Below are 57,671 nucleotides of genomic sequence, written 5' to 3' on the forward strand. Positions count from 1 at the left end.
GTTCATCATTCTTTAGCCAGTCTATCAGGCTGAAATCTGGTGCCAGCTCGGCCTGATAGCGAGATTTCGCTCGACGAGTGACCTCAGCCCAGCGAGCCACGTTTTCAAGAAGTGCGACAGACTGCTGCTGTATGACATTCATTTTATTATCCTTTTTACAGATGATGCACGACAGACTAACGCAGTTCATCATTTGGGCAAGCGCAAACCATAAGACATCTGATCAATATCACATGGGAAACGTTTGGGGCTTATCATCAAGCTCGCTCAAGTGGGATCATAAATGGCTAAAAGTCGCGACGGACACGACGGCTCGGCGGTTATCCCAATCCGTTGATAAATGAATGGAGTCCAGTAGGAGGAGCCAATTCCCTCGTAGTTCAGTCGGTAGAACGGCGGACTGTTAATCCGTATGTCACAGGTTCAAGTCCTGTCGAGGGAGCCAAATTCTAAAGCCCAGCCTTTTGGCTGGGCTTTTTCGTATCTGCTGCTTGTTCCCTTCCCTGCCACACGCCCCCTTCAAATGCCCTATGTCATAACGTCTCTTGTCTGCATGTGATGACCAACCTGCATACAGCTTGAATTGTCTATTGAGCGCCATCCCATAAACAAAGAGCTGGATTGACCAGCCCCTTTGTATGCACCTCATCTCACCGCCGGATGCCGGGATCAGAAACGGTAGAGCAGGCCCGTGGTGATGCTGGTGGCGCGAATATCGTAAAAGTCGATCCCGGAGTTTGCCGTGGCGTAGCTGGCGCTCAGGAGTGCAGAGAGCGGCGCAATGCCAAACAGCTGGTGCCAGAAGAGGGTGGCATCGATGGCCATGTCGCGGCTGTCGGCACGCTGGCCAAACAGCGGGTTGGCCTCGTCATAGTCGCGCTTACCCAGATAGAGGTTGCTGACAAATGACCAGCGGGGCGAGGTTTTGGCGTAGGTGAGCTGCAACCCCTTGCTCACATAAGACTCTGCACTGCCCGCCAGACCAGCCTTCTCATAGCGCAATGCTGGCTCGAGGAACTGATCGTCTGTTAGCCGGAACTGGTAGGAGAGCTCGGCGGAGTTGACCCAGCCATTGCGATCCAGCATCCCCATCACCGCGCGGCCATATTGCTCGCCGCTGGACTCCCCATCCACCTTGACGTCGCGGCTGGTGACGCTGCCACTGAACGCGCTGCCCCAGATGTTGTCCCACGCCAAACGGGCGCCGTGGGATCGCACATCACGTTCCTGACGTGCCACACCCACAGCAAAGGGATCGCGCCACACCTTGACCGGGGTGGCATTGAACACCAGCGAACCGGCCACGATCCCCTTGTCCCCCAGTTGCTGGCGCAGCCCGAACTGCTGGGTACCGTCGCCACGAATGGCATCCTGAATGAGGTTGCCCAGGAACAGCTGGCTACCGGTGGAGGCAAAGGTGTAGCGAAGATCCCCGTTGATCACCGGATCAAGGTGGCGCTGCTGCGCCGCAGCCCCCAAAGCGTCAATACGCTCGCTACCTGCATTCCCCGTGGCAAAATTGGACTTGGTCTCGCCAACGCTGGCCCCCGCCAGCACACTGCCGGAAAAACCAGATTCCCCGGGAATGGCTCCCAGCTCTTGTGCCTGAACCCCGCTTGCAACCAGCATCCCCATACTCAACAGCAGACCAATACGCATCGCAACACTCCTGGCAAGCGGCCACTCTCGGTGGGCCGAGCCTGATAAATAGGAGGGAGACAGTCGCCCCCCCTGAATTGAGAAGCGGCATGTTACGGCAGGGAAAAATCACAAATAAGACAGCGGGCTACGGTTTTATTTTTTATGATGGCTTTTTATTTTTTATAGGCGCAAGCAGAGGGCGACCCGGCATAATGAGTCCCCACGGTCGTACAACACTGCGGGCTGCTCGCGCCATATTCACTCTTTTTCAACATCGGAGTACTCATGCGTCGATTCAATTTCATGCTCAATGGCAGCAGATTGATGATGTTCCCCTTCTACATTGGCATTCTCATCTGCGTGGTATTGCTGATGGTGAAATTTGCCATGCAGCTCTATCAGCTTTCTGTAAACATCCTCGAGATCCCCTATTTGGATCTTATTACCGGCGTGCTGACCCTGGTGGACTTTATACTGGTGGCCCAGATGCTGATCCTGGTGGCAATCTGCGGCTATGTGCAATTTATCCAGACGGAAGAACAGCGCGCCTCCCTTAGCAGCAACTGGCTCAGCAAGATCAACTTTGCCTCCCTCAAGCTCATCGTCATCAACTCGTTGGTGACCATCGCCGGGGTCGAGGTACTCAAAGCCTTCCTCGAAGATGGCATCATCAACGAAGTCGATATGAAGTGGTCCGTGGTGGTGTTTCTCGCCTTCTCGCTGGCCGCGCTCATCTATGCGGTGACCGAGCGGATGGCGGAGCATAAATAAATAGTCGAGCTTGATCACTGTGCTTGTTCAGCCTTGATTCACCAGCAATACAATTGATAACACTTTTCATTACTCTTACTGCGTTATAGACTTGCTCCCCCCGGGCTGCCCCGCCCGGGTGCTGGAGCCTTTATGACAACCCTTTCCATTTCACCCCGACAATTCTGGCAGTGGCTGGCTTACCACCATCAGGCCGCCGAGGGCAGCCTCTACCTGATGTTCTTCTCCGGCCTGCTGCTGTGGGAGCCGCTGACCCCGCTCTGGTCGCTGGCACGCTGGAATCTGTTTTTGCACGTGATGCTCTCGCTCACCCTGTTTCCGCTGCTGTTTGGCGCCTTCTGGCTCTCCCACCGCGCATTGCTGAACCGTAGCAACAAACCCTTTTTGCGTATCACAGGTCGCACCATCGAGGCCTTGCTGCTGGTCTGTCTGGCCAGCGGCCTGCTGTTGGTGCTGCACGGCACCCCGGGCGATGCCATGGGCAGCCTCGCCAGCTGGGCCCACTGGCTGAGCGCGTTGGCGTTAACTCCTCTGGTGCTGCGCCACGCCTGGCGCTGGACCATCTTGAAATGGCGCACCTGATCCCATGTTGAAGTCATTATTCTCTGCATATTTGTCACCCCTGCTGGCCCTCGTCCTGCTGCTGGCAACCTCCTTTGCGTTTGCCCAGCAGATGGGCGCCGGGATGCTCGCCTATGAAGCGGGGAGCGCCCCGCGCCTCGTCACCGCCAACCTAAACGCAGGCTCCGTCACCCTGCTTGAGCGCGATAGCGGCAAGCGGCTCAAAGAGGTGCAGTTGGGGGGCGATCTGCGCCAGCTTGCCCGCGCCGATGACGGCACCCTGCTGGTCACCGACTACAGCGGCGCTCGCCTGCTGCTGCTGGATGATGATCTCGCTCTGGAAAAGGCTATCCCCACTGGTAATCGCCCTTATGGGGTCATCTTCGATGCCAAACGGCAGTGGTTCTGGGTGACGCTGTTCGAATCGGCTCGTCTACAAGCCTACGACACCGCGGGCAACCTCCAGCTGGATGCAAAAACCGCCGAGACCCCGCGCGGAGTGGCCCTGACCGACAACGATCGCCTGCTGCTCACCCACGCCATGACAGGCCAGCTCGCCATCTATGATCTCGCCAAACTCGGCAATAGCGCCAAGGGCTCTTCGCTTCCCAAGCCCAAGCTCATCACCCTGGCCAAGACCCACAGCGACACGCCGAGCGACTCGCAGGGATTGCCACGCCTGCTGGATGGCATCGCCCTCTCCCCCGATGGCAGCGAAGCCTGGTTGCCCCATGTGCTGTGGAGCTTCGATCACCCCTTCCAGTTTCAGAGCACTGTCTTTCCTGCGGTCTCCATCATCGATCTCGATGAGGAGAAAGAGCGGGTCGATGAAAGAAAACAGCTCTTTTTGCAGATCAATCTGCCAAGCGTCGGCAACCGCAGCCAAATCGTCTCCAACCCCTTCGCCGCGCGCTTCGCCGCCGACGGCAAGCGGGTCTATCTGACCCTGGCAGGCTCGGAAGATCTGCTGGTGTTCGACCTCTCCCGCAGCGGCAAGTCCAACAACAACAACCGCCACCGCCGCAAGAAGTTTCAGGGGGGCGCCAAGGCGACCCAGCTCTTGCGTCACCTGCCGGGCCAGAATCCGCGGGACTTGTTTGTAGACGGCGACCACATTCTGGTGCACAACGCCATGGGGCAGGATCTTACCCGCCTCAATAGCGGCGGCAGCGGCCCCTTCGCCCGGGTCACCGTCGATGTGCCCCACTTCGCCAAGCTGGTAGAGACGGATCTGCGCCCCGAGCCGCTTCAGCGCGGCGAGCGGCTATTCAACCTTGGTAACACAGCGTCCAACTCACGCTTCCCCATGGCGGGAGACAACTGGATGAGCTGCAACTCCTGCCATCTGGACGGGTTCAACTTCACCAACCGCTATCTGATGGCGGCCCATCGCCAAAAGAGCGGCGACAACGCCATCAACGGCCACGCCAACCTCACCAACATGGTGGCGGGGGATTTTGTCGGCGAATACCTGCGCATGACCCAGCAGACCCAAGGCGGCATGGGGCACGACACCCGCGATGGGGCCGAGGCAGTTGACCCCGCGAAGCCCCAGCCGGAAGTGAAAGCGATGATGGAAGATCTGCACACCTTCGTCACCGCCGATGGCAACCTCCCCTATCTTGCCAACTGGCTGCGGCTCGATGCCCCGCGCACAGATCCCGCCAAGGCGCCGACCACTCACCCGAAAGAGTGGCTCAACTCCGCCTCCTGCCAGAACTGCCACCAACAGTCGTTCAAGGATTGGAGCGAGAGCAACCACCGACTGATGGGCAACTCCCACCCCTACTACAAGGTGGTGCAAGCTCTGGCCCGCGAAACCGAAGGGGAAGCGTTCGGTCAGTGGTGTCAAGGCTGCCACATGCCCCAGCAGGTGATGACAGGCCAGCTGGATCTGCCCAAGGGCTCACACATGTTCGAGCAGGGTGGCGCCTCGCTGATTGCCGCCCACAAAGCGGGCGAACCTGTGGTGGAGGAAGGGACCGGCTGCGTGCTCTGCCATCGCATCACCAAGGTAGAAGATGCGGGCGGCAACAGCGCCTTTACCGTGAATTTGAAAGACCGCGAGAGCTATGTGTTCGAGGATGCCGCGGGCGGCAGCCTCCAGCACTGGCTGGCCGAGCGGCAGATCAACGCCCGTCCGGCGGCCCACAAAGCCTCCTATCAGAAGGATTTCTACCGCGATGCGGCTCTGTGCAAGTCGTGCCACAACGAGTTTGCCCCGGGCACCGGCGCCAACATCGTCAACACCTGGGACGAGTGGGAAAAATCTAGCTTCGCCAAGGCCGAGGATCCTGCCAAACGGCGCACCTGCATCGACTGCCACATGAACCCGGAGCCGGGCAATGGCGGCGCGCCGGTGGCGGGCCAGTCCACCGAAAACGGCACCATGAAAGCCCGGCTCTATCGCCACAACTTTACCGGCGCCCAGCACCAGCTGGTGGGGCTGCGCAACCCCGACCTTGAACAGGAGAGCCTGGCGCTCTTGCGCTCCAGCGCTACCCTCTCCGCCCGTATCGAACAGGCGGCCGATAGTCAGCAACTGGTGGTGCGGGTCGCCAATACTGGCGCGGGCCATGCTCTGCCCACTGGCGTAGCTGATTTTCGTGAACTCTGGCTGGAGCTGACCGTCACCGACGCCAGCGGCAAGGTGGTTCTTGCCAGCGGCCAGCCGGTGGATGGCGCTGTCCCTGAAGATGCGCGGCTGTTCAGAAAAGTGTTCGGCGATGCCGAGGGCAAGCCGGTGGGGCTCAAGTTCTGGCGCTACGCCAAGCTCTTGGAAGATACCCGCATTCCGGCCGATGGCTGGCGCGATGAAGCCTGGCCGCTGCCCGCAGATGCCCAAGGGCCCTTCAAGGCCGATATCAAACTCAATTTCCGCACCTACCCCAAGTGGGTCAATGATGCGGTGCGCGCCGCCGAGCCCAGCTTGCCGGAGCCACCCATAGTGCAACTCAATCGGTTGCAACTTACCCTGCAGCCTCTCCCCGTCACGCCCGCTACGGAGCCTCAATCCTGATGTTTGCAAGTTTTCTGATTACCCTGCGCGAGGGGCTGGAAGCCTTCCTGCTGGTCGGCATCTGCCTCTCCTACCTCGCCAAGCTGGGGGCGAGCCGCTACAACAAGTTCATCTATCTGGGGGTGGGGCTCGGCCTTGTCGCCTCCCTGATCGTCGCCTTCCTGTTCCAGGTGGTGGTGAGCCAGTTCGAGAGCGAGCGCTACAACCACCTCTTGATGGCGGGGATCCTCATCTTTGCCACCTTGGTGCTCACCTATATGGCGATCTGGATGCAAAAGCAGGCCAAATCCCAGGTGGGGGCCATGACGGCGCGTATCGATGCGGCCATCGATGGCGGCAACCTGTTTGGTCTGGTGCTGCTCGCCTTTCTGGCGGTGATGCGCGAAGGGTTTGAAACCGTGCTCTTCTTCTCCGCCCTGCTCTACTCCGGGCAAGGGGTCGATCTGCAATCCGGCCTGATGGGCGCGCTGGCTGGGCTGCTGGTCTCCATCGCGCTGGTGTGGGGGCTGCTGCGCTCCACCCGCAAGGTGGCGCTGGCCCCCTTCTTCCGCTGGACCGGCCTGCTTATCATCATCATCGCCGCAGGCTTGCTCTCGTCCGCCGTCAACATGTTGCAGGCGGCAGACATCATCACCTTCTGGACCACGCCGGTGTTCGACATCAGCCACATTCTCGACGATCAGGGGGTATTTGGTACCTTCCTGCGCGCCCTGTTTGGCTACAATGCCTCACCCGCTGGCTTGCAGCTGCTGACCTGGGCCCTCTATCTGGCGATCTTCGTTACCCTCTGGCAGCGCAGCTATCGCCCGCAGGTAAGTGCCGCGACTGGCAAGGGCTGAGCCAACACGCCCTGTGGTAGCAAGGCTACGGGGTAACAACACCATTCGGGAGCCGCGCCCTGGCGCGGTTCCCTTATCTATCAAGCAGTTTCGGAAAACGTCATGAGTGATAACAACAAGAAGCACATTGCAGTGCTGGGTGCCGGCCCAGCCGGTTTGATGGCTGCCTGGCGCCTGCGCCGCGCCGGTTTTGCAGTCACCCTGTTCGAGCAGGAGCCGGTAGTCGGCGGCATGTGTGCCACCCAGACCTTCAAGGGGCGCGATGGGGAGTATAGCTTTGACTACGGCGGGCACCGCTTTATCACCAAGAACCCCGAGCTGCTCGCCTTTATCGACGAGCTGATGGGGGATGACCTGCTCCACGCCGAGCGCAAGAGCGTGATCCGCTTTGGCGGGCGCACCTATGACTACCCCCTGAACCTGCCCAACCTGCTCAAGACGGCGCCGCTCGCCCTGATGGCCGGGGCGGTAAAAGACTTGCTGCTGTTGCCTTTTGCCAAGAAGCCCACCGATTTCGCCAAGGCGAGCTTTGCCGAGTGGATCCAGAGTCACTTTGGCCGCACCCTCTACCGCCAGTTCTTCGAGGGCTACACGGCTAAGCTGTGGGGCATCAATCCGGACAAGCTCTCCGCCGACTGGGCCGGCCAGCGCATCAGCCTCATCGATTTGAAAGACGTGGCGCGCCGCCTGCTGCCAAGACGCAACGGCAGTATCTCGGTGCGCACCTATGCCCGCAAATACCGCTACCCCAAATATGGCTTCGGCCAGATCTTCACCACTCTCGGGGAGCGACTGGTGGCAGAGGGCGTTGAGCTCAAAACCGGCGCCACCATCACCCGCCTTGAGCAGGCCGATGGCCGCATCGAACGGGTTTATTGGAAACAAGATGACGTTGAGCAGAGCGAGCACTTTGATCAGGTGATCTCTACCCTGCCGCTGCCACTCACCTGCCAGCATCTGGGCTTGCCGTGCGATCTCCAATACCGGTCGCTTCGCTTCGTCAATATGCCGCTCAAACAGGAGAACCTGTCGGACAACACCTGGCAGTACCTCTCCGACCCCCATATTCTGGCCACCCGTCTGCAGGAGCCGCGCCGCCGCAGCCCCTTTATGGCGCCTCAGGGCCAGACCTCGGTGATGCTGGAGATCCCCTGCAATCCGGGAGATGCCACCTGGCAGGCTCCGCTCTCTGATCTGCGCGGTCGGGTTACCGCCGATCTGGCGAGCCTCGGCGTCGATACCCAGAAGCTTGGCGATGAGACCTTCGAAGCCCGCAGCGAATACGCCTATCCACTGATGGATCTCGGCTATCAGGCACGCCGCAACGAAGCCATCAAGGCGCTGATGCCCATCACCAACCTCATCATGACCGGCCGTCAGGGGACATTCCGCTACATCTTCACCGACACCGCCATGGAGATGGGGATGATGGCCGCTGACATGGTGATCGACGGGGTGGACAGACGTCACGCCATCTTCAACCATCGCAACGAAAATACCGTGATTGAAACCCAGAGCGTGGCCTGAGTGCCAACCTCTTGGCATTAAGTAAGGAGAACAGGATGACCATCCGCCCGGGTTTACTCGCCCTCACCCTGCTACTGACCCTCTGCGGGCAGGCGCAGGCCTACTCCTACGCCGCAGCCGGCAAGGAGCCTCTGATCGACGCCCGCGAAGCGCTGCTGGGCGCCGCCACTGACGGCAAGGATGCCAGCGCCACCTTGAGCGAAATTGCCGACGAGCTGACCTATCTGGAACAGCACCACAAGGTGGAATTGCAAGCGCCACTGGCCGCCGCCATCAAGGCCAAAGACGCCGCGGCTACCGCGGCCCTGCTCAATCGCGCCTACAAGGCGGAGATCGAGCGCCGCCTCGAAGGGGCCAGCCAGAATCTTGGCGACTACCAGACTGCCAAGGTGCTGGTGGTCAAGAGCAAGCGCTTCCTCGACTTGATCCTCCCCTCCCTCAGTGAAGGGGATCGCAAGGCAGCCGAACAGGCTCTGGCCAGGGTGCTGGATGCCATCGGCAACCCGGGGGTATTCGGGGTAGGTGCCAAGCCCGCCGACGCCGCCGCCTTTAGCGATGCCGAAAAAGCGCTGATGGCCGTGCTGGCGCCGCTTTGATGGCTACCCGCCAAGCATTTTGCCATCTCACTGTGACAAGCGGTGGGTTTTGCGCGCTCTACTCACCCTACGCACGGCCTGCCGATAAATGCACCCGGACGCCGCTTTGCCCCCTTCTCCCCTTGCGGGAGAAGGGCTGGGGATGAGGGGTAAGGTAATGGCCCGGCGTTGGCCTTCCCCCTGCTCCACCACCATTTGGCTGCTCATTCTGCTGCAACTGGCCTGGCTAAGCTGGCTGCTGGCCTTCCCGGTGGCGCTCGATTCAGACGATGCCCTCAATTTCGCCCACGGGGTGACGCGCTTTAGCGTGCTGGAGTTCTCCCCCCACTTTCCGGGTTACCCCGCCTTTATCTGGCTGGCGCGGCTGCTCAATCTGCTGGTGGACGATCCGGCCCGCGCGGTGCAGTGGGCAAGCCTGCTGGGCACAGCCCTGCTGGCACCGCTCGCCGCTATGCTGGCGGTGAGATTGTGGCAACGGCCAAACCTGCTCGCCCCCGTCTGGCTGCTGGTGCTGGCCCTACCGCTCATCCCGACCCTGGCGCTCTCCGGCCTCTCGGATGGGCCGGCGCTCGCCGCCTGGCTCGGGACGCTGCTGACCTTGCAGCAGCGCAGATTCGCACTGGCAGGCCTGTTGTTGGGCCTTATGCTGGCCCTGCGCCCCTCCTATTTTGTGCTGGCGCTGCTGCCCCTGTGGCTCGGGCTGGCACAGCAGGGTAACCGCGTCAGGTTGGTGCTCCCCATCGTGCTGGTGGGGCTAGCCTGCCTGCTGTTTGTCTGGCAGGCCGATGGCTGGGCCTACTTCAGCGAGGGGCGGCGCTTTACCGACGGTCACTTTACCCTGTGGGGCAACACGGCGTCAGCCCACGGCGACCGGCTGCTAAGCTGGGCGGGCACTTTCCATGAGCAGCTGACCCCGCTCTGGCCCTTGGCTGTTGGGGCGCTGCTGGTACTGCCGCTTTGGCAAAGAGCAAAAAACCACCCTGCAGTCCTCTCCCCACTCTGGACACTCTACTGGCTCGCCCTGCTGCTCTGGACCCTGTTTGGCCAGAACCCGGACAATCCCCGCCATCTGGCCCCCATCACCCTGCTCGGTATTGTGCTGCTGGCTGGCTGGCTGCCACGCCGTGGCGAGGGGGTGGTCGCGGTGGCCGGATTGCTGCTGATCGGCGTGACCTTCACCCTGCCCCGTCCGCCCGCCATGGTTCAGGCAGCAAGGCTGGCAGAAACAGCATGCCCTGCGCTGGTGACCCAGTGGGGGGTGCGGCTGCTGCGGGAGACCACGGCCTTGGCAGTCACCGATGGCTGGTACAAGGGAGATGCAAGCCTCGCACTCAAACAAGGTGCCTGCCGCCTCAGTCGCCGCCCCATCGCTGCGAGCGAGATGCCCACTGCAGTGCGCCAGCACTGGTTTGCCCCGCGCTTTGCCGCCGAGCCCGGCCTCTGGCTCGCCATACCGGATCCATAGCCGCGACAAAACTGATAGACTGCTTTTTTCGCGCTTTTCAACCCGACGTTTCGCATCAACTGGACACCCTATGCCCCAATCGCCAACAGCTCAGGCTGCCGCCCTCTCCCCCCGTTTCCTGTTTATCCTGCTCGGCGCTCTGGCGGGTCTGACCCCGCTGGCGGTGGATATGTATCTGCCCGCCATTCCGGCCATCGCCCGGGATCTGGCCACCAGCATCGACGGTGCTCAGCTCACCATCAGCGCTTTTCTGGGCGGCTTTGCCATCGGCCAGCTCTTCTACGGCCCGCTGGCCGACAGCTATGGCCGCAAGCCGGTGATCCTGGCGGGGCTGGTGATGTTTGCCATCGCCTCGGTGGGCTGCGCCATGGCGGACTCCCTGCCCGAATTGCTGGCCTATCGGATGTTGCAAGCGGCGGGCGGCGCGGCCGGCTCTGTGGTGGTCAATGCCCTGCTGCGCGATCTGTTCGAGAAGGATGCGTTTTCTCGCGCCATGTCGTTCGTCATTCTGGTGATGACCCTGGCGCCGCTGGTGGCGCCTGTGGTGGGCGGCTATATCAGTGCCCACGCCGACTGGCGGGTGATCTTCTGGCTGCTGGTGGGGATCAGCCTGCTGATCTGTCTGGTGATGCAGTGGAAAATTCAGGAGACCCTGAAACCGGAGCACCGTCAGCCGCTCAAGATCGGCCAGATCCTCAAGAACTACTGGGGGGTGCTCTCCCATCGCGGCGCCATGGGCTATGTGCTGTGCGGCTCCCTCTCCAGCTCCGGCATGTTCGCCTTCTTAAGCGGCTCCCCTTACGTCTATATCGAGTATTTCAAGGTGCCGACCGAGCACTACGGCTGGCTGTTTGGCCTCAATATCCTGCTGATGATGGTGGTCACCTTCGTCAATAGCCGACTGGTGAAAGGGGTGGGTGCCGAGCGGATGCTGCAATACGGCCTGCTGGTGCTGCCCTGCGCGGGCGCCCTGCTGGTCTACAACGCCTGGAGCCAGACCGGCGGTCTGTGGGGCATCGTCATTCCGGTGGTACTGTTTGTCGGCCATATCAGTCTGGTGGGCGCCAACGCCATGACCGGCCTGATGGGCCACTTCCCCCAATCTGCGGGCACCGCATCGGCACTGGCGGGCACCCTGCGCTTTGGCATCGGCGCCCTGGTCGGCATTCTGGTCAACCTCAATCCGCCCCACTCGCCGCTGCCCATGGCCATCGCCATCGCCTGCTGCGGCGTGGGCTCCACCCTGAGTTACTGGCTGCTGACCGGCAAGCGAGGCGATTGATCCCCCTCCCACGGTCAGAAAAACGAAAGAGGCTTCCGTCAACGGAAGCCTCTTTTCGTACTGGCGGCCGGACGTTCAGAACTGGGCACTGTTGAGCCAGAGGTGCGCCCCTATGCTCACCAGATAACCGAGCAAGATAGCTGGCAGCCACTTCAGGTGGCCAAAAAAGGTATACATGCCGTGGGCCTGTCCCATCAGGGCCACCCCGGCCGCAGAGCCGATGGAGAGCAGGCTGCCGCCCACTCCGGCGGTCAGGGTCACCAGCAGCCACTGTCCCAGCGCCATATCCGGGTTCATCGACAGCACGGCAAACATCACGGGAATGTTGTCGATGACGGAGGACAAGACCCCGATGAAGATATTGGCCATGGTGGGATCCCCAGCGTCATACAGCCAGTGTGATACCAGCTCCAGATAGCCCATAAAGCCCAGCCCACCGACACACATCACCACCCCGTAGAAGAAGAGCAGGGTATCCCACTCCGCCTTGGCCACCTTGTTGAACACATCAAATGGCACCACAGAACCCAGACTGCGCAACCGCACCTCATCGCCATTGCGTTCATAGAGCGCACGCTTGCGGGCAAGGGATCGTGGCAGCGACTTGCGCAAATAGAAGCCGAAAAACTGCAGATAACCGAGCCCCAGCATCATGCCTAGTACGGGTGGCAGGTGGAGGAAACTGTGGCATAGCACCGCCGTGATGATGGTTAGCAAGAACAGCGCGACGATGCGGCGGGCCCCCCGCTTGAGATCGACCACCTCGTTATCAGCCTCCGGCACATGACGCGGCACCATCAGGCTCATCAGGATGGCCGGCACCAGAAAATTGAGCAGAGAGGGAATAAGCAGGGTGAAGAACTGGCCAAATTGCACCTTGCCCGCCTGCCACACCATCAGGGTTGTGATATCGCCAAAGGGACTGAACGCCCCTCCGGCGTTGGCGGCGATCACTATGTTGATGCAGGCTAGGTTCACAAAACGCCGATCACCGTTGGCCACCTTCAACACCACGGCGCACATCAAGAGCGCAGTGGTCAGGTTGTCTGCCACTGGCGAGATACAAAAAGCAAGCCCACCGGTCAACCAGAACAGGGTGCGCAAGTGAAAGCCGGATCGCACCAGCCAGGCGCGCAGGGCATCGAACAGCCGCCGGTCCTCCATGGCGTTGATATAGGTCATCGCCACCAGCAGGAACAGCATCAGCTCGGCATATTCCAGCAGGGTATGGCGAAATGCCTGCTCGGCGACAGGGCTCATCCCCTGTTGTGCATAGGCGATACCGATCAGGATCCAGATCACCCCGGCGGCCACCAGCACGGGTTTGGACTTGCGCAGTTGCAGATACTCTTCAGCCATCACCAGGGCGTAGGCCAACACAAACAATCCGACACAAAAAAGTCCGATTGAGGAGGATGTCAACAGAACAGGGCCACTACTGGCATGGGCGGGAGGGATAAACAGGGACAGCAGCAAAATAACAGGGGTGAGCGCAGACATGGTCTCTTCCTTTTAGAACCATCTGGCAATGATGCTAGCACCTGGATGAAAAGAAAAATTCATCCAGGTCAATTAACGCTTAATTGGTTTGCTGTCGAAACGCGGGATTATTTCTTGCCAAAACCCGACTGCTTGAGGGTATAGCCTGCGCTGTTTTGCCAGGCATCCAGACCGCTTCGGTTGTTGCCTGCTACCAGGCTCGCGGCCAGACTCGGGCTGTTGAACAGCTGATCGGCGGTAAAGACAAAGCCACCCTGACTGCGGGGCACTATGACCCCCTTCTCCAGCAGTTCGTGACGCAGCTCGATCACCGCTTCACGCAGGGAGGCAGCATCCTCGCCATTGGCGGTGGAACCGGCCAGCACCATAAAGCCGGGATTTTGCCGCTTGCCAACCGGATAACCGTGGGCCTCGGCCCCTTTGCCGTTGAAGTGGTAGAGCTCGCGCTCCCCCGGCCGGTTGTCGGAGAGTGCCTTTTGCAGGGTCATCAGCTCGTTGTAGATCTCGATGGGGACGACGGCAGCCTGCTTGTTGCCCTTGCTATCGATGATAAAACTGACTTGCTTGTGTAACATCCTTGCTCATCCTGTGACCCATGGAAGCCCCTATTCTAACCACCTCGGGCAAGCGGGATCCAGCGAGGATCCACTGCTCTTTTGCCGCCTTGATCACTAACTGGCACTCTTGATCAACCGTAAGGGGTGTTGATCAATGCTGGCCGTGCTAGCGTACCAAGCATGATGAAAGCCATTGACCATCAAACGGTTATCCCATGCTGACCCTGCGCAACCTCTGCAAGAGCTTCGATAACGGCAGTGAACGACTGCCGCTGTTCCACCATCTCGATCTCGCCCTCCCCGCTGGCGAGATCACCCTGCTGCTGGGCCAAAGCGGCTGTGGCAAGTCCACCCTGCTCAATCTGATCGCCGGGCTGATTGCACCGGATGAAGGGGAGATCTGGCTGGGGGAGACCCGGATCGACAACCGATCCCCCGACGAGCGGGCGCGCCTGCGTGGTCGCCATTTCGGTATCGTCTATCAGGATTTCAACCTGCTGCCGACCCTCAACGTGGCCGAGAATCTGGCACTGCCGCTCGCCATCAACGCTCTGCCGCCGGATGAGACAAAGATTGACCAGTTGCTGCACCGGCTCGATATGAGCCACAAGCGCCATGCCTGGCCGGAGCAACTCTCCGGCGGTCAGCGACAGCGGGTGGCGCTGGCCCGCGCCCTCATCCATCAACCCGGTTGGCTGCTCGCCGACGAACCCACTGGCAGCCTCGATGAGCACAATGCCGAACAGGTGATGGCGTTGATGGTAGCGGCAGTGCGGGACACTGGCGCCGGCTTGCTGCTGGTGAGCCACAACCCCGCCTATGCTGCGCTGGCCGACAGGGTGCTGCGCCTCGAAGGGGGGCAACTTATCGAACTCAAGGGGCCCCGCCATGACTAAACAGCGACTGCGCCAGCCGGAGACACGCTGATGCTGCCACTCAAAGCGCTGCTGCGCCTCTATCGCAGTCACCCCTGGTTGCTGCTGATGAGTCTGGCCGGGCTGGTATTGGGAGTGTCGCTGGTGGTGGCCATCGAGCTACTCAATCACAGTGCCCGCACCAACTTTGTCGCCGCCCGCAGCCAGCTGGCAGGAGAAGCCAACTACCGGCTGGCCCCCGCTGGCGGGCTGGATGAGCAGCTTTACGTGCAACTGGTGACCAGCCAACCCGCCCTCGATGCCATGCCCCAGCTCCATGGCTGGCTCAAAGATGAGCAGGGGCGCAGCTTTCAGCTGTTGGGAATGGATCTCTTCAACCCCGGCCCCCTGCGCCAGCTGTTTGGCGCCCGACCCGCAAGCGAACCTGCGTTCTCCTTAAACCGGGCCGACAGCATCTGGTTGGCGGCCCCCGAGGCAGATCGCCTTGGCTGGCAAGCGGGCCAGAGCCGCCGCTTTGTGCTGAGCGGCAGCGATGGCGCCAGCGCCCTAACCCTGACGCTGGCGGGCACCTTCGAGCCGGGCGCCGTGCCCATGGAGCGGCTGCTGATAACCGATATCGGCCTCGCCCAGCCGTTGCTGGATAAAGCGGGTCGGCTCGATCGCATCGTCTTCAAGCTAAGCGACGCCGAGGCTCGCACCCTGCAGGCCACCCTGCAAACCCGCTACCCTAACCAGCCTTTGTGGCTTGAGCCCATCAGCCCGGCGCTGGATGCCAGCCAGCTTGGCGATGCGCTGGCCCTTAACCTGACGGCGCTGTCACTGCTCGCCATGGCGGTGGGACTGTTTCTGGTGTTCAACGCCCAGCGATTTGTCCAGAGCGTGCGCCGCCCCCAGCTGGCCCAGTTGATCATTCTGGGGATGGGGCCGAGTCGGGTGCTCCGTTGGCTCATTCTGGAGCTGCTTATTCTTGCCACCATCGGCACCCTGCTCGGGGTGCTGCTCGGCAGCCTGTTGGCACTGGCACTGATGGGACAACTGACCCAGGCGCTGGCCGATCTCTATGGGCCCAACCCCATCGATCTGTTGCGCCTCTCCCCCGTGAGCCTGCTCAAGGCGCTGTTGATCGGGCTGCTCGGCACGCTGGCCGCCAACCTGCCCGGCTGGTGGCAACTGCTGCGCCAATCCCCCCTCGAACTGCGAGCGGGAAGCAGCCGTCCCCCCGCTCACCCGTGGCGACGGCGCGTGCTGGCCATCGCCATCTTGCTGCTGTGCGCTTTGTGCCTGTGGCTACCGCAAACGGGTCTGACCGGTGCGCTGTTTATCGCCGGAGGCTGGCTGCTGGCCATGGCGCTCTGGCTGCCCGATGCCCTGCGCGGCCTACTTGGCTGGTTGCGACGGCGCGCGGACGGCCCCCTCACCGCCCGGCTCGGGGTGGCCGAGACCCTCTATCACCTCGACCGCACCGCCATCGCGGTGATGGCGTTGCAGCTGGCCATCGCGGCGGCCATCGGCATCGGGGTCATGGTGTCGAGTTTTCGCTCCAGCGTGGAGATCTGGCTCGGCCAGCGTCTGGCCGCCGACCTCTATGTCACCGCCCCCAAGGGGGTGGCGGGCAACAAGGGCACCTTGAGCGAAGCGACCCTTAAGACCCTGCTCGCCAATCCTCTGGTGAGCGCCGCCTCGCGCCGCTCGGTGCACCCTGCCCGCTGGCAGGGGCAGCCCATCGAGTGGGTGCAGATGGACTTTATCCCCCAGCTTAAAGCGGCCTATCCGCTGCTGGCCGGACGCTGGCCCACCCGTCCCGACGAAGTGCTGGCGAGCGAACCGCTGACGGTGCGCCTCGGGGTCAAGGTGGGCCAGCAGTTGGCGATCAGCGGCGAGCAGGGGCCAAGGCAGTTCACCGTCACCGGCGTCTATCAGGACTACGGCAGCGACAAGGGACAGATCCTGCACGCCTTCGAGGCGGGGGCGGTGCAATCCCTCGCCCTCTTTAGCAACGACCCCGAGCAGCTGGCCGACCGTCTGCGCGAGCGCTTTGGCGAGCAGCTCAATCTGCTCTCCGCCCCCGCCATCCACAGCGCGGCCCTCAAGGTGTTTGACCAGACCTTTGTGGTGACCGAGCTATTGAAACTGCTGATCCTCGGCATCGCCTTTGTCGGCATCGGCTCGGCCTTTATGGTGCTGGGGCTGGCGCGCCGTGGCGAGCTGCAGACCTTGCAGAGTCTGGGTTTGAGCCCCCGCCACTGCCGCCAGCTACTGGTGTGGCAAGGGGCGGGATTGGGGCTGCTCACCGCCCTGCTGGCCCTGCCGGTGGGATATGGCCTTGCCTGGGTGCTGATCGAGGTGGTCAATCCCCGCGCCTTTGGCTGGCGCCTCGCCTTCGAGGCCGCCCCCGTTCATGCGGTCACCGCCCTGTTGCTGGCGCCGGTCTGTGGCGCATTGGCCTCCTGGTATGCGGCAAGGAGAGTGGTATGACATATCGGTTAGCGCACTGGCTCAGCCATGGCTTAAAGCTCTCATTAACCACGTCCCTCTCTCCGCCCCTTCTTCAGCGCATAGAAGATCACAGTGCGGCATTGAACCATCCCCTCTCCCTTTGGGAGAGGGCCAGGGTGAGGGGAAGCTTGTCCTCTTTACGGTTCCTGTGGCTCGCCACCCTCTTGATCCCGCTGATTGCCATAAGCGGCAGCGCGCAGGCCAGCGATCTGGGCGCCCTGCTCGGCGGTGGCAACGACAGCTTTAAAAAGGTGCTGCTGGGGCAAACTATCCAGCTCCCGGAGGATCACGCCGCCCACCCCGATTACCGCTCCGAGTGGTGGTATCTCACCGGCAACCTCAAGGATGAACAGGGGCGCGAATATGGCATGCAGTGGACTCTGTTTCGCCAGGGCATCGAACAAGAACTCCGCACAGGCAACCCCTGGCTCACCCCCCAGCTCTGGCTGGCCCAGTTTGCCATCACGGATCTCGACCGTGGCAGCCACCAGCAAGATGAACGGGCCAGTCGGCAGGGGCCGGGACTGGCGGGGGCCAGCGGCGGTCAATATTGGCTCAGGGAGTGGCGGCTTGCCTCGCAAGGGGCAGCGATGTTCCCCGCCACCCTCAAGGTGCAGAGCAAGATTGGCGTGCTGAACCTCACCGTCACTGCCGCCAAACCGCTGGTGCTGCAAGGCAAGGCCGGTTACAGCGAGAAGAGCCCGGGCAACGCCTCCTTTTACTACTCCTACCCACGCCTGCATTTGAGCGGCACCCTGACTCGCGATGGCGAGACCCGCACCGTCACCGGACAAGGGTGGTTTGATCACGAGTGGAGCAGCTCGGTATTAGCCGAATGGCAATCGGGCTGGGACTGGTTTTCGCTGCAACTGGCCGATGGCCGCGAGCTGATGCTGTTTCGCCTGCGCACTAAATCGGGACGCACTGAGCCCGAGAACCGCTACGGCATCTTGATTGAACAGGATGGCAGCAGCCGGGTGCTCGCCCCCGACGCGATTCGCCTCACCCCGGGCAACACCTGGCGCGGCCCCAAGGGGCAGGATTACCCCGTCGAGTGGCAGCTAAACGCCGCCGGAATGAGCCTCACCATCAAAGCCCGTCAGCCCAATCAGGCCATGACAGGTCGCTTTGACTACTGGGAGGGTGCGGTCTCTGTCTCGGGGGATGCCAAGGGGGTCGGCTATCTGGAGATGACCGGCTACTGAACACCCTCGACAAACGTGGCCGGTCTGCTCGATGACCTAAAAACAAATCGCCCTTATAACAGGGCATCACTGTGATATTGCCCAGCCACTTCTGTCACTTGGCGCCAGTAGCCAAGGATGTCTTATCTGTTTGTTTATCGAACAACCCCACCCACTCAACCCGCAGCCAACTTGGGTCAAGTCTGATCCTTGTCAAAAAACCTTTCAAAATCCGAGCAATAACTAACTTTTTACTCACTTAAATTGGTCATCGTTTGATATCTTGCCCATCCGGCACCCGCAGCCCCAAAAGCAGCCAAGGTAAGCCGATGTTTGATCAACGTCCAATCTGATTAAAAGCAGCAAGCTGGGAGCTGTAACCCCGTGCGGTAGCCATCCCATTACCCACTACCACACAAATACACCGTGCCAATCTTAAAAGTACGCTTTCAGATATATTAAATTTATGGGGTAGTATGTTGCATACTCTAATTTATGAAACATAAGCCAATAAAAAATACATTCCAAAATAACAACGCAAGGCTAAAATAATGAAAATTTCTGAATATTATAGTTTAGGAAAAACACAACCTTATCTTGACTTTGTAGATATTAGACTAGATACAGACATTCCTGTTTTTCTTGACCCTACAAGTATCAAATCATTGAATTCAGCTTGGGGAAATGAACTTTCTTCACTCCTACAAAGTTTTTTTGAAACTGTCTTATTTAACATTAAGAATGGGAATAACAAAAAAGCGCAAAGTCTTCTATCATCACTTAATGAACGCAATGAATTTCATCTAGGATACTCTCAAGGAGCCAGTAGAGGCCACGCTTTCGGAGAATTATCTGCTATTTCCGTATGGGGTGCATTATCAAAAAGCCAAGCCTCATTGACTGGATTGTTACAGGACTTGGAAGATACATGTCTTTTAATTAAAGGTATTGGTACCGACATGATATCAGATGCTGTTTGTAACATTTTGAGAGGACCTTTAATCAAATATACTCAGGATATGTGTAAATATTATGGAATACCACTTGTAGACCACATTGATTCAGGCCCCATGTGGAATCCAGTAAAAAGTGAATGGAAAAATACTTTTGTATCCTTACCACTAACTAATTATGGAAAAGTTATCTTAGTTCCTAAACTATTGGTTAGACAGAAAGTCTCCTATCAATATGATGAGTATTATAGGCATTTTTTATTACCAGAGATGCAAATAGAAGAACTTAGGGCAAGAACATCATTAGTCGAGCTATTAAAAAATGGTACTGAACGTGTTACCAAAAAAGCGTTAATGGAAAAATATGGATCTGATAAGTTAGCCGTAGTAACCGAAACACTAAAACGCCCTCATATTTTAGATGAATATAGATATGAGAAAAGTTCCAGAGCCCCACTACCATTAACTCATGAGGACTTATCAGAAGTAGAGCAATCTGATAAACCTGATTGGGACTCTCTCATCAATGAATTAAGATCAATCCCAACAGGTAAAGATTCTGCTGGCAAGTACGAAATAATTATAGAAAAAATCTTCACATCGTTGCTGTACCCTTCTTTATGTTACCCCACAAAACAGAAGAACATTCATGATGGGCGTAAAAGAATAGATATTACATATACGAATGAAGCTAGAGATGGTTTTTTTGCATGGCTATCATTACACTACCCAAGCTCAATGATATTCGTAGAGTGCAAGAACTATGGAAAGGAGATTGGAAATCCAGAAATAGATCAGTTGTCTGGCCGATTTTCACCCAACAGAGGGAAAGTTGGTATATTAACATGTAGAGAGATAGAGGATAAGGAACGTTTATTTTTGCGATGCATTGATACAGCAAAAGATTCTCGTGGGTTTATTATCGCCTTAGATGATGATGATATCATCAATCTTATTTCAGAAAGAAAAGAATCATCTAAATTAAATGAATATAAAATTTTGAGGGACCGATTCAATTTATTAATTAGTTAAGGTGATGTGCTTAACACATAAATGACAAATACTTTATCCAGATAATCTTTCATGCCTACTTTTCTAATATTTCATTATTAATATCCTGCCAACAGCTGGCTGATAATTAGGAGAGTAGGCTCACAGATGATTAGTTCCTCCCGCCCCCCAGCGATTGAATAAATGCCAGGGTACGACGATTAAACTGCTCCGGCTGCTCCACATTGCAGACATGGCCGCACTGTTCGATCACAGCTAATGAGGAGCTGGCATCGCGGGCCACCTGCTCGCGCACCGGTGCCAGAAACATATGATCCTCCTCCCCCATCACATAGAGGGTGGGAATGGGCAGGGAGCGTTCGCGGAAGTAACGCATCAGCGGGTTAACCTCGGTGGCGAGGCGGAACCAGCGCTTGAACTCTTTCTGGCAGAGCTTGCGAGCCTCGCGCACAAAGAGGTTGCGCGACTCCTGATGGTGCTGGCGCGGCATGATGATGAAGGCAAACAGCCGGTAGAGCCACATATAGGGCAGGAAGTGCTGGCCGAGTCGGCCCAGTTGCACCAGCACCCGCGAGCGGATATCGAGCCGCAAAATGGCGCCCCCCAGTACCATGCTTTTCACCCGCTCCGGACAGAGCTCGGCCAGATGGCGAATAAGGATGGTGCCAAGGGAGATGCCGACAAAGTGGGCGCGGCGGATGTCGAGATGATCGAGCAGCCGAACGATATCTTCGGTCACTTCCCGAAAGCTGTAGTGGCCCTTGACCACCTGTTGCAGCTGGTGGGACTGGCCGTGGCCGCGCAAGTCCAGCAGCAGCACGTTGAAGTGCTCGCGATAGGCGCGCAGCTGCTTGAACCAGATGGAGGAGCTGCCACCGGCGCCGTGGACAAACACCACCCAATCCCGCTCGGGACCCAGTTCGAAAGTCTTGTGATACAACATCCAATAGGCTCCCTTGGTGATGGGGGGTATACTCGGCTGCGCGCATATTAACAGAACAGGCCCGCCGATAGATATGCGCCTGACATGACCCGGATCACCCCTTGCGCGAGAACTTTCCATGGATTTGACCCGTTTGCGCCACTTTCTGCTGACCCTGCCGGGCGCCACCGAAGATACCCCGTTTGGCCCGGAGATCCTGGTCTACCGCATCGCGGGCAAGATGTTCGCGCTGGTGGATTGGCAGGCCGAACCGCTTACCATCAACCTCAAATGCGAGCCCGAGCTGGCGTTGCTGCTGCGCGAGATCCACCCCGAGGTCAAACCGGGTTGGCATATGAACAAGCAACACTGGAACACAGTGACCCTGAACAACACCTTGCCGGATGATCTGTGGCAAGGCTGGGTGCACCACTCCTATGAGCGGGTTGTCGCGGGTCTGCCCAAAGCCAAACGGCCACAGGCGCCGCGCCCCCTCTCCCCCACTGACGACCCGACCTTATGACCCCAGCACTTAGTCCAGCACTTTGCATTGTCCCCCTTGGCGAGGCACATATCCCCGCCCTCGTGAGCCTGTTTGAGCAGGCGGTGCGACGCAGCGGCCCCGAGCACTACAGCCCCGAGCAGGTGGAGCAGTGGGCCCTCGGCTCACAACATCCGGGCTTTGTCAGCCAGCTGCGCGAGCACCACGGCTGGGTGGCGGAGCAGGCAAATGTGCCCCTCGGGTTTGTCACCCTGAGCCCCGATGGCCACCTCAGTCTGCTCTATGTGAGCGCCGGCCATCAGCGCCAGGGACTGGGCAATCTGCTGCTCACCACGGCGCTCGCGGGGGCCCGAGGGCTCGGTATGACACTAATCACCACCGAGGCCAGCGCCTTCAGTTATGAGCTATTTTTACGACATGGCTTTACGTTGACCGGGCTGGAGTGCGTGGAGCGGGGTGGAGTCAGTTTTACGCGCCATCGCCTGCACTGCTGCTTGCCAAGCTAGGGCAAGCCACTAAAATACGCTTAATTTTCGTATTGTTACTGTATTGAGGCAGCAACCATGGTGGTAGAAAGTGAAGGCTATATCTCGCTGATCGAGTATCTGGTGGAGAGTTTGGGATTGTTTGAATCCCAACAGCAGAACGATGGTGAAGAGACCATCGAAGATCTGGTCAGTGGCCGTGTTGCCAGCAACCTGATGGCCATTTGCGAGCAAAACCCCCAGCTCGATCCCAAGGTGCGTTTCGCCATCATGCAGGAGGCCGACGCCGTGGTCGCCGATCTGGAAGAGGTGCTCTCTGCCGTCTGGCTGCGCGCCCCTACCCCGGAACAGAAAACCTTCCTCATCGAGTTTATCGATCTCATCAAGAACCTGTTCGACAGCGCCATCGGCTGATCTGCCGTCCGGTTTTCCCGCCCAACGCAAGATTTCAGAACAGCAGATAAGGAAAAGGGCCGCCTTGGTGGGCAGCCCTGCTTGCTATCATTTTCAACCCGCCAGTGCGTTCATTCATCAGGCGGTTATCAAGGCAAGAAATGTGTCTGGACTTTGCATCCGATCCCTGGACGCTACCTAGTTAGTCCCGACTGGTCGCAATAAGTTCCCTCCTCCGACCATTTATTTTCACTTTTATTAAGAAATCGACTACAAACCTGTTCAGCGGTTCAGGCTGGGCGGCAAACAGACTCCAATGCCACCCAATCCGCAGTAGCCATCCGGATTTTTCTCCAGATATTGCTGATGGTAATCCTCGGCGTAGTAGAAGGGCGCCAGCGGCAGAATGCGGGTGGTAATGGCCCGGCTGTCGCCGCTTGCCGCCATCGCCTGCTGATAGGCCGCCATGCTCTGCTGGGCAATGATCTGCTGGCTCTCGTCACCATAGAAGATCACCGAGCGGTACTGGGTGCCAATGTCCCCGCCCTGACGCATCCCCTGCGCCGGATCGTGCTGTTCCCAGAACAGTCTGAGCAGATCGCCGTAGCGGATCACCGCCGGATCAAACACCACCTGCACCGTCTCGGCATGGCCGGTCAGGCCGCTGCACACCTCTTTGTAGGTGGGATTCTGGGTCACGCCGCCCTGATAGCCGGCCGCGGTGGAGTAGACGCCCGGCTGCTGCCAGAACAGGCGCTCCACACCCCAGAAACAGCCCATGCCAAACCAGGCGATCGCCATGTTTTCGGGCCAAGGCCCCTGGGTCGGGTTGCCATTCACCGCATGCTGCTGACCAATCACCATCGCTTCGCGTCGTCCCGGCAGGGCATCTGCCGGTGAAATAATCTGTTCCATGAATTCTGTCCTTGTATAAAACCCTGTGAAATCACACAGCTGACGAAAAGGAGCATCGAAGATAGCAGTTTATCGCGCCGGATCAACCGGCAGGCCCCTCCCTGCTCGCCCCAACGGCCATCTGCGCTTCCTGCCACACGTTCCCAATTCGCACGGCCAAGCCGCCCCTCGTAGACCAGAACGGCCAAAATCAATATTTAGTCTTGATTTGTGAATTAATTTTCATATATTGAGCCAGTCGCTGTTTTTTTATGGAAGAAATATCAAGTGCGTGAACGCGAACCCAGTCTGGTCAATGCCTTCCGGCAATCCACCCCCTATGTCAATGTGCATCGGGGTGCCACCTTTGTGCTGATGATGGGGGGAGAAGCCATCTGCCACCCCAACTTCGCCAATATCGTCAGCGATATCGCCCTGCTGCAGACACTGGGCATACGCCTGGTGCTGGTGTTTGGTTCACGTCCGCAAAACGATGAGGCGCTGGCCCGCGCCGGTATCGAGGCCCAGTACCACAAGCGGATCCGGGTCACCGATGACGAGAGTTTCACCATCATCAAACAGGTGTGTGGCGGCCTGCAATATGACATCACCGCCCAGCTCTCCATGGGGCTCGCCAACACACCCATGCAGGGGGCGCGGATCAGCGTGGTGAGCGGCAACTTCGTCACTGCCCAGCCGCTCGGTGTGGATGATGGCATCGACTTTTGCCACAGCGGCCGGGTACGCCGCATCGACGTGGAGGGGATCACCCGCCAGCTCGATCAGAAGAGTCTGGTGCTGATCTCCCCCATCGGCTGTTCGGTCACCGGCGAGAGCTTTAACCTGAGCTCCGAAGAGGTGGCCCGCCGGGTGGCGGTCGATCTCAAGGCGGACAAGCTCATCTGCTTTAGCAGCACCCAGGGGGTAATGGACAGGCGCGGCGAAGCCATCTCCGAGCTCTTCCCCGAGCAGGCCGAAGAGCTGCTGGTGGAGCTGGAGCAGGCTGGCGAAGAGATGTCCGGCACTGCCCGCTACCTGCGTGCGGCCATTGCCTCCTGCCGTGGCGGCGTGCCCCGCTCCCATCTGGTGAGCTATCAGGATGATGGCGCCATGCTGCAGGAGCTGTTCAGCCGTGACGGCCTCGGCACCCAGATCGTGCGGGAAAGTGCCGAGCAGGCCCGCGCCGCCACCATCGAGGATATCGGCGGCATTCTGGATCTGATCCGCCCGCTGGAGGAGGAAGGGATTCTGGTGCGCCGCTCCCGCGAGCAGCTGGAGATGGAGATCGACAAGTTCACCATCATCGAGCGCGATGGTCTCATCATCGGCTGCGCGGCCCTCTACTGCTTTATGGAAGAGGCGATGGCGGAGATGGCCTGCGTCGCCATCCACCCCGACTATCGCAACTCCAACCGGGGGGATCAGCTGGTGGCCAAGGTGGCCGAGCGGGCCAAGCGGCTTGGCATTCGCCGCCTGTTCGTGCTCACCACCCGCTCCATCCACTGGTTCCGGGAGCGGGGCTTCGATCCGCTGGAAGTGGAAGATCTGCCGGTGGCGCGCCAGCGTCTCTACAACTGGCAGCGCCGTTCCAAGGTTTTGTCAAAGACCATTGCCTAAGCCATTGATTCTGCGTTGAGTTAGCCGACAATTTGAACTTTTTCACAAACTCGATTGACAGTGCAATCCAACGCAGGGTATTTCTAAATGCACTCCACCGCCCTGGTGGAGCCAGAAGAGGAGCGCTGCCCAGGCAGCCTAAGGGAGGACGCCAGCGTCCGGTGAACTTGGGTCAGGGGGAGCAGCGCCGAGACGAGTGAGGAGACTGGTGACCTCAACGTCGGCTGCGGGGGCTGAATCCCCCGGGTTGTCATCGGTAGTGATCATCCCACACCGCGTCCTGTCAGGGGCGGTACGGGATGGGCTCTGCAGGTGGAGTGCTTCTGGCCGGGATAGCTTCGTTCATTCCTGCCATTTTCAGCCTCCTCCTCTCTTTTTTGCCCGATGGAACCGGAATCTTAAAATAAGACAGGAGTAAGCAATGAGCCCGATCAATGTCGCCAAGTTTGGCGGAACCAGTGTCGCCAACTTCCCGGCCATGAATCACTGCGCCGACATCGTGCTGGCCAATCCCGCCACCCGGGTGGTGGTGCTAAGCGCCAGCGCCGGTGTCACCAACCTGCTGGTCGCCCTGGCACAAGGGGAGCTGGACGAAGCGGGCCGCGACGAGCAGCTGGCCAAACTGGCCGGGATCCAGCAGGCCATTCTGACCGATCTCGGCAACCCTGTTGATGTGAGCGCCCTCATTCATGGCCAGCTGGACGAAATTCGCCTCATGGCCCAGCAAGCTCACCAGCATACCGATGCGGAGCTGGCCGACCGCCTCATCGCCTGCGGCGAGCTGATGTCTACCCGCCTCTTTACCGAGCTGCTGCGCCAGCGCGGCGTCAAGGCCCACTGGCAGGATGTGCGCCAGCTGATGCGCACCGACAGCCGCTTTGGCAAGGCCACCGTCGATCTGGCCACCACCCGAACCCTCTGCCAGCAGACGCTGGGCCCGCAGCTTGGCGACAGCCTTATCATCACCCAGGGCTTTATCGGTGCCGATGGCGATGGCCGCACCACCACGCTGGGTCGCGGCGGCTCTGACTACAGCGCAGCCCTCTTGGCCGAAGCGCTCGATGCCGCCAGTATCGAGATCTGGACCGATGTGCCCGGCATCTACACCACGGATCCGCGCCTCGTCACCCGCGCCCGCCCGATCCCGGAAATCAGCTTTGTCGAAGCGGCCGAGATGGCCACCTTCGGCGCCAAGGTGCTGCACCCCGCCACCCTGCAACCGGCGGTGCGCCAGAATATTCCGGTGTTTGTCGGCTCCGCCAAGGACCCTGCCGCCGGTGGTACCTGGATCCGCGCCAGCACAGATTCAAGCCCGCTGTTTCGCGCCGTCGCCCTGCGCCGCCAGCAGGTGCTGGTGACCCTGCACAGCCTCAACATGTTCCACGCCTACGGCTTTCTGGCCGAAGTGTTCGGCATTCTGGCCCGTCACCGCATCTCGGTCGATCTCATCACTACCTCGGAAGTGAGCGTGTCACTGACGCTGGATCACACCGGCAGCCAGAGCAACGGCGAACCGATCCTGAGCGACAAGGTACTGGCCGAGCTGGGCCAGCTTTGCAAGGTGGAGGTGGAAACCGGTCTGGCACTGGTGGCGCTCATCGGCAACCGGATGAGCGAAGTAAACGGGGTGGGCAGTCAGGTCTTTGACGCCCTGCGCGAGCACAACATCCGGATGATCTGCTACGGCGCCAGCGCCCACAACCTCTGCTTCCTGGTCAAGGAGAGCGAGGCGGGCAATATCGTCAACCGCCTCCATCAGGAGTTGCTGGACTGACCCTCACCGCGAGGCGAACCAGACCATGCAACAGGGCGCCCGCAAGGCGCCCTGTTCATTTGTACTCCGCAAAGGTATTGGCTCAGGCAAGGCTGGTGGCAGGCAACTGGCAGGCCACAGCTTCGCGGCGCAGCTGCTGCAAGCGGGCCAGCAGCCCGGTCTGGCCCAACTCCGTCTCCTGAGGCGAGAGATTGTCCACCAGCAGCGGATAGTGATCCGTCACCGCCTGCATCAACCAGTCGAGGCGACGCAGGGTGAGCGGGCCGCAGCTCTGGCCGCTCAGATCATCGGCCACATCGAGCCGGTGGCTGCGATACATGTCCCGCCACCAGTTGGCGACCAGCGCCTCGTCGCTCGCCAGCGCGGCGCTCCACTCCCCTTGCAGGGCGTGCAGGCGGGCCAGCACGGGCGCGCTGGCCCCTTCACGGATCAGGTGGTGGATCTCCCGTTTCACCCATTTCAGACAAAGCTCGCGCCAGTAGCGAAATTGCGGCAAAGGATCGGCCTCATCGAGCCAGAGTCCGGAGAGGGTACGGGTCTCCAACCGCTCCGGTACATGGAACTGCGGGTCGACCAGACCGTTGGAGTTGTATTCAAAGCGGGGATCGAAGGTCCACATATAGCCAAAGTCGAAAACGCAGATCTGCTCGCCGTCATCGAGCAGGTTGCCCGGGCTCGGGTCCCAGTCAAACCAGCCCCAGCGGGCCAGCTCCCCCTGCACCTCCAGCATCTGGGCCAGATTGCGTTCGTTGAGCTGATGGACCGGCACACCCCGCAACCAGGGGGAGACCAGCACCCCGGCCCGCGCCGAGCCAAAGCTGGTGCAGACCACGTGGGAGAGGACAGTAGGATGCAACTCGCGCAGCGCCTCGATTTCGCGCCGCCGCTCCAGCTCGGTCAGAAAGGCGGTCTTGCCATCGAGGTTGGCCACCAGTGAATCCTGACGGCGCCGCTTGAGGCACCAGTGATGCCCCTCCACCTTGAGGTGAAACACCTCGGCGGTGAGACCGTGGCGATAGACCTTGACCACAGCCGGATGGCTATCCTTCAGCTTGACCAGTTGGGCCAGCGGCAGCGGGCAGTCGCGCTCGCGTCCGATCCGGATCTCTTCCTTGCTCTCGAGCATACGCAGCAATCTGGCCTGACGTGCCATCACTTTGGGATTCATACATGTACCTCCAGTCGCTATCGAGAGACTAAACAGCAGATCCCTCCCAAGCCAGTGGCAAAACCCCATGATGACGCTTTCATCACATATTCCGAACAACCCCTCGATCGGGATCACAATTTGCAAGGTTGAGCTGTAACCAAATATTCATTAAGTGGTCATTAAATTGACAAGCTGAAACAAGGCCCGCACCATCGGGTCAAACTCTATGCGGATGAACGATCTCTCCCTCACTCGCTCAAAGGATGAGCTTATATGAATCGCCCCTCCTCAGGCCGCCCCCGCGTCCTGAGTCTGCCCTCTCTGCTGCTTGCCCTGCTGGGCGGATTGCTGCTGCTGACCCTGTTGTTGCCGCTGATCAATCCCGGCAGTTGGCTGGGCCGTGCACAGCCGCTGGTGCTGGGCCCCGCCGACAATCCGCTGGCTACCCTCACCCGCCACGCCCTGCTCTATAAAAGCGACAGCCGCGGCCTCTATCTGGTGGTACGCAGTCAGTGGCAGTTGCGAGGGCCGCTGCAAGCGGGGGACAAGGTGCGGGTAGAGCTGCTCAACGACAAGGGGGAGCGGATTGACCAGCTGAGTCAAGCGGTGGATAAACGTCAGGTGTGCCGCAATAACCGCTGCACCCTGGATCTCAACAGCACTCTGCGCGCCCCGGATGATGCGCTGGCCAGCCGCTATCAGCTGCGCATCGGTCTGCTGCTCAAGGATCGCCCCGAGAGCGGCGATTTCAGCCAGATCCTGCAAACCCTGCCGGAGCAGGGCTTCAACCTCACCTATCTGGTGGTGAGCCTGACCCTGGTGCTGGCCCTGAGCGCCGCCGTGCTCAAAACGGTGCTGCCAAAGCTGCGTCGCAGCCTGCGCTGGCGGATCATCGGCAGCCTGCTGCTCGGCAACCTCACCTTCGTGCTGCTGCACGGCTTCGTGGTGTTCAAGCTGGGGGAGTTTCTGCTCTGGTCAGGCTTTCGGCCGGAGCACTACTATCTGGCCTGGGGCAGCATGGTGCTGGGCTGGAGCCTCTGCGCGCTGGCGGGCTTCAACCTCTATATGGGGCTGGTCTTTACCGCGCTGTCAGGCATAGGTCTGCTGGCCAACTTTATGAAGATCGCCATCTACGGCGTGCCGCTCGGCGGGGATGATTTTGGCAACCTGCTGGCGCTGCTGCGGATCCTGCTCGACCAGCACCCCATCCTGCCCATCTTCACCGTGTTGCTGGCACTGTTTCTCTGCTGGCGCTTTGCCCTGTCACGCTGGGTGCTGCGCACAGCCGCTGCCACCGTCGCCTTCTTTGCCCTCTGCGTCTTTGCCACCCAGACTGGCAACAAGCTGCTGGGAGCCAACATTCGCTACGTGGATCGCGCGGTCAACTACCACAGGGACATCATCCGCTCCGGCCCCGGCCTCTATCTGTTCAATCTGGTGGACGAGATGCTGCAAAGCGGCAGCGTGTTTCGCTACCCCTTGCAGATCAACGAGCTGACCCCGCAGCTGAGCTATCCGCCCCAGGGCATAGCGCCGCGCTGGGATCTGGTGATCGTGCTGCAATATGAGTCGCTCTGGCTCGACTGGAAGGGGCGGATCTGCGCCCCGGCTCCCACCCTCTCCCTGCCCGCCAGCGTGCAGCAGTGGCAAAAGACCATCCACTCCCCCACCACCGGCGGCATGACGGTACTGGCGGAGTTCGAGATGAACACCGGCCTGCCGGTGGGCTTGCTCAAGCAGGGGGTGGTGCCCTACTACTACCTCTCGCAGCAGGTGCCGGGGCTGGCCCAGAGCGCAAGAAAGAGTGGCTACCAGACCCTGTTCGCCCACCCCTATGTGGAAAAATTCTGGGGCCGCGCCAAAGCGATCCCGGCGCTGGGGTATGAGGAGCGCTGGTTCGACACCCGCTTCACCACCCTCGAGCACAAGGGACTCTATATCTCCGATGATGCCCTCATCGACCACCTGCTCAAGCGCAGCGAACAGGATGACAAACCGCTGTTTGCCTATGCGGTCACCATGCAGGGGCACGGCCCCTTCGATGGCCCCCGCTATCAGGGGCAGGAGCGCAGCGGCGCCTGCCCGAACCAGAGCGAGAGCGACACCCAGCTGCTCAACACCTACTACACCGGGGTGGTGGATGCCATGGCCTCGCTGGAGCGACTGCTCAAGACCCTAGACCAGTCGGACAAGCGCTATCTGGTGGTGGCCTTTGGCGATCACCAGCCGTTTTTGATGTCTGCCGGCAAGGGCATTCACGGTGACAAGCCGGCACGCGATGCCACCTACCAGATCCCCATGATGGCCTTCACCCGCGCCGATGATCCCCTCAATCTGGCGACCCAGTTTGCGCCGGTGCGCCAGCTCTACCAGATGGGTCAGGCCACCCGCCAGCTGCTGGCGGGGGATATCACCCCCATCGAAGAAAAACCCCTGCTCCATCCGGTGCTGGGCGAGGAGAAAGGGTTCGACCCTTCAAGCCTGGTGCCGCAGATCCGCGCCAGCTTCCGGCCCGATGCCCTGCCCTGATCACGCCACACAAAAACAGACAAGGCCGCATCCGCGGCCTTGTTGTTGGACATTCATTTCGCCCTCATTTTGCTCGCCACCAGGGCTCCAGCAAGGTGAGTCTCTGCCTGTCGAGATCGAGCTCTGCCTCGATACCCAGCGGCAGCGTCAGCATGGGGTGGGTATGGGCGCAGTCAAACTCCGCCAGAATGGGGAAGCTCGGCTCCCCCACCACCTCCAGCAGGATATCGAGGGGGCGCTTGCCGCTACCCTGATCGTTGAACAGCTCGTGCTTGCCGAGGATAAGGGCGCCGATCCGCCCAAACACCCCGCACAGCTTGAGATGGGCAAAGGAGCGCTCCAGCGTCTCGGCAGATTTCAGGCTGTCCTCCAGCAGCAAAATGTCGCCGTGCTCGATGGCCGGCATATAGGGGGAGCCCCAGATCCCCGCCATGGTGTTGAGGTTGCCGCCAATCAGCCGTCCCTCAACCCGGCCTGAGCCGACCGAGATCAGCCGATTGGGCTGGCACTGCTTGGCCCGGGTCTGGCTTTCCCAATCGAGCCGTTCATCGCTCCATTGCACCGGGGTGGGCAGCGTGCAGGGGACGCCAGCTTCATCGGCCAATGCAATCTGTAAAAAACTGGCCAGCGTCTCATCCACCAGCGGCGGCAACTCGCCAAAGGAGGCCACCAGCGCCGGGCCATAAAAGGTAACCAGGCCAGTTTGGGCGTGGATGCCGAGCAGCAGCGCCGTCACGTCTGAGTAGCCGACGATGATCTTGGGATCGCGCCTCAGCGCCTCAAAATCGAGGTAGGGCAGCAGGGAGTTGGAGTTGCTGCCGCCAATCACCGACATGATGCAGCGTACTTCGGGGTCGCGAATAAGGGCATTGAGCTCCTCGGCCCGCGCGGCGATGGAACCGGAGCGCCAGTGATCCTGCTGGCCGGTGAGGCTGCCCGCCTTGAGCCTAAAGCCCTGCCCCTCAAGAAAGGCTTTTGCGCGGGCAAAACGGTTGGGTTCCCAGGCGGTCGCCGCGCTGGAGGGGGAGAAAAAAGCGATGGTATCGCCACGTTTAAGCAGCGGGGGAACCAATAACGTCATGACACACTCATCCTTGCCAATATCCAGCCATCACAGAGTTGTTGAGACTCCTACACAACCCCTTTGATCACAACGGGTTTATCACCATCGTTTAGAAATACAAAACACTTAATTCATTATTAACAGATATTCTAAACACCATCCCCTTCCTAGAATGACCTCATTGCGATGGCCAACCCCGGTTGATTGTCAGAACGGTCGGCCTGACAGCCCGGACGTTCTCTTTCCCACTTTTTCTCTCTGACTTATCAATGAGGTGCCTGTCATGAACAAAAACGCATCCCCCAGCGCATTGGTTGTAGAAGGCGGCGCCATGCGCGGCATATTTGCCAGCGGCGTGCTGGATGCGTTTATCGAGCATGACTATCGCCCCTTTGACTTCGCCATCGGCGTCTCGGCGGGGGCCACCAACTTGCTGGCTTATCTCGCCAGCCAGCATGGCCGCAGCCACGAGATCCTGACCAAACTGGCATGCAGCCAGCAGTTTATGGATCCCCTGCGCTTTGCCAAGGGGGGCAATCTGGTGGATATCCACTGGCTGTGGAACACCAGCTGCCGTAAGTATCCCCTCGACATTCACGCCTACCGGGAGACCGGCATCCCCTTCTATGCGGTGGTGACCAATACCCTGACCGGCAAGGCGGAGTACATCCGGGTCAAGCCGGAAAACATGAACGAGGTGCTGCCCGCCAGCTGCGCCATTCCCCTCGCCTCCCATGAATACCCGGAAGTGCACGGGGTACCGATGACAGATGGCGGGGTGGCCGACTCCATCCCGGTGATCGAGGCCTACCGCCGCGGTGCCCGTCACCTGACGGTGATCCTCTCCGAACCCCTTGGCTATCGGCTCAAGCCGATGCCCTTCCCCTGGATGATCCGCACCCTGCTCAAGACCCGCCCCGCGCTGGCACAGGCGCTGGAGCAGCGGGATCGCAGCTACAACGAGGCGCTCGATTTTATCGCCAATCCGCCGGAGGACTGCCAGATCGAGGTGATCGCCCCGGCCGACTACTTCCCCGTCTCCCGTTTCACCCGCGATATCAACAAGCTGGAGATGGGATACGTGATGGGCAAGTGCGCAGGCTATAAGGCCGCCCTGCTCAATTGATAAGGATTTTACAGGCATGACCCGACCTGCCGCGACGCACGCGCCGCAAACACAATAACAATCGGGTCAGTTGAGCAACATGAGTCATAAAAACAGACCGTGGCGAGGCAAGCGCGGCCAGAACCGATGCCAGACATCCTGACCGGCCCGCTCCTCATCCCTATGCCAGGGCATCTCACCCTCATACAAGGTGTTTATTTATGTCGTTTCTTCTCACCCATCCCGCGCTGGCGCAACTGTTCGAGCGGCTGCTGCCCGATTACCGGATCATGGCGCCCGCGGCCGAATATCGGGGCGGCCGCTTCTCCGACACCGACAACGTCACCTACCACAGCATCCGCCATCCGGCCGATCTGGTGTGGCAGGAGAAGTCCCACTTCTCCCCGAAAGAGGTGGTGCTCCCCATCACCCAGACCCTGTTCCACTTCGACAATCTGGAGCTGCGCGAATCAAAGGTGGAGGCCAAGCCCACCCTGCTGTTCTTGCGCAGCTGTGATATCCACGCTCTGCGCAGGCTGGATCAGGTCTACCTGAAAAATGGCCAGAACAGCGACGTCTACTACGCCAGACTGCGCAGCAAGCTCAAGCTGGTGCTGCTGGAGTGCCGCGAGAGCTTCGAGAACTGCTTCTGCGTCTCCATGGGCAGCAACGAGACCCAGGACTACGCCGCCGCCATTCGTCTGAGCGATGAGGGTGCCCGCATCGAGGTGAAGGATCCCGAGCTGCTCAGCTACTTTGCCGAACTGGGTGAATCCGATGACTTCACCCCGGAATTTGTCCAGAGCAACCCGGTCAAGGTACGCACCCCGGACAGCGTCTGTGACGACCCCCAGCGGATCCGCCAGATCCTCACCGCCCATCCGGTCTGGGCCGAGTACGACAGCCGCTGCATCAGCTGCGGCCGCTGTACCACCTCCTGCCCGACCTGCAGCTGCTACAGCGTGCACGACCTCACCTATGCGGAGAACCCCCAGCAGGGCGAGCGCCGTCGCCAGTGGGCCAGCTGCATGGTGGATGGCTTCAGCGACATGGCCGGTGGCCACGGTTTTCGCGCCAAGCATGGCGAGCGCCTGCGTTATCGCGCCCTGCACAAGGTCAACGACTACAAGGCCCGTCAGGGGGAGGAGCACATGTGCGTCGGCTGCGGCCGCTGCGACGATCGCTGCCCTCACTACATCTCCTTTAGCAACATCATCAACAAGATGACCGATGTGGTCGAACAGACCATCGCAGCCGACAACGCGCAGGGGGCGAACTGATATGTGCCAGTGCCAGCAAACCGCAACAGCAGAACCGCAGCAGGACGTGGTCGAAAACCGCCTGCTGCCCAAGGCCTACACCATTCTGGCCATCGAGCGCCACACCGAGCTGGAGTGGAACTTCCGGGTCTCCCGCGACTTTGATGTCCACTACGGCCAGTTTGTGGAGATCTCCCTGCCCACCGTGGGCGAAGCGCCCATCTCGGTCTCCGACTATGGCGATGGTTATGTGGATCTGTTGATCCGCAAGGTCGGGAAGGTGACCGATGCGCTGTTTGCCCTCGATGTGGGCGACAAGGTATGGATGCGCGGCGTCCACGGCAACGGCTACCCGCTGGAAACCTACCGCAACCAGCACCTCATCGTGGTGGCGGGCGGTACCGGCGTCGCCCCGGTCAAGGGGCTGCTGCGCCGCTTCAGCAAACACCCGGAAGAGGTGAAGTCCCTCGACATGATCCTCGGCTTCAAGAACGAGCAGGCGGTGCTCTATCGCCACGAGATGCCGCTCTGGGCCGAGCAGCAGAACCTCATCGTCACCCTGGACGAGGGCAAGGAGAGCGAGCAGTTTCGCATCGGCCGGGTCATCGACTACATCGACCAGCTGGATCTCGCTGACAAGGAGGATATCCAGGTGATCGTGGTCGGCCCCCCCATCATGATCCGCTTCGTGGTGCTCGCCTTCCTCGAGCGGGGCATCCCCAAGGATCGCATCTGGGTCGACTACGAACGCCGCATGGCCTGCGCCGTGGGCAAGTGTGGCCACTGCCGGATGGGCGACACCTATATCTGCGTGGATGGACCGGTCTTTCGTTTTGACCAGGCCCAGCATCTGATCGACTGAGGGAGAACACCATGAGTCTCGATATCGACATCATCAAGGCCCGCGCCAAGAACGAATACCGCCTCTCCAAGGTGCGCGGCGAAGCGATGATCAGCGTACGCATTCCCGGCGGGATCATGCCCGCCCACCTGCTGGCGGTGGCCCAGCAGATCGCCGAACAGTACGGCAACGGCCTGATCCACCTCACCACCCGCCAGAAGCTGGCGATGCCCGGCATCAAGTATCAGGACATGGACAAGGTCAACGCCGCCCTCGAACCCTTTATCAAGGAGATCGAGGTGGAGACCTGCGGCATCGAGGTAGAGGACACCACAGCCGGTTACCAGACCATCGGCGGGCGCAACATCGTCGCCTGTCAGGGCAATACCATATGCCAGAAGGGCAATATCGACTGCACCGGGCTGGCCCAGCGGATGGAGAAACACCTCTACCCCAACCCCTATCACCTCAAGATGGTGATCGCCGGCTGCCCCAACGACTGCGCCAAGGCCAACATGGCCGACTTCGGCATCCTCGGCATCGCCAAGATCCACTTCAATGCCGAGCGCTGCATCGGCTGCGGCGCCTGCGTCAAGGCATGTAGCCACCACGCGGTGGATTGCCTCGCCATCAAGCATGGCAAGGCGGTCAAAGAGGAGAGCAAGTGCATCGGCTGTGGCGAGTGCGTGCTGGCCTGCCCGACCCTGGCCTGGCAACGGGATCCCAAGCAGCTCTACATGGTCAAGCTGGGGGGACGCACCAGCAAGAAGACCCCCCGTACCGGCAAACTGTTCCTCAACTGGGTGACCGAAGAGGTGCTGCACGCAGTGATCAAGAACCTGTTCGAGTTCGAGGCCGAGATGCTGGATGGCAAACCCATCTATCTGCACATGGGTCACCTTATCGACCGGGCCGGTTATCACAAGTTCAAGGAGCGGGTGCTGCGCGGGGTCACCCTCAATCCGGAAGCCATGGTCGCTGACCGCATCTTCTGGGCCGAAGATCAGTACGTCGCCAACATGCACGTCAAAGCGGTGCAATAGGAAAAACCTCGTTTGGGGAAGCGTGATCAAGTGGCCGACACCGGTGGGGATCTGTCGTTGGCCCGGGCGTAGATCACCCTTCCCCTTTTTTATTCCCGTCGGGGGATCTTTCCCCCGACCATCCGGGGTGCGTCACGGCGCGCCCTGCTATCTCGCCCGGCGCGGCATTGCGAGCGGGCCAGCATCCGGAGCCTGTTATGGACTTTCTCCCTCTCTTCTGTCAGCTGCAAAACAAGCCGGTCCTGATCGTCGGCGGCGGTGAGGTGGCGGTGCGCAAGGCGCGTCTGCTGCTCGATACCAAGGCGAAGATCACCATCAATGCCCCCCATCTGGAACCCCAGCTGATGAGCTGGGCCGAGCAGGGTCGCCTGACCGTCTGCGCCGCCAGCTTTCATCCCGAACTGCTCGATGGCAAGTGGCTGGTGATCGCCGCCACCAACCAGCAAGAGGTCAACCATCAGGTCTTCAACGAAGCGAACCTGCGCCAGATCTTCTGCAATGTGGTGGACTCTCCGGCCCACTGCAGCGCCATCATGCCCGCCATCATGCCCGCCATCATCGACCGCTCGCCGCTGATGGTGGCCATCTCTAGCGCAGGCGCGGCACCGGTACTGAGCCGCCAGCTGCGGGAAAAACTCGAAGCCATGCTGCCGCAACACCTCGGCCAGCTCGCGGCGCTGGCGGGCAAGCTGCGCGAGCGGGTCAAACTCATTCCGGACAAGCTGGCCCGCCGCCGCTTCTGGGAGCGGCTCTTTAGCCATGAGCGACTGGCATGCCAGCTGGCGCGCGGCCAACAACAGGCCGCCGAGCAGAGCATCGCCGAGCTACTCGATGAGCCGCTGCAGATCAAGGGAAGCGTAACCCTGGTGGGCGCAGGCCCCGGCGATGCGGGACTGCTTACCCTAAGCGGTCTGCAGCAGTTGCAGCAGGCGGATGTGGTGGTCTATGACCGACTGGTCTCGCAGGAGGTATTGGCGCTTGTTCGCCGGGATGCCGAGCGGATCTTTGTTGGCAAGGAGGCGGGCCGCCACTGTGTGTCCCAGCAGGCGATCAACCAACTGTTGCTGGAACAAGCGCTGCTGGGCAAACAGGTGGTGCGGCTCAAGGGGGGCGATCCCTTTATCTTTGGCCGGGGTGGCGAGGAGCTGGAAACCCTGGCCGAGGCGGGCATCCCCTTCTCGGTGGTACCGGGCATTACGGCTGCATCGGGTTGCGCCGCCTACAGCGGCATTCCTCTCACCCACCGCGATCATGCCCAGCGGGTGCAGTTCATCACCGGCCACGATAAGGAGGGCAATATCGCCCAGGAGTGGTCGGCGCTGGCGGCCCCCCGCCAGACCCTGGTGTTCTACATGGGGCTGGCCCACGCCGCCCGCATTCAGGATGAGCTGCAAAACCACGGCATGCCCGGTCATACCCCGGTGGCGCTGGTGGAGCAAGGCACCCAGCTCAGTCAGCGGGTGGTGCGCGGCGAGCTGCAGCAGTTGGCCGAACTGGCTCGTCAGGTGAAAAGCCCGAGTCTCATCATCATCGGCTCGGTGGTCACCCTGGCCGACAAGCTGGACTGGTATGGGGAAGCCAACGCCATCCACGGCATCTAACCCCGCACAGCTATCACCCAATAGAGACAACAAAACAGAGAGCGGCCATGCCGCTCTCTGTTTTTTGCATCAATGACCAAGCCGTGGTACAGCACGTCTGTTACTCGAGCCGGATGGGGCCGGTGTTCTGAACATCGCTGTCATTCCAGTCGCTCTCATCGCGAATGCGCGGATCCCCCTGCAAGGTGTAGAGGATGGTGCCCTGACGAAACTGCAGCGCACCATCGGCCCGCTTGGCCTTCACCTTGACCCCGTTGACCCACACCTGTTCCTTGCCATCCACCTGAATATTGGCCACCGTGGCGCCTGTCTCGCGGTTCTTGGCTACCCACTTGCCCTGATAGGGCGAGTCTCCCTTGGCCATCGGCAGTGCGGCTGCCTTGCCCGCCGACCAGGCGTGCACGGTGCAAAAGCCGTGGGCTCGCCGATCATGCTTGATGACGTAATCCAGGATGGGTTCGCTGGCGGGCAGATCGAAGGTGATCCCGATGACCACCTTGCCGTTTGTGGCCGAATAGGCGGCGGGCGCCAGCGTTTTCAGGGTCGCCTTCTTGCCATTGATAAAGACGTTGCCCCCTTGCGACTTGACCCGGATATCGGTGGGGCAAGTGGCGCTGAAGTTGGGCAGCGCCGCGAGGGCACTGCCGGCATGGGCGGTCATGGCCAACATGACAAGGGTCAGCAGAGCGGGTGTTTGATTCATAGTGATACGCCTTCAAGAGAAGAGAACCTCGTCCGTGAGCGGTGTCGTTCCTGATGGCGGCACTCTAGCTTGACCCTCTCGGGCCACCCAGTGAAAAAAAATAAAACCGGTCCGTGGAATTATTAATAAATATAAATATTTAAAATCAATGATTTAAGTGATAACCCTGCCAGCCACCACGTATCAGACAGGCAATAAAAAAGCCGATAACCCGGTTATCGGCTCATTGCCCATGCAGAGGCGGAGGCCCGATCAGACCACCACAGCGGTGCCACTGATGCTGACCATCAGCATGCTGCCATTTTGCCCCACCACCTCGTAGTCGATATCGATGCCGACCACTGCGTTGGCACCAAGGGCCGCTGCGCGCTCTTTCAGCTCATCGAAAGCGATCTCGCGGGCACGGGCCAGCTCTTTTTCATAGGCGCCGGAGCGGCCGCCGATGATGTCGCGGATCCCGGCAAAGAGATCCTTGAAAATGTTGGCGCCGAGAATGGCTTCGCCAACCACGATGCCGCGGTATTCACGAATGGTTTTGCCTTCCAGCGTGGGGGTCGTCGAGAGGATCATCTTGAACTCCTGTGAGTAGCAGAAGGGCTCAGACTACCCCAACTGCCCGAAAATCCCAACCGGGGGGTGACCTGTACGACGCCGTCCTTAAAAATCACGACAGCCAGATAAAAAACACCGCGCACGGGGCGCGGTGTTTGTTTCAGAGGGCCATTGCCAACGGCAAGCCGTCACGGATTGTAAGAGACCACCGAGCCACTGAGGCCGGTCATCTGGGAGATCCGCCCCTGCATCCCTTGCAGTTTGGCCTTGGAGACATCCGGTCCGATAAAGACCCGGTTGAGCTGACCCTGCACCGGTGTGCGCGGCGAGGTGTGGGCAGAGTAGCCCGCCGCCCGCAGCTTGCTCACCAGTGCGTTGACACTGTCGACGTTCTTGAAGGCGCCAAGCTGGAGGATCCAGCTACCCTGTGCCGGTGCCGCAGCAGGCGCGGGTGTGGTCGGCTGGGTCATCTTGCTTTCAATCAGATCGTCGAGGGACTTGATCTGACCCGCCTGCTGCTTGGCCGGTGCGGGCGCTTTGGCCACTTCAACCGGTTTGGCTGGCGTCGGCTTGGGTGCTGGCTTGGGCGGTTCGACCGTTTTTTTGGCCACCACTTCCGGCTTGGGCTGTGGCTTGGGTTGGGCATTCTGTTGCGGCTGGACCGGCGCCGGTGCGGCAGGGGTTGTCGCCGGCTGTGCACCGTTGCCCTGACCGGCGAGGGTCATAGGGTCAGCCACCTCTTCCACTTGCCACTGCTGGGCCGCAGAGGCCTGTTGCTGGCTGGCCAGATGATCGGCTGGCAGGCTGCTGGCTGCCGAGACCTGCAGCGCAGGCTTGGCAGGCTCCAGCTCGGGGCGCAGCGGGATCTTGGCAAAGGCCTCCTCCTTTTGTGCCAGCTTGTGACCATCCAGCAAGTCCGGCAGGAAAATAACAACCAGGGCCACCAGGATGACGGTGCCCACCAGACGGTTTTGAAACTTCGAGGCCAAGTTGAATCCTACCTTTACGTAACTCAATATGCGATTTGGCTCCCCGCCCGAAGGCCGGGGAGCCGGGGTGTGGCCTAGACGGCGACACCCGCCAGAATGTCGGCGACAGTGTAAAACGAACCAAACACAATGACCATATCGTCCGGACTCGATGCGGCCAACGCTGCCTGATAAGCGGCGCTGACATCATCAAACTCCCTGGCAGGGTCCTTGCCCTCTCCCAACGCCGCAGCCAGCTGCGCAGCAGTGGCGGCGCGCGGGCCGGTGAGGCTGGCCAGATACCACTCGCCGATCAGACCATCGAGTTCGGCAAGGGATCCCGCCATGTCCTTGTCTTTGAGCATGCCGACCACGGCGCGGCGTACACCCAAGCAGGGCATCTTGCGCAATTGCGCTGCCAGATAGGCCGCCGAATGGGGGTTGTGGGCTACATCGACGATCACCAGCGGCGCACTTTGCAACTGCTGCATCCGGCCAGCCAGCCGGGCATTGGCCAGCCCGTCACGAATGGCGGACTCCGACAGCGGCAAGCCGAGGGATTCCAGCGCCGCCAGCACGGTCACCGCGTTCATCAGCGGCAGCGCCGGTTTTGGCAGATCCCGCCACTGGTTCAGTCCGTGATAATCCCAACCGCTCTCGTGCTCATCGCCACGAAAATCGATACCGACCTGACGCAGGTTGGCGCCAAGACGCTGTGCTTCACTCGCAATAGTCGCTGGCGGATTGGGCTCACCGCTGATGGCGGGCTTGCCAGCGCGATAGACCCCAGCCTTCTCCACCGCCACTGCTTCGCGGGTATCACCCAGCCAGTCGCAGTGATCGAGGGCAATGGAGGTGACCATCGCCACATCGGACTCCACCACGTTGGTGGCGTCGAGCCGACCACCCAGCCCCACTTCCAGCAGCAGCACATCCGGTGCGGCGCGGCAGAAGAGCCACAAGCCGGCCAGGGTGGCGAACTCGAAGAAGGTAAGGGCAATCTCGCCGCGGGCCGCTTCCACCTCGGCAAAGGCGGCGCAGTGATCGCTGTCGGGCAGCTCTTGCCCGTTGACCCGCACCCGCTCGGTAAAGCGCAGCAGATGGGGCGAGGAGTAGACGCCGACCTTATAGCCTGCGGCCATCAGAATGCTGGCCGCCATGGCACAGCTGGAGCCCTTGCCGTTGGTGCCCGCCACCGTGATCACCTTGAACGGCAGTTGGGTAAGCCCCATACGCCGGGCGACAGCACCGACCCGATCCAGCCCCATGTCGATATTGACCGGATGGATCTGCTCCAAATAAGAAAGCCAGTCGACAAGCGACCGGCTTTGGGATTGTTGCATGTTTGAACTCATCTTCACTCTTCGATGACGTGAGTATTCAGCATTTTGGCGAGCAGGCTGGCCAGACGGTTACGCATTTCACGGCGATCGATGATGATATCGATGGCACCCTTTTCCAGCAGGAACTCGGAGCGCTGGAAGCCTTCCGGCAGTTTCTCGCGCACGGTCTGCTCGATAACGCGCGGGCCGGCAAAGCCGATCAGCGCCTTGGGCTCGCCCACGTTGATGTCACCCAGCATCGCCAGACTGGCAGAGACGCCACCCATGGTGGGGTCGGTCAGCACGGAGATATAGGGCAGGCCCGCCTTGGTAAGTCGGTCCAGCGCAGCACTGGTCTTGGCCATCTGCATCAGGGAGAAGAGGGCTTCCTGCATGCGAGCACCACCAGAGGCGGAGAAGCAGACCAGGCCACGGCCTTCCTTGATGCACTCCTCGACGGCGCGCACAAAGCGGGCACCGACCACGGAGGCCATGGAGCCACCCATGAAGGAGAATTCGAACGAACAGGCGACAACCGGTACCCCTTTGAGGGTCCCTTTCATCACCACCAGCGCATCTTTCTCCGCCGTCTCTTTCTGAGCGGCAGACAAACGATCCTTGTAGCGCTTGGAATCCTTGAATTTCAGTACATCCTGCGGCTCCAGCTCGGCACCGATCTCGGTACGACCCTGCTCATCGAGGAAACTCTCGAGACGGGCGCGGGCGCTGATGCGCATATGATGATCACACTTGGGGCACACTTCGAGGTTGCGCTCCAACTCTGCCCGGTAGAGCACCTGTTCACAAGCACTGCACTTGGTCCACACCCCTTCCGGAATGTTGTGACGACGAGGCGCAGTGATCTTGCTCTTGGGAAGAATCTTCTCAAGCCAGCTCATGGAATTCCTTAATGCTTTTGTGCCTGACAAAACGCATCGAGCCTAGATTGTTCAATGACTTAATAGCTCGATGGCAACAAATGACGGGTCATTAAACCACAATTTTTCGGGCGCAGTTACTAAAAACTGGTCGTACCCGGTGCCGAGTCCGGCAGCCACAGCGGGCCGAGCGGCAACTGCGGTAGAGCAAACTCGGCCGGATAATCCACGTCGACCAGATAGAGGCCACCGGCCTTGGCGGTCGGCCCGGCCAGATTGCGATCCTTGGCAGCCAGCACCTCGGCAATCCACTCCACCGGTTTGAGCCCCTGCCCCACCAGCAGCAGGGAGCCGGTGATGTTGCGCACCATATGGTGCAGGAAGGCGTTGGCCTTGATGTCGAGCACGATGTAGGGGCCGGAGCGGCTGACACACAGATGGGTCACATTGCGCCAAGGGGTGTTGGATTGGCAGGCGACGGCACGGAAGGTGCTGAAGTCGTGCTCCCCCAGCAGGCTCTGGCCCGCCTGGTGCATCAACTCCGCATCGATGGTCTCGTGGTAGTGGCTGACGCCACTGCCGAGGATCGCCGGCCGGTAGTTGTGGTTGTAGATGACATAGCGGTAGCGACGGGCGGTGGCGCTGAAGCGGGCGTGGAAGCTCTCGTCCACCTGCTTGACCCAGCGCACGGCGATATCCGGCGGCAGGTTGGAATTGAGCCCCAGGGTCCAAGCCCCTTCGGCGCGGTTCGCCTCGGTATCGAAGTGGATCACCTGACCGGTCGCATGGACACCGGCATCGGTGCGTCCGGCACACTGGATGGAGACAGGGTGGTTGGCGATCCGGCTCAGCGCCGTCTCCAGTTCAGCCTGCACGCTGATCACTTCACGCTGACGCTGCCAGCCGAAATACCGGCTGCCGTCATATTCAATACCTAGGGCAATTCGCATGGATAAACTTGTCTTGTTGTGAAAACGCAGTGAAAGAAACGGGGCGGATTATACGCGCTCAGCCCGAAAAGTCCCACCACACGCCGCAATTGGCCTGGATGGTCAGCCTGCGCGGCCATGCTCACCCCATAACAAATCGCCAAAATATGAGGGGCAGCCTGCTGGCTGCCCCCGTTTTGCTGATCCCGTGATGGGAAATCCTTTAGCCCAACCGCTTGAGCAACTTCTCGGCTTCGGCGCGCTGGTGATCGCTACCCTGCTCCGCTGCCTCTTGCAGCAGCTCGCGGGCGCTATCCTTGTCGTCAATCTCGAGGTAGGCACGGGCCAGATCCAGCTTGGCACCCACACCGCCGTCGTCGGCATCCACGTCAAATCCGGTGGATTCCGGCAGCACCTCGGGGAAGCCATCCAGCCCCACATCCAGCGAGAACCCCTGATAAGGCTCCTGCTCTGGCGCGGTGGCATCTGCTTCGGCCAGCAGCTTGTCGATCTCGACGTAGCCACTCTCCTGTGCCTGCTCACGGGGCTGGAGATCTGCCGGATGTGATTCCACCTCGGCAAACGCATCTTCGAAATCGGAGAGCGCCAGCTCGTTGGGATCCCACTCCAGATCCAGCTCCGCTTCCTTCGCCTTTACAGGCTCAAGACCGAGCTCGGCCAGCATGGCATCCGCACTCTCGTCGGCGTCCTCTGCGGCACTGAGATCAATGGCGTTGTCATCTTTGCCAGCAGCAGGCTCGTCGTGGGCATTGTCGAAATCGCCGAGATCGAAGCTCGCCAGATCGTCGTCAGCTGAGCCGACTTCGTCGATGGAGCTCAAATCGGGCTCGAGGTCGGCGGAGAGATCCGCATCCAGCTCGGCAAACAGGGCTGCCTGCAGCTCCTCTTCGCTCATGATCTCGTCAGCGGCCTTGGGCTTGGGATTGAACTCGCTGGCCAGATCCATGGCGGGCTCGTTGGCCAGCGCGATGGGCTCATCCAGCGAGAGATCGAGATCCGGCACCAGATCCGGGTCACGACTGGCTGGCTGGGCCGCCATCCGCTCGGGCTCGAAGCCCTGCAGCTCCATCTCGCCCTCGTCGCTGAACACCAGATCGACATCCGGCTTGGCGGCCGGCTCGTCAGGCTCCATCGGCATAAAGCCATCCGGGGTGTTGAGATCCGGCACCGGGCGCACCGGCTCGTTGTCGGTCACATCGACGCTCAGCAGATCATCAAACTCGCTCTGCTCCTGATCCATCATCATGGCGGTGGATTCGGAGAGGCTCTTCTCCTGCTCTTCCAGTTCGCGGCGGGCACGGGCACGCAGCCACAGGGTCACCAGCGCCAATACCAGCAGCACCGGCAGCAGGATGATCATGGCGAGGTTGAGCGGTGAGGAGAGCAGGTCCATCAACCAGTTTTTCTCAGGCTCAGGCTCGGCTGCCACCGGCGGGACCGGTTGCGCCTTGAGCTCGGCAATCTCTTTTTGCAGCGCCGTCTGATCCTGCAGCTGAGCCTTGAGGGTCTCCACCTCTTCGGTCAGGGATTGCAGACGCAGCTTGAGCCTGTGGTTCATCTCGGTCACCTGGCCGAGCTGGGCATTGGCATCTTCCAGTGCCAGCGCCATCTCGGTGGCCGGTTTGCCCACCGGTTTATCCAGATCGGAAGGCAGAGGCGCTGGTGTGGTGCCTTCTGCAGAGCTAGGAGCAGGTGCTACCGCCTCTTTCGGCGCAGGCTCGCTCACCTTGGCCACTTCTTTGGTTTCAGCCGCCGGTTGCGGTGCCACCACCGGAGCTGGAATGGGGGCGGCTTTCGCCACTGGCAGCGGCGCAGGCGCAGCCTTCACCGGCTCGGTCTTGGCGGCTTCAACCTTCGTGGGTTTGGCGGCAGCCGGCTTGGCGGTGTGGGCCTGCTTGTCAGCCAGATATTTGGGGCTTAACCCCTTCCAGCTGGCGTTGTCGCTGCGGAACTTGGCGCGGGCCTGAGCATCGGTGATGACGCTCGCCTCGGCCGCGGTCGGCAGCAGAATGCGGGCCCCCACCAGAATGTGGTTGATATTGCCATCGGCAAAACTGCGGGGGTTTTTCTCGTAAATCGCCACCATGGTCTGGTAGACGCTGACCCGATTGGAGGGGCGATATTTGCTCGCCAGGCTCCAGAGGGTATCGGTCGGACGAACAGGGCCATAGCTACCGGCATTGGCAGTGACCTGACGCACCACCGGCTGGGCGGTTGTACGCACCGGTTGCGCGACGGGTCTGGCGACCGGCTGCGCCAGCGGCTGGGAATTGACGGCGGGAGGTGCGGGTTCGTCAGGGCCTTTTAGCTCGACAAAAAAAGGCTCCCGCGCCGAGTCTTCAGCCTGGACGGTGCCCAGCAGACCCAATGCGAGTAGCGTTGCCAATGTTATGCGGGAATGTCCCATATTCGTTCCTTCGTATGACGGCCCTATCACATTGAAAAATCTGGATAGTTACCCCAAAACAGTCGGTTCAATATAAATCAGGCTCGCCTGGCAAGCCAGCAGTCCGACACATTTAGCACCCAACTTGACCCTGAGTGTAGGAAAAAACTTAATCAGTTGATATCGCAACAGAATCTTGAAGTGACGGAGTGCGGCATGGGTCACAGGCCGGATGCGCAGCACTCCCTGCTGCGCATCTGTGGCATCTGACCAGCCTTACAGATAGTCGCGAACCAGCAGCTCGGCAATCTGTACACTGTTGGTTGCCGCGCCCTTACGAACGTTATCGGCCACGATCCACATATTGATACCACTTGGATGAGAAATATCTTGGCGCACCCGACCCACCAGCACCTCATCCTTGCCGGTTGCGTCACGCACCGGGGTCGGATAGTCCCCTTCGTCATCAAACAGGGTCACACCCGGCGCATTGCGCAGCAGATCCTTGACCTGTTCGGCATCGAGCGGCTGGTGCAGTTCGACGTGTACCGCCTCGGCGTGGCCGTAGAAGACCGGCACCCGCACGCAGGTGGGGTTCACGGCAATGCTGGCATCGCCGAGGATCTTCTGGGTTTCCCATACCATCTTCATCTCTTCACGGGTGTAGCCGTTGTCAGTGAAGCTGTCGATCTGCGGGATCAGGTTAAAGGCGATCTGTTGCGGATAGAGGGTCGGTTCCACCGGACGACCGTTGAGCAGATGAGCGGTCTGACCCGCCAACTCGCTGACCCCCTCTTTGCCGGAGCCTGACACGGATTGATAGGTGGCCACGTTGATGCGGGCAATGCCCACTTCGTCGTGCAGCGGCTTCAGGGCCACCAGCATCTGGATGGTGGAGCAGTTGGGATTGGCGATGATGTTGCGATTGCGAAAATCGGCCAGCGCATCCGGGTTCACTTCCGGGATCACCAGCGGGATATCTTCGTCGTAACGGAAGCAGGAGGTGTTGTCGATGACGATGCAGCCGTGTTCGGCAGCAATCGGCGCCCACTTGGCCGAGACCTCGGCACCGGCGGAGAAGAGAGCGATCTGCACCTGGCTCCAGTCAAACTCCTCCACATCGAGGATCTCGAGGTTCTTGCCGCCAAAGCGCACGGTATCACCGGCACTGCGGCTGGAAGCCAGCGGATAGAGGGTCGCTACAGGAAATTCGCGCTCTTCCAGGATCTCGATCATCGCCTGACCCACGGCGCCGCTGGCACCCAATACCGCTACATTAAACTGCTGGCTCATTCTGTTCTCCTCTGATAATGCTGCAATGGCGCCGGGTGGCGCCATGGTCGGCAGGCTCCCGCACGGCGAGATGACGCTGCCTGATATGGCTGAGCCGGCGCAGTAGTATCTGCGCCAGCTCAGTAAAAAAGCGGGTCGAGGTAGCCAGTACGGCTCACCCCTTCCGGTTATCTTCCAACTCCTAGTCCCCGATTCAGGGGCGTGACAGCGCAAATCCCAGCTCGCCCAGCGCCTGGTCGGCAAACGCCCCCTCGATCTGCAGGGAGGATAGTTCACGGCGCTCGGGGTAGTGTTTGCGCTGCTCGTCAAAGCTACCGGGCAAGCCGAGTCGGGCCCGGAAACGGGCATCATCGCGACGCACGTCATAGACCAGATGCACCAGCTGCTTGATCAACGCCTGATCCGGTGCGCGGCCCGGCACCACCGCCTGCACATCGGGGGCTGGCAGGAGCTTACTCAAATCCTGACGAGGCTGGCGTCCCAGCTGCTGGCAGAGCGCCTGGTAGAGCATCCAGGTACCGCGGGCCTTCCCCTCCAGGCTGTAACCGGCTATATGGGGGGTGGCAATCTCGGTATGGGGCACCAGCGCAGCCAGTGGCTCGGGCTCGTTCTCCCACACATCCATCACCAGTCGCAAAGGCGTATCGCCCAACTGACGCGCCAGCAGGGCCCGGTTATCCCACACCTCGCCACGGGAAGCATTGATCAGGATCTGCCCGGCAGGGCGCGCGGCAATCTGTTCGGCATCGAGCAGATGGTAGGTGGCATCCACTCCTTCGCGTGTGATCGGCACGTGGAAGCTGACAATATCGGCGCCAAGGGCGGCCTGATAATCGACAAAACCCGCTGCGGGATTTTCCCGCGCCTTGGGCGGATCGCAGCGCAGCACCCGCATGCCGATCGCTTGGGCCTTGCCAGCCACACACTCGCCAGTATTGCCCGCGCCAATCACCGCCAACGTCATGGCCGAGAGGTCGAGTTCGTAACGCTCCGCCAGCACCAGCAGGGCGGAGAGCACATAATCCCCCACCGAATACTTGTTGCAACCGGGGGCGCTGAAGAAGGGAATATTGCGGCTTGCCAGCAACGCCTTGTCCACATGGTCGGTGCCTATGGTGGCGGTGCCGACAAACCCGAGTTTGGGGCTGGTCGCCAGCAAATCGCCATTGACGCGGGTGACCGAACGCACCAGCAGCACATCGGCATCGAGCAGATCGCAGGCCTGCATCTGCCGTCCGGGCAAGGGGATCACCTCGCCAAATTCGGCAAACAGCTCCACGGCATGGGGCATATTCTCATCAACGACTATCTTCATCGGGCTCTCTTTGGTCACAACCGCCACGGGGGCGCCATTCTAGCGCAAAGCCGCCCGATATTTCAGCCTGTGATGCAATCCGGCGCGAAACGGGACCACATTGTGCGGCAGCCGTTCCATCCGCCCGCTCAAACAGAGGATGTGGCCACAAATGTGTAAGCAGAGGTAACAAACGTGCTGCTCGGCTTTGTCCGGGCATATCACGGTGGCACAATGCCCCTCTTTTTTCGCGATCGCCCATACCCACCATGCCGTCACACGCTTCGTCGCTCCCAACGTCAACCACTTCACTCACCCGCAGTCAGGTGCTTGGCTTCACTGCCCTGTTGATCCTGCCCCTGTTACTGCTCGCCACCCTGCCCTGGCAGCCTTTTCTGACCGGCTCCCTGCAATCAGGCTGGTTATGGTGGTCATACGCCCTTACCCGCATGGTCGATATTCCCGGGATCGGGGTCAGTGGCGCCCTCTTGCTGTTGCTGACCCGCTACAAACTGAAACTGGAGCTGACCCCCTTCATTGCGCTGGGGTGTGCGCTGGCGGCCCTGCTCGCCAGCGACTGGGTGATGAAAAGCCTTATCAAGCACCTGACCGAAGAGCCCAGACCCTATCTGCTCTGGCTGGAGAGTCAGTCGCTGATCCCGGCCATCAAGCACTTCTACGCCAGTAGCGTCGATGTGCGCAGCGAACAGGTTCACGCCGCCAGCCAGCGGCTGGCCCTGCCAGAGTGGCTCGGCCACCACTGGCAGGCAGAGGTGAACTACGCCTTCCCCTCTGGCCACAGCATCGCCGCTATCAGCCTGGCCCAATTTTTTGGCCTTATCTGGCTGGCCCGCGCCCCCACAGGCGTCTGGCTGCTACCGTTGTGGGCGCTGGGGATTGGTCTGTCACGCATGGTGATGGGAATGCACTGGCCGGTGGATGTGCTGGCCAGCGCCCTGCTGGGTACACTCACGGCGCTGATTGCCGCCCGCTGGTGGCTGCACAGATATTGAATCCGGCGCCATCTTGGCGCGGCATCCTGCGTGGGATGGGAGGACAAGCCTGTGCTTTTTTGCCATAATGCCGCCTCATTTTATCCCGACCGAGATCCCATGACCGACGCAGTTCATACCCTCAAGGGCCGTTTCCGTGGTTTTTACCCCGTCGTCATCGATGTTGAAACAGCCGGGTTCAACGCCAAGACCGATGCCCTGCTCGAAATCGCGGCTTACACCCTGAAAATGGATGAGCAGGGCTGGCTCGTTCCCGATCAGGTATTCCACTTTCATGTCGAGCCTTTCGAAGGGGCCAACCTGGAAAAGGCCGCGCTGGAGTTCACCGGCATCGACCCCTACAACCCGTTGCGTGGCGCTGTCTCGGAAAAAGAGGCGCTGACCGAGATCTTCAAGGGGATCCGCAAGGGGATGAAGGAGCAGGATTGCGGCCGCGCCATCATAGTGGCCCACAACGCCACCTTTGATCACGGCTTCGTGATGGCTGCCGCCGAGCGCGCTGGCCTCAAGCGCAATCCGTTCCACCCGTTTGCGACCTTCGACACCGCTGCTCTCTCCGGATTGGCGCTGGGTCAGACCGTGCTAGCCAAAGCGTGCCAGAGCGCCCGCATCCCGTTTGACAATAAAGAAGCGCACTCGGCCCTCTATGACACCGAACGCACCACAGAGCTGTTCTGTCATATCGTTAACCGCTGGAAGAGCATGGGGGGTTGGCCGCCAGCGCATCCGGATGATGACACAACCGATGCGCCTACCGATGATGATGGGCAAGAATAAACGGATGAAGGCTGCCACTGGCAGCCTTCGCTTTTTGGAGAAGTGATTGATTGCACGGCGCACCGGAAATCGCTATCAACGTCACTATCCACCGCTGCGCACGGGATGCACGGAGACAAACAGGTCACAAACCCTCATGTTGAGCAACCTTGTGCCACATGCTGCTGCGATATGAGGGGTTTGACTGATTTTTTTCTCGACATTTGTCACATTTTTCGCAAACTAACTCCCCTTCACATGACAGACAGCAATAACAAACTATAAGGAAATCAAATGAATCCAGTTGTTATCGCAGTCGGGCTGATGCTGGTGCTCAGTCTGCTGCGGATCAATGTGGTGGTCTCGCTGGCGCTGGGGGCCATTGCTGGCGGCCTGGTCGGTGGGCTGTCGTTGACCGATACCCTCACCACCTTCAGCGGTGGCCTGGGCGGTGGCGCCGAGATTGCTCTCTCCTACGCCATGCTGGGCGCCTTTGCGGTTGCCATCTCCCGCTCCGGGATCACCGACCTGCTGGCCCGCAAGGTGATCAGCCAGTTAGGCAAGGATGCCAGCTCGACCCGCATCATGTGGGTCAAAACCCTGCTGCTCTCTTCCGTGCTGGCCGTGGCGATCTCCTCCCAGAACCTGATCCCGGTTCATATCGCCTTTATTCCCATCCTGATCCCGCCGCTGCTGCATGTGATGGCGCAGATGCAGATAGACCGTCGTCAGGTGGCCTGTGTCATCACCTTTGGTCTGACAGCTACCTATATGGTGCTGCCGGTCGGCTTTGGTGGCATCTTCCTGAACAATATTCTGGCCAAGAACCTGATCGATAACGGCGTGCCCATCACCACCAGCCAGATCCCGCTGGCGATGGCCATTCCGGTCGCCGGTATGGTACTGGGCCTGCTGATTGCGGTATTCATCAGCTATCGCAAACCGCGCCAGTACGATCTGGCCAAGATCCTGGATGCCGAGCCCGAAGCGGTCGAGCTCAACCTTACCCACATCTGGGTAGCTCTGCTGGCCATTGGCGTAGCGCTGGGGCTGCAACTGATGACCAACAGCATCGTACTGGGTGCGCTAGCCGGTTTTGTCATCTTCACATGCGGCGGCGTTATCAAGTTTCGCGAAAGCCAGGATGCCTTCACTCAGGGGGTGCGGATGATGTCGCTGATCGGCTTCATCATGATCTCTGCCGCCGGTTTTGCCGCCGTGATGAAGGCGACCCACGGGGTCGACTCTCTGGTCCAGGTGGTCGCCTCCGGCATCGGCCAGCACAAAGGCATCGCCGCCTTCCTGATGCTGCTGGTGGGTCTGCTCATCACCATGGGGATCGGCTCTTCCTTCTCCACCGTACCCATCATCGCCACCATCTATGTGCCGCTCTGTCTGCAGCTCGGCTTCTCACCGATGGCGATCATCGCACTGGTCGGTACCGCTGGCGCGCTGGGGGATGCGGGTTCACCGGCCTCCGACTCGACGCTGGGCCCCACCTCCGGCCTCAACGCCGATGGCCAGCACGACCATATCTGGGACAGCGTGGTGCCCACCTTCATTCACTACAACATCCCACTGGTGATCTTCGGCTGGATTGCCGCCATGGTGCTCTGATATGTAAAGTCAGCATCTAACTGAACCATTCATAAAAAACCGGCCAATTGGCCGGTTTCTGTTTTTATGCGCTGGTGCTGTCTCTATTAACCCAGACGAACCCGGGCGTTGCGGAACATCCGCATCCAGGCGCCGTCCTCGCCCCAGTTATCGGGGTGCCAGGAGTTGGCCACTGTGCGGAACACCCGCTCCGGGTGCGGCATCATGATAGTGGCACGGCCATCGGTGGTGGTCACGGCGGTGATACCATCCGGCGAGCCATTCGGGTTGGCCGGGTACTGCTCGGTCACGCTGCCGCGGTTGTCGACAAAGCGCAGCCCTACCAGACCGCTCTGCTGCAGTGCGCTCAGGTGAGCGGCATCGCGCACCTCGACACGCCCTTCCCCGTGGGAAACGGCGATGGGCATCACGGAGCCTGCCATGCCGGCGAAGAAGGCCGACGGGGACTCCTGCACCTCAACCAGACTGAAGCGGGCTTCGAAGCGCTCGGAGCGGTTGCGTACAAAGCGCGGCCAGAGATCGGCACCCGGGATGAGGTCTCGCAGGTTGGACATCATCTGGCAACCGTTGCAGACACCCAGAGAGAGGGTATCGCCACGCTCGAAGAAGCGCTGGAACTGCTCGCGGGCGTTGTCATTGAACAGGATGGACTTGGCCCAGCCTTCACCGGCACCCAACACGTCACCGTAGGAGAAGCCGCCACAGGCCACCAGGGTCTGGAACTCCTCCAGCTTGATGCGACCGGAGAGAATGTCGCTCATATGGACATCGACCGCCGCGAAACCGGCACGATCGAACGCCGCCGCCATCTCCACATGGGAGTTGACTCCCTGCTCGCGCAGCACCGCCAGACGGGGGGAGACCCCACGGGCGATATAGGGAGCAGCCACATCCTCGGACGGGTTGTAAGTCAGCTTGGCATGCAGACCCGGATCGGTGGCGTCCTGACGGGCCGCGTGCTCACTGTCGGCGCACGCCGGGTTGTCGCGCAGGCGCTGCATCTGCCAGCTGGTCTCGCCCCAGATGGTGCGAAGTGCGGTACGGCTGGCACGATAGACCTCCTGACCGCCCCGCTGCAAGGTGATGAGATCCCCTTCGCGCACGGTACCGAGCACATGGGAGCAGGCCGCCAGACCGTGACCGGCCAGCAGGGTCATCACCGCCTCTTTGTCTTCACGACGCACCTGAATGACGGCGCCCAGCTCTTCGTTGAACAGTGCAGGCAGCAGCTCGCCGCCGATGCGATCGAGCAGGATGTCGAGGCCGCAGTGACCGGCAAACGCCATCTCGGTCAGGGTGACGAACAGGCCACCGTCAGAGCGGTCGTGGTAGGCGATCAGTTTGCGATCGGCCACCAGCGCCTGAATGGCGTTGAAGAAGCCCTTGAGCTGGACCGGATTGTCGAGATCCGGCGCCTTGTCGCCCAGCTGGCGATAGACCTGCGCCAGCGCCGAGGCGCCGAGGCGCTGTTTGCCGTTGCCAAGGTCGATGAGGATTAGGTCGGTTTCACCGAGATCGGTACGCAGCTGCGGAGTAACCGTGTTGCGCACATCCTCGACCCGGGCAAAGGCGGAGATGAGCAGGGAGAGCGGCGAGGTGACGCTTTGCTCCTTGCCATCCTGCTGCCAGCGGGTCTTCATGGACATGGAATCCTTGCCCACAGGAATGGTGATGCCAAGGGCTGGGCAGAGCTCCTCGCCCACCGCTTTGACCGCCTCATAGAGACCGGCATCTTCCCCCGGGTGACCGGCAGCGGCCATCCAGTTGGCGGAGAGCTTGACCCGCTTGAGGGAACCGATGTGGGCCGGCGCCAGGTTGGTAAGCGCTTCCGCCACCGCCATGCGAGCGGAGGCGGCGTGGGAGAGCAGCGCCACCGGGGTACGCTCGCCCATGGACATGGCTTCGCCGTGATAGCTGTCGTAGGTGGCAGCGGTGACGGCACAATCGGCTACCGGGATCTGCCAAGGGCCAACCATCTGGTCGCGATTGACCAAGCCAGTCACGCTGCGATCGCCGATGGTGATAAGGAAAGACTTCTCCGCCACGGTCGGCAGGCGCAGTACCCGCTCGGCCGCGTCACTCAAAGTGATGCCATCGAGCTGGAGCGCTTTGCCTTGTGCTGGCAGGGTCACCACGTCACGGTGCATCTTGGGCGCCTTGCCCAGCAGCACGTCCAGCGGCAGATCGATGGGCTGGTTGTCAAAGTGGCTGTCAGAGAGGGTCAGATGCTTCTCTTCGGTCGCGGTGCCAATGACGGCATAGGGTGCGCGCTCACGCTCGCACAGCGCCTTGAACAGCGGCAGCTTGTCCTGCGCTACCGCCAGCACGTAACGCTCCTGGGATTCGTTGCACCAGATCTCCAGCGGGCTCATGCCCGGCTCGTCGCTCTGGATGGCGCGCAGATCGAAACGACCACCGCGCTCACCGTCGTTGACCAACTCCGGCATGGCGTTGGAGAGACCGCCCGCCCCCACATCGTGGATAAAGACGATAGGGTTGTCGTCACCCAGCTGCCAGCAGCGATCGATCACCTCCTGGCAACGGCGCTCCATCTCGGGGTTGTCACGCTGCACCGAGGCAAAGTCGAGATCTTCGGCTGACTGGCCGGAGGCCATGGAGGATGCGGCACCACCGCCCAGACCGATGTTCATCGCCGGCCCGCCCAGCACGATCAGCGCCGCGCCGACCGGGATCTCCCCTTTCTGGACATGTTCGGTGCGGATGTTGCCGATGCCGCCAGCCAGCATGATGGGTTTGTGGTAGCCACGCACCTCGACGCCGTTGTGGCTCGACACCTCCTCTTCGAAGGTACGGAAGTAGCCGAGAATGGCCGGACGGCCGAACTCGTTGTTAAACGCGGCGCCGCCGAGCGGCCCCTCCTGCATGATGTCGAAGGCACTGACGATACGGCTCGGCTTGCCGAAATCCTGCTCCCAGGGCTGCTCGAAGCCGGGAATGCGCAGGTTGGAGACGGAGAAACCGACCAGACCCGCCTTGGGCTTGGCACCGCGACCGGTGGCACCCTCGTCGCGGATCTCGCCGCCGGAGCCGGTGGCTGCGCCCGGAAACGGGGAGATGGCGGTCGGGTGGTTGTGGGTCTCCACCTTCATCAGGATGTCGACCTGTTCCTGGTGATACTGGTATTCGCCGTTGGCCGGGCTCGGGAAGAAGCGGCCCCCCTGGCTCCCTTCCATCACGGCGGCGTTGTCTTTATAGGCAGAGAGGACATGATCCGGCGTCTGCTCGAAGGTGTTCTTGATCATTTTGAACAGCGACTTGGGCTGCTGCTCACCATCGATGGTCCAGTCGGCATTGAAGATCTTGTGACGGCAGTGTTCGGAGTTCGCCTGGGCGAACATGTAGAGCTCGATGTCGTTGGGGTTGCGACCCAACTTGGTGAAGTTCTCCACCAGATAGTCGATTTCGTCGTCGGCCAGCGCCAGACCGAGCGCCACGTTGGCTTCGGCCAGGGCTGCGCGACCACCGCCCAGCACATCCACCAGGGTGAAGGGACGCGGCTCGTGGTGAGCAAACAGGGCGGCAGCTTCGCTCATCTCGGCAAACACCACTTCCATCATTCGATCATGGAGCACGGCGGCAATGGCGCTGCGCTGGGCGTCACTCAGCTCACCCTGCTCCTTGATGGTCAGGTAATAGGCAATACCACGTTCCAGCCGCTTGACCTGTTTCAGGCCGCAGTTGTGGGCGATGTCGGTTGCTTTGGAAGACCAGGGGGAGATAGTGCCGGGGCGGGGGGTAACAAGAAACAGCTGACCGCTGGGGGTGTGTTCGGGGATGGTCGGGCCGTAGCGCAAGAGCTGGCCCAAGGTCGCTCGCTCGGGGGGAGAGAGGGGGCTTGTCAGCTCGGCAAAGTGCACGTATTCGGCATAGACATCCTCTATCTCTACTCCGCTCTCTACTCCACTCTCGTTTCTCATCTGTGCGAAGCGTTGCAGCAGTTTTTGGACACGAAAATCAGACAGTGCTGGGGCACCACGCAAGATATCCATATGACCTTTCTCACCAAGTTTTAAAGTGGGGGGGAATTGAGACGCGCGTATTATAGGGATCTGGCTCACAGCGGACAAACGTTTTTCTCACTTCGTGCAGTGTGACTCTGCGCACACTCTCTGGTATAAAGGTGCCTCTTTTTTGACAAATGCCGATTTTTTCAACAAAGGTACTCACCTACTTGCGCTGCATTTTTCGACTGTTTATCGGGCTGTTGTTGACGCTGACACTGGTTGGCTGCGACTTCTATAGCCCCTCCAGCCAGCTGGAGCAGATCCGCCAGCGAGGCGAGATCCGGGTTGGCACCATCTATGGTCCCACCTCTTATTACCAGCGTGACGACCTCGCCCAGGGGTTCGATTACGAGCTGGCGCAAAATTATGCCGACTGGTTGGGGGTGAAACTCACCATCATCCCGGTCGACACCACTGACCAACTGGTTACCCTGCTGAAAAAGGGCAAACTCGATCTGGCGGCTGCCGCCATCATGGTCACCCCCGAGCGACGCGAGCTGTTTCGCTTCGGCCCGGGCTTCTATCAGGTCTCTCCCAAACTGGTCTACCGCAACGGCAAACCCAAGCCAGCCTCATTGAACGATATCAAGGGCAAGCTGGTGGTGGCCGCCGGCTCCACCGGGGAAGATCTGCTCAAAGAGATGAGCAAAGAAAATCCGAAACTAGCCTGGAGCACCAGCGACAACGCCGATGTGGAGGAGCTGCTCAAACAGGTGGTGGATGGCAAGATTGACTACACGGTGGTGCAGGATACCGTGCTGGCCCGTACCCAGCGCTACTACCCGGAGCTCACCGAGGGGCTGACCCTGGCCCAGAAGCAGACCGTTGCCTGGGCCATGAGCAAGCTGCCCGATGACAGCCTCTATGCCAGCGTGATCGACTTCTTCGGTCTGCGCTTTATGGATGGTGCCATCGCCAAACTGGACGAGAAGTACTTCGGTCATGTGCAGAACTTCGACTTTGTCGATACCCGTACCTTCCTCAAGCGCGCCAAGAGCCTGCTGCCCAAGTACCAGCCGCTGTTCCAGACTCACGCCAAGAATATCGACTGGCGTCTGCTCGCCGCCATCAGCTATCAGGAGTCCCACTGGGACCCGCAGGCCCGCTCCTACACTGGCGTGCGCGGCATGATGATGCTGACCGAGCCCACAGCCAAGGCGATGGGAGTCAACGACCGGCTTCATCCGGAAGAGAGCATCAAGGGTGGCTCCCTCTATCTACAACAGATGATGGAGAAGGTGCCGGATTCGGTGCCCGATGACGAGAAGGTGTGGTTTGCCCTCACCGCCTACAACATCGGTTACGGCCACATGATGGACGCCCGCCGCCTGACCAAAGAGCTCGGCAAGAATCCTGACGCCTGGAGCGACGTGAAAGAGGTGCTGCCGCTGCTGCAGCAAGCGCGCTGGCACCGCAAGGTGCGTTATGGCTATGCCCGTGGCAGCGAGGCGCGCAACTATGTCAACAACGTGCGCCAGTACTACCAGAGTCTGCTCTGGCTCGACAACGAGCAACAGAAGGCACATCAGCGGGAGAGTCTCGACAACGACAGCGAGCCCGAGCTGGCCGAGCGACCCACCGCCATTGCCGAAGTGGTCAATCAGATCACCATGCGCTAACCAGCCATTATTCGGCTGTTTTCACGCAAACTTCTCTGTTACCATCGATTCACATCGGAGCCTATCCGAAATCGCATTGTTTTCATTATGTTGAGAGATTAAATAACAGCAATTTCGGATGGGCTCCATCAATGACCCAAGGCCGGGATGGCCACCTGAGTTGGGAGGAGACCAAGATGCAAAAACGTAGAAAAATCAGTCTGGTCAGAAAAGCGAAGTGCAGCTGGAGCCCCAGACGCAAACTCAAGCTTAATGACATCAAGCGCAACCTGTGGCGCAGAAATCGATCCTATACCCTGCTTATTGCAGAGCACACAGCATAAACCCGGCATTCGCCGGGTTTTTTTATCTTCTTTCTCACCTGATTATCATCTTACACCAGCGCCGCCTTGAACTGTACCGTCCGCTTGGAGATCAGCGAGTTGCAGTGGTTGCAGAAGTAATCCACCGCGCCGCACGCCTTGAGACGCTCCAGCTCCTGCTGGCAGGTGGGGCAGATGGCCGTGACGCGAACAGGGGCCTGACACTGGCCACAGGTTTGCTCCTTGCTGCGGGTATCCAGTTCAGCCTGGCATGATGGACAAAGCAGGGCTTCCATAATCAACTCCTCGAAAGTGGATCTGCCATGGTCTTGTTCCATGGCAGATCCCCCTCCCCTTATTCCTCACCTTAACATGGCGAGGATAACAAAGCGGCTGCCGGTGAGGGCAGCCGCAAGGACTTATTTCTTCTTCATTTTCAGCAGGCGTTTGCGCTGACGTTCCTGACTCAGGGTCATGGTGTTTTTCTTGCCTTCAAACGGGTTGACCGACTCCTGGAACTCGACCCGGATCGGCGAGC

General features: G+C 60.3%; 46 protein-coding genes, 1 tRNA gene and 1 riboswitch (1 of these 48 running past the window's edge). Of the genes, 28 read left to right on the top strand and 19 right to left on the bottom strand.

The window, feature by feature from the left end:
- The first annotated feature begins 369 nt into the window (after positions 1–369).
- Positions 370–445, top strand: a tRNA-Asn gene (locus tag VF684_RS16515).
- 224 nt (positions 446–669) lie between these two features.
- Here the strand turns inward: VF684_RS16515 and VF684_RS16520 are convergent.
- On the bottom strand, positions 670–1,659 hold the full coding sequence (locus VF684_RS16520) for a DUF2860 family protein (RefSeq protein ID WP_139440472.1): 990 nt from the start codon (positions 1,657–1,659) through the stop codon (positions 670–672).
- Between the two features lie 267 nt (positions 1,660–1,926).
- On the opposite strand from VF684_RS16520, the gene VF684_RS16525 reads away from it, so the two are divergent.
- The 8 genes from VF684_RS16525 to VF684_RS16560 all read left to right on the top strand — a co-directional run bounded on the left by VF684_RS16525 (position 1,927) and on the right by VF684_RS16560 (position 11,701).
- Positions 1,927–2,412 (top strand): YqhA family protein, encoded by a 486-nt coding sequence (locus VF684_RS16525; RefSeq protein WP_033137299.1) that lies wholly within the window; start codon positions 1,927–1,929, stop codon positions 2,410–2,412.
- A gap of 132 nt (positions 2,413–2,544) precedes the next feature.
- Positions 2,545–2,994, top strand: a complete 450-nt coding sequence (locus VF684_RS16530) for a hypothetical protein (protein WP_127006609.1) — start codon at positions 2,545–2,547, stop codon at positions 2,992–2,994.
- A 4-nt stretch (positions 2,995–2,998) separates the two neighbouring features.
- Entirely contained in the window at positions 2,999–5,992 is a 2,994-nt protein-coding gene (locus tag VF684_RS16535; RefSeq protein ID WP_201914445.1) for a YncE family protein, read from the top strand.
- The gene (locus VF684_RS16540; RefSeq protein ID WP_139464024.1) at positions 5,992–6,831 is read left to right on the top strand and encodes an FTR1 family iron permease; all 840 of its coding nucleotides are present in this window, start codon (positions 5,992–5,994) and stop codon (positions 6,829–6,831) included. The genes VF684_RS16535 and VF684_RS16540 overlap by 1 nt, the downstream gene beginning before the upstream one ends.
- Positions 6,832–6,933: 102 nt before the next feature.
- The gene (locus tag VF684_RS16545) at positions 6,934–8,358 is read left to right on the top strand and encodes an NAD(P)/FAD-dependent oxidoreductase (RefSeq protein WP_201914447.1); all 1,425 of its coding nucleotides are present in this window, start codon (positions 6,934–6,936) and stop codon (positions 8,356–8,358) included.
- 35 nt (positions 8,359–8,393) lie between these two features.
- On the top strand, positions 8,394–8,954 hold the full coding sequence (locus VF684_RS16550; RefSeq protein ID WP_201914450.1) for a hypothetical protein: 561 nt from the start codon (positions 8,394–8,396) through the stop codon (positions 8,952–8,954).
- A 157-nt stretch (positions 8,955–9,111) separates the two neighbouring features.
- A complete protein-coding gene (locus VF684_RS16555; protein WP_234924798.1) occupies positions 9,112–10,419 on the top strand; it encodes a hypothetical protein in 1,308 nt (435 codons plus the stop codon).
- Between the two features lie 70 nt (positions 10,420–10,489).
- Entirely contained in the window at positions 10,490–11,701 is a 1,212-nt protein-coding gene (locus VF684_RS16560) for a Bcr/CflA family multidrug efflux MFS transporter (protein ID WP_076491839.1), read from the top strand.
- A 75-nt stretch (positions 11,702–11,776) separates the two neighbouring features.
- On the opposite strand, the gene nhaD is transcribed toward VF684_RS16560, so the two are convergent.
- Positions 11,777–13,201 (bottom strand): sodium:proton antiporter NhaD, encoded by a 1,425-nt coding sequence (nhaD, locus tag VF684_RS16565; RefSeq protein ID WP_058060016.1) that lies wholly within the window; start codon positions 13,199–13,201, stop codon positions 11,777–11,779.
- Positions 13,202–13,308: 107 nt separating this feature from the next.
- Complete coding sequence (locus VF684_RS16570; RefSeq protein ID WP_005333716.1) at positions 13,309–13,776, bottom strand: DUF4357 domain-containing protein; 468 nt, start codon at positions 13,774–13,776, stop codon at positions 13,309–13,311.
- 197 nt (positions 13,777–13,973) lie between these two features.
- On the opposite strand from VF684_RS16570, the gene VF684_RS16575 reads away from it, so the two are divergent.
- The 4 genes from VF684_RS16575 to VF684_RS16590 all read left to right on the top strand — a co-directional run bounded on the left by VF684_RS16575 (position 13,974) and on the right by VF684_RS16590 (position 20,298).
- Positions 13,974–14,654, top strand: coding sequence for an ABC transporter ATP-binding protein (locus VF684_RS16575; protein ID WP_421326957.1), 681 nt, complete (start codon positions 13,974–13,976; stop codon positions 14,652–14,654).
- Between the two features lie 30 nt (positions 14,655–14,684).
- Positions 14,685–17,108, top strand: coding sequence for an FtsX-like permease family protein (locus VF684_RS16580; RefSeq protein ID WP_440174334.1), 2,424 nt, complete (start codon positions 14,685–14,687; stop codon positions 17,106–17,108).
- Positions 17,109–17,293: 185 nt separating this feature from the next.
- Positions 17,294–18,334, top strand: coding sequence for a lipocalin-like domain-containing protein (locus VF684_RS16585; protein ID WP_440174337.1), 1,041 nt, complete (start codon positions 17,294–17,296; stop codon positions 18,332–18,334).
- Positions 18,335–18,864: 530 nt separating this feature from the next.
- Complete coding sequence (locus VF684_RS16590; protein ID WP_440174335.1) at positions 18,865–20,298, top strand: hypothetical protein; 1,434 nt, start codon at positions 18,865–18,867, stop codon at positions 20,296–20,298.
- 130 nt (positions 20,299–20,428) lie between these two features.
- Here VF684_RS16590 and VF684_RS16595 read toward each other — a convergent pair whose 3' ends face one another.
- A complete protein-coding gene (locus VF684_RS16595; RefSeq protein WP_278173455.1) occupies positions 20,429–21,220 on the bottom strand; it encodes an alpha/beta fold hydrolase in 792 nt (263 codons plus the stop codon).
- A 118-nt stretch (positions 21,221–21,338) separates the two neighbouring features.
- Between VF684_RS16595 and VF684_RS16600 the strand changes: the two genes are divergently transcribed.
- From VF684_RS16600 to VF684_RS16610, 3 genes are read left to right on the top strand one after another with little or no spacing between them, the layout of a single operon-like run.
- Positions 21,339–21,722, top strand: coding sequence for an MmcQ/YjbR family DNA-binding protein (locus VF684_RS16600; RefSeq protein WP_201998678.1), 384 nt, complete (start codon positions 21,339–21,341; stop codon positions 21,720–21,722).
- On the top strand, positions 21,719–22,207 hold the full coding sequence (locus VF684_RS16605; RefSeq protein WP_429218638.1) for a GNAT family N-acetyltransferase: 489 nt from the start codon (positions 21,719–21,721) through the stop codon (positions 22,205–22,207). The genes VF684_RS16600 and VF684_RS16605 overlap by 4 nt, the downstream gene beginning before the upstream one ends.
- 57 nt (positions 22,208–22,264) lie before the next feature.
- Entirely contained in the window at positions 22,265–22,600 is a 336-nt protein-coding gene (locus tag VF684_RS16610; RefSeq protein WP_005333735.1) for a DUF3802 family protein, read from the top strand.
- 261 nt (positions 22,601–22,861) lie between these two features.
- Here VF684_RS16610 and msrA read toward each other — a convergent pair whose 3' ends face one another.
- A complete protein-coding gene (gene msrA, locus VF684_RS16615) occupies positions 22,862–23,494 on the bottom strand; it encodes a peptide-methionine (S)-S-oxide reductase MsrA (protein ID WP_139444251.1) in 633 nt (210 codons plus the stop codon).
- Positions 23,495–23,761: 267 nt separating this feature from the next.
- On the opposite strand from msrA, the gene argA reads away from it, so the two are divergent.
- Positions 23,762–25,090: an amino-acid N-acetyltransferase gene (gene argA, locus VF684_RS16620; protein ID WP_005345063.1), complete on the top strand. Its 1,329-nt coding sequence runs from the start codon at positions 23,762–23,764 to the stop codon at positions 25,088–25,090.
- A gap of 107 nt (positions 25,091–25,197) precedes the next feature.
- A riboswitch (Lysine riboswitch) is annotated at positions 25,198–25,421 on the top strand.
- A 90-nt stretch (positions 25,422–25,511) separates the two neighbouring features.
- The gene (gene lysC, locus VF684_RS16625) at positions 25,512–26,864 is read left to right on the top strand and encodes a lysine-sensitive aspartokinase 3 (protein ID WP_019446161.1); all 1,353 of its coding nucleotides are present in this window, start codon (positions 25,512–25,514) and stop codon (positions 26,862–26,864) included.
- Positions 26,865–26,946: 82 nt separating this feature from the next.
- Here the strand turns inward: lysC and VF684_RS16630 are convergent, their stop codons facing one another.
- On the bottom strand, positions 26,947–28,032 hold the full coding sequence (locus VF684_RS16630; protein WP_005333743.1) for a hypothetical protein: 1,086 nt from the start codon (positions 28,030–28,032) through the stop codon (positions 26,947–26,949).
- 255 nt (positions 28,033–28,287) lie between these two features.
- Here VF684_RS16630 and VF684_RS16635 point away from each other — a divergent pair, with 255 nt between their 5' ends.
- Positions 28,288–30,543, top strand: coding sequence for an LTA synthase family protein (locus VF684_RS16635; protein ID WP_201914480.1), 2,256 nt, complete (start codon positions 28,288–28,290; stop codon positions 30,541–30,543).
- 64 nt (positions 30,544–30,607) lie between these two features.
- Here VF684_RS16635 and VF684_RS16640 read toward each other — a convergent pair whose 3' ends face one another.
- Positions 30,608–31,624: a S66 family peptidase gene (locus tag VF684_RS16640; protein ID WP_279459165.1), complete on the bottom strand. Its 1,017-nt coding sequence runs from the start codon at positions 31,622–31,624 to the stop codon at positions 30,608–30,610.
- Between the two features lie 265 nt (positions 31,625–31,889).
- Between VF684_RS16640 and VF684_RS16645 the strand changes: the two genes are divergently transcribed.
- The 5 genes from VF684_RS16645 (at position 31,890) to cysG (ending at position 37,455) form a co-directional block, all read left to right on the top strand.
- A complete protein-coding gene (locus tag VF684_RS16645) occupies positions 31,890–32,732 on the top strand; it encodes a patatin-like phospholipase family protein (RefSeq protein WP_204381179.1) in 843 nt (280 codons plus the stop codon).
- A gap of 200 nt (positions 32,733–32,932) precedes the next feature.
- Complete coding sequence (asrA, locus tag VF684_RS16650; RefSeq protein WP_204381178.1) at positions 32,933–33,991, top strand: anaerobic sulfite reductase subunit AsrA; 1,059 nt, start codon at positions 32,933–32,935, stop codon at positions 33,989–33,991.
- 1 nt (position 33,992) lies between these two features.
- Positions 33,993–34,832, top strand: a complete 840-nt coding sequence (gene asrB / locus VF684_RS16655) for an anaerobic sulfite reductase subunit AsrB (RefSeq protein WP_139731059.1) — start codon at positions 33,993–33,995, stop codon at positions 34,830–34,832.
- 11 nt (positions 34,833–34,843) lie between these two features.
- Positions 34,844–35,854 carry a sulfite reductase subunit C gene (asrC, locus tag VF684_RS16660; RefSeq protein WP_040066440.1) on the top strand — a complete coding sequence of 337 codons (1,011 nt, stop codon included), beginning with the start codon at positions 34,844–34,846 and terminating at the stop codon, positions 35,852–35,854.
- 197 nt (positions 35,855–36,051) lie between these two features.
- A complete protein-coding gene (gene cysG / locus VF684_RS16665; protein ID WP_139731060.1) occupies positions 36,052–37,455 on the top strand; it encodes a siroheme synthase CysG in 1,404 nt (467 codons plus the stop codon).
- A gap of 100 nt (positions 37,456–37,555) precedes the next feature.
- On the opposite strand, the gene VF684_RS16670 is transcribed toward cysG, so the two are convergent.
- From VF684_RS16670 to VF684_RS16710, 9 genes are all read right to left on the bottom strand, one after another.
- Positions 37,556–38,158, bottom strand: coding sequence for a hypothetical protein (locus VF684_RS16670; protein WP_139731061.1), 603 nt, complete (start codon positions 38,156–38,158; stop codon positions 37,556–37,558).
- Positions 38,159–38,410: 252 nt separating this feature from the next.
- Positions 38,411–38,728, bottom strand: coding sequence for a heavy metal-binding domain-containing protein (locus VF684_RS16675; protein ID WP_005333757.1), 318 nt, complete (start codon positions 38,726–38,728; stop codon positions 38,411–38,413).
- 170 nt (positions 38,729–38,898) lie between these two features.
- The gene (gene dedD / locus VF684_RS16680) at positions 38,899–39,699 is read right to left on the bottom strand and encodes a cell division protein DedD (protein WP_139731062.1); all 801 of its coding nucleotides are present in this window, start codon (positions 39,697–39,699) and stop codon (positions 38,899–38,901) included.
- Positions 39,700–39,773: 74 nt separating this feature from the next.
- The gene (folC, locus tag VF684_RS16685; RefSeq protein ID WP_162516137.1) at positions 39,774–41,033 is read right to left on the bottom strand and encodes a bifunctional tetrahydrofolate synthase/dihydrofolate synthase; all 1,260 of its coding nucleotides are present in this window, start codon (positions 41,031–41,033) and stop codon (positions 39,774–39,776) included.
- Between the two features lie 2 nt (positions 41,034–41,035).
- Entirely contained in the window at positions 41,036–41,899 is an 864-nt protein-coding gene (gene accD / locus VF684_RS16690; protein ID WP_005333765.1) for an acetyl-CoA carboxylase, carboxyltransferase subunit beta, read from the bottom strand.
- Between the two features lie 119 nt (positions 41,900–42,018).
- Positions 42,019–42,828 (bottom strand): tRNA pseudouridine(38-40) synthase TruA, encoded by an 810-nt coding sequence (gene truA, locus VF684_RS16695; RefSeq protein ID WP_040066446.1) that lies wholly within the window; start codon positions 42,826–42,828, stop codon positions 42,019–42,021.
- A 202-nt stretch (positions 42,829–43,030) separates the two neighbouring features.
- Positions 43,031–45,235: a FimV/HubP family polar landmark protein gene (locus tag VF684_RS16700; protein ID WP_139731064.1), complete on the bottom strand. Its 2,205-nt coding sequence runs from the start codon at positions 45,233–45,235 to the stop codon at positions 43,031–43,033.
- A gap of 255 nt (positions 45,236–45,490) precedes the next feature.
- A complete protein-coding gene (locus tag VF684_RS16705; RefSeq protein WP_005344937.1) occupies positions 45,491–46,507 on the bottom strand; it encodes an aspartate-semialdehyde dehydrogenase in 1,017 nt (338 codons plus the stop codon).
- 193 nt (positions 46,508–46,700) lie between these two features.
- Positions 46,701–47,822, bottom strand: a complete 1,122-nt coding sequence (locus tag VF684_RS16710; protein ID WP_139731065.1) for a 4-phosphoerythronate dehydrogenase — start codon at positions 47,820–47,822, stop codon at positions 46,701–46,703.
- Between the two features lie 248 nt (positions 47,823–48,070).
- Between VF684_RS16710 and VF684_RS16715 the strand changes: the two genes are divergently transcribed.
- From VF684_RS16715 to VF684_RS16725, 3 genes are all read left to right on the top strand, one after another.
- A complete protein-coding gene (locus tag VF684_RS16715) occupies positions 48,071–48,814 on the top strand; it encodes a phosphatase PAP2 family protein (protein ID WP_139731066.1) in 744 nt (247 codons plus the stop codon).
- Positions 48,815–48,913: 99 nt separating this feature from the next.
- Entirely contained in the window at positions 48,914–49,591 is a 678-nt protein-coding gene (rnt, locus tag VF684_RS16720; RefSeq protein WP_162516138.1) for a ribonuclease T, read from the top strand.
- Positions 49,592–49,864: 273 nt separating this feature from the next.
- Positions 49,865–51,187, top strand: coding sequence for a Na+/H+ antiporter family protein (locus VF684_RS16725; RefSeq protein WP_005344933.1), 1,323 nt, complete (start codon positions 49,865–49,867; stop codon positions 51,185–51,187).
- Positions 51,188–51,273: 86 nt separating this feature from the next.
- Here VF684_RS16725 and purL read toward each other — a convergent pair whose 3' ends face one another.
- Positions 51,274–55,197: a phosphoribosylformylglycinamidine synthase gene (purL, locus tag VF684_RS16730; protein WP_440174336.1), complete on the bottom strand. Its 3,924-nt coding sequence runs from the start codon at positions 55,195–55,197 to the stop codon at positions 51,274–51,276.
- 149 nt (positions 55,198–55,346) lie between these two features.
- On the opposite strand from purL, the gene mltF reads away from it, so the two are divergent.
- Complete coding sequence (mltF, locus tag VF684_RS16735) at positions 55,347–56,831, top strand: membrane-bound lytic murein transglycosylase MltF (RefSeq protein ID WP_139731262.1); 1,485 nt, start codon at positions 55,347–55,349, stop codon at positions 56,829–56,831.
- A gap of 373 nt (positions 56,832–57,204) precedes the next feature.
- On the opposite strand, the gene VF684_RS16740 is transcribed toward mltF, so the two are convergent.
- A complete protein-coding gene (locus VF684_RS16740) occupies positions 57,205–57,429 on the bottom strand; it encodes a zinc ribbon domain-containing protein (RefSeq protein ID WP_005344872.1) in 225 nt (74 codons plus the stop codon).
- Positions 57,430–57,552: 123 nt separating this feature from the next.
- On the bottom strand, positions 57,553–57,671 hold the final stretch of the coding sequence (der, locus tag VF684_RS16745) for a ribosome biogenesis GTPase Der (RefSeq protein WP_005333794.1). Its footprint extends 1,378 nt past the window's final position; only the last 119 of its 1,497 coding nucleotides appear in the window; its start codon lies beyond the right edge, outside the window; it ends in the stop codon at positions 57,553–57,555.

The sequence above is a fragment of the Aeromonas sp. Lyrl_2 genome, assembly GCF_051948815.1.
Lineage (GTDB): Bacteria > Pseudomonadota > Gammaproteobacteria > Enterobacterales > Aeromonadaceae > Aeromonas > Aeromonas veronii.

Bases quoted from the DNA above. Each gene is read 5' to 3' on its own strand.
- VF684_RS16700 (WP_139731064.1), bottom strand. From the start codon at position 45,235: ATGGGACATTCCCGCATAACATTGGCAACGCTACTCGCATTGGGTCTG.
- VF684_RS16550 (WP_201914450.1), top strand. From the start codon at position 8,394: ATGACCATCCGCCCGGGTTTACTCGCCCTCACCCTGCTACTGACCCTC.
- lysC (WP_019446161.1), top strand. From the start codon at position 25,512: ATGAGCCCGATCAATGTCGCCAAGTTTGGCGGAACCAGTGTCGCCAAC.
- VF684_RS16635 (WP_201914480.1), top strand. From the start codon at position 28,288: ATGAATCGCCCCTCCTCAGGCCGCCCCCGCGTCCTGAGTCTGCCCTCT.
- asrB (WP_139731059.1), top strand. From the start codon at position 33,993: ATGTGCCAGTGCCAGCAAACCGCAACAGCAGAACCGCAGCAGGACGTG.
- VF684_RS16640 (WP_279459165.1), bottom strand. From the start codon at position 31,624: ATGACGTTATTGGTTCCCCCGCTGCTTAAACGTGGCGATACCATCGCT.
- VF684_RS16645 (WP_204381179.1), top strand. From the start codon at position 31,890: ATGAACAAAAACGCATCCCCCAGCGCATTGGTTGTAGAAGGCGGCGCC.
- VF684_RS16710 (WP_139731065.1), bottom strand. From the start codon at position 47,822: ATGAAGATAGTCGTTGATGAGAATATGCCCCATGCCGTGGAGCTGTTT.
- VF684_RS16570 (WP_005333716.1), bottom strand. From the start codon at position 13,776: ATGTTACACAAGCAAGTCAGTTTTATCATCGATAGCAAGGGCAACAAG.
- VF684_RS16600 (WP_201998678.1), top strand. From the start codon at position 21,339: ATGGATTTGACCCGTTTGCGCCACTTTCTGCTGACCCTGCCGGGCGCC.
- cysG (WP_139731060.1), top strand. From the start codon at position 36,052: ATGGACTTTCTCCCTCTCTTCTGTCAGCTGCAAAACAAGCCGGTCCTG.
- nhaD (WP_058060016.1), bottom strand. From the start codon at position 13,201: ATGTCTGCGCTCACCCCTGTTATTTTGCTGCTGTCCCTGTTTATCCCT.
- VF684_RS16560 (WP_076491839.1), top strand. From the start codon at position 10,490: ATGCCCCAATCGCCAACAGCTCAGGCTGCCGCCCTCTCCCCCCGTTTC.
- VF684_RS16715 (WP_139731066.1), top strand. From the start codon at position 48,071: ATGCCGTCACACGCTTCGTCGCTCCCAACGTCAACCACTTCACTCACC.
- mltF (WP_139731262.1), top strand. From the start codon at position 55,347: ATGCCGATTTTTTCAACAAAGGTACTCACCTACTTGCGCTGCATTTTT.
- rnt (WP_162516138.1), top strand. From the start codon at position 48,914: ATGACCGACGCAGTTCATACCCTCAAGGGCCGTTTCCGTGGTTTTTAC.
- asrA (WP_204381178.1), top strand. From the start codon at position 32,933: ATGTCGTTTCTTCTCACCCATCCCGCGCTGGCGCAACTGTTCGAGCGG.
- VF684_RS16675 (WP_005333757.1), bottom strand. From the start codon at position 38,728: ATGATCCTCTCGACGACCCCCACGCTGGAAGGCAAAACCATTCGTGAA.
- VF684_RS16610 (WP_005333735.1), top strand. From the start codon at position 22,265: ATGGTGGTAGAAAGTGAAGGCTATATCTCGCTGATCGAGTATCTGGTG.
- VF684_RS16540 (WP_139464024.1), top strand. From the start codon at position 5,992: ATGTTTGCAAGTTTTCTGATTACCCTGCGCGAGGGGCTGGAAGCCTTC.
- VF684_RS16555 (WP_234924798.1), top strand. From the start codon at position 9,112: ATGGCCCGGCGTTGGCCTTCCCCCTGCTCCACCACCATTTGGCTGCTC.
- VF684_RS16530 (WP_127006609.1), top strand. From the start codon at position 2,545: ATGACAACCCTTTCCATTTCACCCCGACAATTCTGGCAGTGGCTGGCT.
- VF684_RS16590 (WP_440174335.1), top strand. From the start codon at position 18,865: ATGAAAATTTCTGAATATTATAGTTTAGGAAAAACACAACCTTATCTT.
- VF684_RS16520 (WP_139440472.1), bottom strand. From the start codon at position 1,659: ATGCGTATTGGTCTGCTGTTGAGTATGGGGATGCTGGTTGCAAGCGGG.
- asrC (WP_040066440.1), top strand. From the start codon at position 34,844: ATGAGTCTCGATATCGACATCATCAAGGCCCGCGCCAAGAACGAATAC.
- VF684_RS16525 (WP_033137299.1), top strand. From the start codon at position 1,927: ATGCGTCGATTCAATTTCATGCTCAATGGCAGCAGATTGATGATGTTC.
- accD (WP_005333765.1), bottom strand. From the start codon at position 41,899: ATGAGCTGGCTTGAGAAGATTCTTCCCAAGAGCAAGATCACTGCGCCT.
- VF684_RS16705 (WP_005344937.1), bottom strand. From the start codon at position 46,507: ATGAGCCAGCAGTTTAATGTAGCGGTATTGGGTGCCAGCGGCGCCGTG.
- VF684_RS16575 (WP_421326957.1), top strand. From the start codon at position 13,974: ATGCTGACCCTGCGCAACCTCTGCAAGAGCTTCGATAACGGCAGTGAA.
- VF684_RS16630 (WP_005333743.1), bottom strand. From the start codon at position 28,032: ATGAATCCCAAAGTGATGGCACGTCAGGCCAGATTGCTGCGTATGCTC.
- truA (WP_040066446.1), bottom strand. From the start codon at position 42,828: ATGCGAATTGCCCTAGGTATTGAATATGACGGCAGCCGGTATTTCGGC.
- VF684_RS16740 (WP_005344872.1), bottom strand. From the start codon at position 57,429: ATGGAAGCCCTGCTTTGTCCATCATGCCAGGCTGAACTGGATACCCGC.
- VF684_RS16545 (WP_201914447.1), top strand. From the start codon at position 6,934: ATGAGTGATAACAACAAGAAGCACATTGCAGTGCTGGGTGCCGGCCCA.
- VF684_RS16670 (WP_139731061.1), bottom strand. From the start codon at position 38,158: ATGAATCAAACACCCGCTCTGCTGACCCTTGTCATGTTGGCCATGACC.
- VF684_RS16605 (WP_429218638.1), top strand. From the start codon at position 21,719: ATGACCCCAGCACTTAGTCCAGCACTTTGCATTGTCCCCCTTGGCGAG.
- VF684_RS16595 (WP_278173455.1), bottom strand. From the start codon at position 21,220: ATGTTGTATCACAAGACTTTCGAACTGGGTCCCGAGCGGGATTGGGTG.
- purL (WP_440174336.1), bottom strand. From the start codon at position 55,197: ATGGATATCTTGCGTGGTGCCCCAGCACTGTCTGATTTTCGTGTCCAA.
- folC (WP_162516137.1), bottom strand. From the start codon at position 41,033: ATGAGTTCAAACATGCAACAATCCCAAAGCCGGTCGCTTGTCGACTGG.
- VF684_RS16725 (WP_005344933.1), top strand. From the start codon at position 49,865: ATGAATCCAGTTGTTATCGCAGTCGGGCTGATGCTGGTGCTCAGTCTG.
- VF684_RS16535 (WP_201914445.1), top strand. From the start codon at position 2,999: ATGTTGAAGTCATTATTCTCTGCATATTTGTCACCCCTGCTGGCCCTC.
- msrA (WP_139444251.1), bottom strand. From the start codon at position 23,494: ATGGAACAGATTATTTCACCGGCAGATGCCCTGCCGGGACGACGCGAA.
- VF684_RS16580 (WP_440174334.1), top strand. From the start codon at position 14,685: ATGCTGCCACTCAAAGCGCTGCTGCGCCTCTATCGCAGTCACCCCTGG.